This window comes from Agrobacterium sp. 22-226-1 (assembly GCF_053522345.1).
In genome coordinates this window covers 112,655-168,860 of the sequence record NZ_JBNWCP010000009.1, presented here as the reverse complement: position 1 = coordinate 168,860, position 56,206 = coordinate 112,655, and the positions used below count along the sequence as shown (strand labels likewise).

Below are 56,206 nucleotides of genomic sequence, written 5' to 3'. Positions count from 1 at the left end.
GCGCGATGGTGAGGAGGAAGACGTTGCGCTTCGCCTCGTCCAGTTGAACTTCAAGTCCGGGGACGGAAACCGCGCTCATCTCTTCCTCATCTTTTTATTTCAGCGTTTCGCCTCGCCGCGCACCTGCTTGGCAATGCGGTCAAGCACCGCATTCACCAGCTTCGGCTCATCGTGCTCAAAGAAAGCACGGGCGATTTCAACATATTCCGTGACGATGACGGCGACCGGCACGTCCTTGCGCTCGAGAATCTCGAAAGTGCCGGCACGCAGGATGGCGCGCACGGTGGCATCGAGACGCGACAGCGGCCAGTCTTCCAGAAGGGCGGAGCGCACCAGCGGGTCGATCTTCGTCTGATCTCGGACGACGCCGGAGACGATGGAACGGAACCAGGACGGGTCGGCCTTCAGATAGGTATCGCCGTCGACTTCCTGCCCGAGACGGTGCGCCTCGTATTCGGCCACGACTTCCATGACGCCGGTTCCGCCGACATCCATCTGGTAAAGCGCCTGCACGGCCGCAAGGCGGGCCGCGCCGCGCTGGTTGGCGGGCTTTACCGAAGGCTGGCGCGGTTCGCCGCCATTTTCAACATTCGACATGCGTTCAGCCACCCAGTTTTTTCTTCAGCTCGATCATCGTCAGCGCCGCACGCGCCGCAAAACCGCCCTTGTCCTTGTCGGAACGACGCACGCGTGCCCATGCCTGCTCGTCATTCTCGACGGTGAGGATGCCGTTGCCGATCGGCAGCGATTCGCTGACGGCAAGATCCATCAGGGCGCGGGAAGATTCGTTGGAGACGATGTCGAAGTGGTAGGTCTCGCCGCGAATGACCATGCCGAGCGCAACGAAACCGTCATATTCCGTGCCGTCATTGTCAGCACCGTCAAGCGCCATGGCGATGGCGGCGGGGATTTCCAGCGCGCCCGGAACGGTGATGACGTCATAGGTGGCGCCGGCTTCATCGAGCGCGAATTTCGCGCCTTCGAGAAGGGCATCCGCCATATCGTCGTAAAAACGTGCTTCCACGATAAGAAGATGGGGTTTGGACATGATATTTTCCTGAAAAGCTCGATGCCGGATCATACCGGCTTTTGCGGCGGTCAAACCACGGCTGGCCGTTTTTGGCAAGTAATTTCATGTGTCAGCGGCGCAAGGGGCCGCGTCTGTAGGCATTTGGCGAGGTTTTACACCACCCGGCGCGGCTTCGCGACTTTCAGGTTTTCTGGAAGGCGAGATGGACGCCGAGCCCCATCAGCACCGTTCCGGCAACGCGGCGGGCAAGCACCTGCACCGCGCCGGAACGCTTCAAACGCCCGACCATGGCGCCCGCAAGAAGCACGCCGACAAGATCGGCCGAGGAAAAAATGAAATTGACGGCGATGCCGAGGATCAGCAATTGCAGCCAGACCGGAAAGGCTGCCGCAGGGTCCACGAATTGCGGCAGGAAGGCCAGAAAGAACAGCGCCGTCTTCGGATTGAGCACATCGACGATGATGCTGTCGATAAAGGCGCGGCGCGCCGATTTCGGTTCAATGGTCAGATTGACGGCCTCACCTTCGAGCTTGCTGCGCAGCATCGAGAAGCCGAGCCAGATGAGATACAGCGCACCGCACAGCTTTACCGCCAGATAAAGCCACGGCACGGCCTGAAACAGCACCGAAAGACCTGCGGCAGAGGCAAAGATGTGGAAATAGCAGCCGACATGGATTCCAAGCACCGCCATCAGCCCGGCAAACCGTCCGCGCGCCATGGTCTGCGCCGCCGCATAAAGCATGGCCGGACCGGGGATATAGGCGAACAAGGCGGTGGTTATGAAAAAGGCTGTCAGCAGTTCGAAGGAAGGCATGATGTATTTCCCCTACCCCGTTTGGCTCGCGGTCGATATCAAACGGCCAAAACGTCTTATAGCGTTTCCAGCTTCATCGGAAGCGGGTGCTTGAGAACAATTGCAATAGGCCGCGATTTCAGGTGTTGGCCACTCCCCTTTCCGTCATTCCGGCCTTGAGCCGGAATCCGGTCGACGCGCGTCTGCGCGGCGGGAAAAGTTCTTTCAGCCCAAAGACTTGGGCTGGCTGGATTCCGGCTCACGGCCGGAATGACGGAGGAGGCGTCGGTGCGTCCTCCTCTCCAAAGCATCGTCACATTACGCCGATGGAAATTCCGCAAGCCTTGCGGCGTAACGCGCCATGGTATCGACTTCGAAATTGACGAAATCGCCCGGCTGGCGTTCGCCCCAGGTGGTGACGGTCAGCGTGTGGCGGATCAGCAGAACGTCGAAATCCGTGCCTTCGACGGCGTTGACGGTCAGCGAGGTGCCGTCGAGCGCCACGGAACCCTTGGGCGCCACGAATTTCGCCAGATGCTCCGGCGCGCGCAGGCGAATGCGCACCGCCTCGCCTTCCGATTCCACCGAAAGGATTTCCGCCCTGCCATCGACATGGCCGGAAACGATGTGGCCGCCAAGCTCATCGCCGATCTTGAGCGCCCGCTCCAGATTGACGTGGGTGCCCTTTTCCCAACCGGCAATCGTCGTCAGGCGCAGCGCCTCTTCCCAGGCCTCGACCTCGTACCAGCGCTCATTGCTGCCATCTTCCGGCAGTCTCGTCACCGTCAGGCAGACGCCGCCATGGGAGATGGACGCGCCCATATCGATGGTCTTGGGATCGTAATTGGTCGCCACCCGCAGACGCACGCCTTCGGCCAGAGCTTCCAGCTCGGAAACGGTTCCGACGTCGGTGACAATTCCGGTAAACATCAAATCGGCCTTTCATAATCGAAGCAGCGATCCCGCCCATAGGCGGTCTCGCTAACCAGAGCATAGTCGCCCGGAATATCGGCACGGTTGAGCGGCGTTTCAATGCCGCCCTCACCGATCACGACCGGGCTTTCGAACAGCATGATACGGTCCACCAGCCCCGCTTCAAGGAATGATTTTGCGGCAAAGGCGCCGCCTTCGACCAGAAGTTCCGACATGCCGCTTTCGGCGAGAATGCGCAGGAGGTTTTCGAGCGTTGGGGCTTCGAGTATCTGGACGCCGGCGTCTGTGAGGAGTTGGTGGCGGCGGTCACGGTTACCCCCCTCTGCCCTGCCGGGCATCTCCCCCTCAAGGGGGGAGATCGGCAAGGGGCTGTCCGCTCGTTCAAATTGCGCCGGTGGTACACCCTCTGTTCCCGTCGATGCAGGGCGGAGTGGCGCTCCATCGATCTCCCCCCTTGAGGGGGAGATACCCGGCAGGGCAGAGGGGGGTAACGCCGCAACGATCACCGGTACCTCCCGCGCAGTCCTCACCAGCTTCGACGTCAACGGCAACTCAAACTGCCGGTCCAGCACGATCCGCACCGGCGAGCGCTCCTCCATGCCGGCAATGCGCACCGTCAGTTCCGGGTCATCCGCAATAGCGGTACGAATACCAACGAGAATACAATCGCAACGCGCGCGCAGTCGATGCACGGCATGGCGCGCCTCGGGACCGGTGATCGCCACCTGCCCCTCGCCTTTCCTGCCGATCATGTCATCGGCGGAAACGGCAAGCTTCAGAATCACATGCGGGCGTTTTTTCACCTGACGTGTGAGGTAACCGGCAAGCGCCCTCTTACCCTCATCCCGCAACAGGCCGGTTTCCACCACAATGCCGGCATCCCGTAAAATCGCATAACCACGGCCGGAAACACGCTCGTCCGGATCATCCACCGCCACCACGACGCGGGCGACGCCGTATTCCACCAGGGCATTGGCGCAGGGCGGGGTCTTGCCCCAGTGCGAGCAGGGTTCGAGCGTCACATAGGCGGTCGCGCCGCGCGCCGCCTCGCCGGCGATTTCCAGCGCCTGCCGTTCGGCATGCGGGCGGCCGCCAATGGCGGTCACGGCTTCGGCGATGATTTGTCCGTCCTTGACGAGCACGCAGCCAACCGATGGGTTGGTAAGCGTCTGGCCCTGATGGCGGAGAGAAACCTCGATTGCCCGAGCCATGAATCTTTCGTCATCGGCGCGGGTGGTCACGGCTAGACTCCGGCGTCCGTATCGCGGGCGATCTTGGCGTTGATTTCGGCAATCACGTTCTCAAAATCCTCGGCATGGCTGAAATCGCGATAGACCGAGGCGTAACGCACGAAGGCCACGTCATCGAGGCTCTTCAGCGCTTCGAGAACCTGCAGGCCGATTTCTTCCGAGGGAATTTCCGTCTCGCCCGAACTTTCCAGGCGGCGAACGATGCCGGAGACGGCGCGCTCGATCCGGTCGCGATCGACCGGGCGCTTGCGCAGGGCGATCTCGAAGGACCGCACCAGCTTTTCCCGGTCGAAGGGCAGCTTGCGGCCGCTTTTCTTGATGACCATCAGCTCGCGCAGTTGCACGCGCTCATAGGTCGTGAAGCGGCCGCCGCAATCGGGGCAGATGCGCCGCCGGCGGATGGAGGTATTGTCCTCCGCCGGACGCGAGTCCTTGACCTGCGTGTCTTCAGAACCGCAAAAAGGGCAGCGCATCTTCGTCCTTTCCTACTTACATGTAAGGGTACATGGGGAAACGGTCCGTCAGGCCGACGACCTTTTCACGCACCGCAGCCTCGACGGCGGCGTTGCCCTCATCCGAATTGGCAACCTTCAGACCATCGAGAACCTCGACGATCAGCTTGCCGATTTCGCGGAATTCCGCTTCCTTGAAACCGCGCGTCGTGCCGGCCGGCGTGCCGAGACGGACACCGGAGGTGACGAAGGGCTTTTCCGGATCGAAAGGAATGCCGTTCTTGTTGCAGGTGATGTAGGCACGGCCGAGCGCTGCTTCCGCGCGTTTACCGGTGGCGTTCTTCTTGCGAAGATCGACCAGCATCAGGTGGTTATCGGTGCCGCCGGAGACGACATCCAGACCGCCTTCGACCAGCGTTTCGGCCAGCGCTTTGGCGTTCTTTACCACCTGCGCGGCATAGTCCTTGAACTCGGGCTTCAGCGCTTCACCGAAGGCGACCGCCTTGGCGGCGATGACGTGCATCAGCGGGCCGCCCTGCAGGCCGGGGAATACGGCCGAATTGAACTTCTTGGCCAGATCCTCTTCATTGGTGAGGATCATGCCGCCACGCGGGCCGCGCAGCGACTTGTGCGTCGTCGTTGTTGCAACATGGCAATGCGGGAACGGCGAGGGGTGCTGGCCACCGGCAACGAGACCGGCGATGTGGGCCATGTCTACCATCAGGTAAGCGCCGACTTCATCGGCGATCTCGCGGAAACGCTTCCAGTCCCAGACGCGGGAATAGGCGGTGCCACCGGCGAGGATCAGCTTCGGCCGGGTTTCCTTGGCCTTGCGCTCCACTTCGTCCATGTCGAGCAGGTTGTCGCCTTCGCGCACGCCGTAGGACACGACGTTGAACCATTTGCCGGACATGTTGACCGGCGAACCGTGGGTCAGGTGACCTCCCGAGTTCAGGTCGAGACCCATGAAGGTATCACCCGGCTGCAGCAGCGCGAGGAACACGGCCTGGTTCATCTGCGAACCGGAATTCGGCTGGACGTTGGCGAAGTTGACGCCGAACAGCTTCTTGGCGCGTTCGATGGCGAGTTCTTCAGCGATGTCGACGAACTGGCAGCCGCCGTAATAACGCTTGCCCGGATAACCTTCCGCATATTTGTTGGTCATGATCGAACCCTGCGCTTCGAGCACGGCGCGGGAAACGATGTTTTCCGAGGCGATCAGTTCGATCTCGTGGCGCTGGCGACCCAGTTCCTTCTCGATCGCGCCGAAAATTTCCGGATCGACATCGGCAAGCGGACGGGAGAAGAAAGCATCTGTGTTCGACATGGTGAAGGCTCCTGAAACAGTAATGCGATGGCGTCTTAGCGCCCTGCCCCGACAAGAGCAATACGGGCAGCGAGATTTGCCCGTCAAACTGCGACGTTGCGACAAAAAACGACAGATGTTTTCAGAAAATCGCCAAGAAAAAAGCCGCACCAGAAGGTGCGGCTCATGATGATGGAATGAAATGGCGGCGATGCCGGATCAGTTGCGCGGCAACAGATCGTCATCCACCGGGCCGGCGGGCTGTTCCATGCCGCTCGTGGTGTTGAGCGCCAGTTCGGCGTTACCGTCCTTTTCATAGATGTCGTCGCGGAACTGCACCACGCCGTCCTTCGCCGACCAGGCGGTGATGTAGACGAAATAGACCGGGATTTCCTGCGCCAGCTTGATCGGCGTGTTGACGCGGGTGGCGATGACGCGCTCCATTTCCTGACGCGACCAGCCGGGCGTGTCGCGCAGCAGCCAGCTCGTCAGGTCGCGCACGTTCTGCACGCGCACGCAGCCGGAGGATTCGAAACGCATCAGCTTGTTGAACAGGCCCTGCTGCGGCGTGTCGTGCATATATTCGTTGTTCGGATTGTGGAAGTTGATCTTCGTGGACGACATGGCGTTGATCTTGCCGGGGTCCTGACGGAACATCAGGTTCGGAGCCTTCGGCGCGAACCAGTCGACCGCGGTCGGCGAAACTTCCTGCCCCTTGCCGTCGATGAGACGGATGTTGTTCCGCTCCAGATAGGTCGGGTCCTTCTGCATCAGCGGCACGATGTCCTTTTCGACGATCGAGCGCGGCGCGGTCCAGTAAGGGTTGAGGATGACTTCGTAAATCTTGGAATTGATCACATGGGTCGGGCGGCTGGCGCGGCCGACGACGGCCGTGTTGCGCAGCACGACGCGTTCATTTTCAACGGCTTCGATGGCGGCGGCCGGGATATTCACCATCAGGTGACGCTGGCCGAGATCGCCGGACATGGACTGGATGCGAACGAGGTTGGTCTGCAGCTGCGCCAGACGGATCTGCGCGGAAACATTGAGCGCCTTCGTGGTGTATTCGCCGCTGACACCATCGGCCGGAAGGCCATGACGGGCCTGAAAACGCTTCAGCGCGCCATCGACGTAACTATCGAAGGCGCTGGAGATGCCGGCTTCGCGCGGCAGGTCGCCGGACACCATCAGTCGCTGGCGCAGCGCCTGTACGGAAGGATCGGAGACGCCGATCTGGAGACGCTGCTGGGACGCGGGCACTTCCGGCCAGCCGCCATTCTGCACGATCTGCTGATATTGCATGATCGCCTGCTGCATGTAGACCGGCGCTTCGCGTCCGAGAACCGGATTGTTGGAAACGACGCCCACGGCCGAACGCGACGTATTGGCGTCGAACTGGTCATCCCAGTTGCCGCGGCGCGAAGAGCCCATGAGATCGTTGAGCGCGTTCTGCGCAAAGGCCGGCGCGGCAAGCGCGGCGGCGCCAACGGAAACGGCCGAACGCAGAAGCGCGCGGCGCGATACGGAATCGGAAACGGATTTCTTTGTCATTCTACCTACCAGCCACTCTCTTCGGCATTCTCAACAATGCCTAAATCAATATGATTAACAAACACGTACAACGTGTCTGCCGGCTGGTAATACTCGACACCCATCCATTGGGCGCCATTGTCTGGCAGAACAGTCGGGACTTGCCGCGACAGCAGGAGAAACAGCCGGCTCCTTCACCCTTGCCGGTCCCATATCAATATGGCCGATTCGTGTCACGGCTCTCATCTCACGAAGCTTTGTTCGCCTGAGAAACAGGGCGAAGGCTCGAAGAAGGGCTGGGCTTGACAGGCAAAAACACACAACGCGGAATCCGCAAGCCGGGAGCAAAAGGATGCCCCCGGCTTAAACAGTGAAACCGTCGCGATATTACAGGCGGTAAGCGATCGAGTCGTTCCAGAAGCGATCGAGGCGCTGCAGCAGCTTGTTCATTTCGGAGAACTCGCCGGTGCCGATGCCGCCGACCTTTTCGATCGAACCGACGTGGCGTTCATAAAGGCGGGCAACCGTTTCGGCGATTTCCTGGCCCTTTTCGGTCAGGCTGATGCGAACCGAGCGACGGTCGACACGCGAGCGCTGGTGGTTGATGAGACCGAGATCGACCAGCTTCTTGACGTTGTAGGAGACGTTCGAGCCGAGGTAATAACCGCGGGAACGAAGCTCGCCGGCCGTCAGTTCGGAATTGCCGATGTTGAACAGCAGCAGGGCCTGAACGGCGTTGACGTCATCCCGACCCTGACGGTCGAACTCATCCTTGATGACATCGAGGAGGCGGCGGTGGAGACGTTCCACCAGGTGCAGCGACTCCATGTAGAGCGAGCGGATGGTATCTTCATGTGCATCGGCAACAACGGCCTGGGGCTTAACTTTGCTATTGATCATGACTGCCTCACTGTTTTGTTTGGCGGTGTGTTTGTTTGTCTCCCGCCTTGAGTGAGAACCTAATCAATGCGCATAAAATTCTACTTAAAAGCTACGATTAACAAATGGTTACCTGCATTTTCCCCGGAGGGCCCAACTTGTGGCGAAGCGGGAATGGCCCAAGGTCATCCATTACAAATCAATGACTTAGCCATGAAATGCGGCCCAAAACCAGGCCGAATTGCTTTATTCTTATGGTAAATCAATTCTTGCGCGTTCTTCATTCTGGCGCTGATCCAGCCAGAAAGCGACCAGGAATAGTATATAAATGGTTGCCACGAGGCCGTGCATGACGGGCACCAGCGTGTTGGCGCCGAAGATATGCGGCCACACCTTATACATGGCGATCTGCGCGCCTGCGCCCATGACCCACATGACCGCGCCCCAGGAGGCCCCGAGCCATAGACCGAGTGCCGCGACAGGGAAAATAACGGCCAGCGCGCTGCCGGCCACGCGCCAGGGCAGGTTCAGCATATCGAACCGTCCATGGCCCCCAAGCGAATAGCCCGTCAGCATCGCCCAATATTGCAGGCCGAACCAGAAACAGGAAACCGCGACCAGCCTCATGAAGACCAGAAAGAGGATTTCCGTAAGCGGGCGTTTCGGCAGAGGTTGAGAATCAGGTTCCATGGCCGGAAGATACGGTCTCGACGAACGGGCGACCAGCCCATATTGAATCCCGCCGCCTGCCTTGTCAAAGCATCATCGTCATCGCAGGACGCCAATGAGGGAAGATTGTCGCATTCGCATGGGCCAAGCTTCATGCTATGCAGCTTTCCAAATTTGATCGAAGGACATTCTTACATGCAGGACAAAACGCATCTGGTCGACGAGATCACCGGCCATCGCCGCATGCGCCGCAATCGCAAGGCGGATTGGACGCGCCGTCTGGTGCAGGAAAGCCGCCTCACCGTCGACGATCTCATCTGGCCGGTCTTCATCGTGCCGGGCAGCAATATTCTCGATCCCATTCCGGCGATGCCGGGCGTCAACCGCATGAGCGTCGACAAACTGGTCGAAGCCGCGAAAGAAGCAGCCGATCTCGGCATTCCGGCAATCGCGACCTTCCCGAACATCGAAATGGAGCTGCGCGACGAGACCGGTTCTAACGCGCTCGAGGCGAATAACCTCATCAATCAGGCAACCATCGCCGTCAAGAAAGCCGTTCCCAATATCGGCATGATCACCGATGTCGCGCTCGATCCCTTCACCAGCCACGGTCATGACGGCATTCTGCGCGGCGACGAGATCGTCAATGACGAGACGGTGGAACAGGTCGTCAAGGCGGCGATCCTGCAGGCGGAAGCGGGATCGGACATTATTTCGCCATCGGAAATGATGGATGGCCGTATCGGCGCCATCCGTCGGGGTCTCGATGCCGCCGGGCACCAGAATGTCGGCATCATGTCCTATGCGACGAAATTCGCTTCCGGTTATTACGGTCCCTATCGCGAGGCCATCTCCACGGCCGGACTGCTGAAGGGCGACAAGAACAGCTATTACATCAGCCCTGCCAACGGCATGGAGGCAATCCGCGACGCAGCCCTCGACGTGGAGGAAGGTGCGGACATGCTGATGGTCAAGCCCGGCCTGCCCTATCTCGACATCTGCTGGCGGCTGAAGGAAAATTTCGGCCTGCCGACCTTCGCCTATCAGGTCTCCGGCGAATATACCCAGATCAAGGCTGCCACCATGAATGGCTGGATCGACGGTGAGCGCGTGATGATGGAGACGCTTCTCTGTTTCAAGCGTGCCGGTTGCGATGGCGTTCTCACCTATTTCGCCATCGAGGCCGCACGCAAACTCGCAAAGGGCTGAAGCCCGCACTTATTGTATTCGGTCGTTTTCTTCCCATATTGTCTGCTGACACGGCACTCATGCCGCGCTGTCATACCCTCTCAGGAGAAAACGACCGATGAGCCTCGACCAGAACCCCACTTATGCCGCACCGGATGACTGGCGCGCCTATAGCGGCGTCCTGAGCCGGCGGGTCTTCGCATTCCTGATCGACTATGCGATCGTTCTCCTGCTGTGCATTCCAGCGGCGGTGATCGTCTTCTTCCTCGGCGTGATTACCCTCGGCCTTGGCTTCTTCCTCTATCCGGCGCTGTTCGTCATCGTTGCGGTGCTTTATTTCGGCATGACGCTCGGCGGCCCCTCGCAGGCGACCCCCGGCATGCGGGCGATGGGGATCGCCATGGCGCGGATGGACGGGCGGCGAATCGATTTCCTGCTGTCGACCGTTCACATCGTGCTTTTCTGGGTCATCAACTCGGTTTTGACGCCGCTGATCCTGCTTGCAGGCCTGTTTACCGAGCGTTCGCGCCTCGTTCACGACTTCCTGCTCGGCACCGTCATCGTCAGAACGCGCTGATATTGCGGAAAGCCACGCAAACGTGGCTTTCAAACCCCGCAAATGCCGCATCTCGCAGTTGACGTTTTCCGGCATTTTGCCATTCTGTGACATTATGCATGTCGCTTGAAGCGCCGCCGCCAACCCCGTGAAATCGCGGCGCGCTTTCATAACAGACGCAGGAGGCGATCACGGTTCGATGAACACGCAGGCGACGCCCTCTCCCCAATTCTATCTTACGGCGCCGGCCACCTGCCCCTATCTGCCGAACCAGATGGAGCGGAAGGTCTTCACCCATCTGGTCGGCCCGCGCGCTTCGGAAATGAACGATCTTCTAACCCAGGGCGGTTTCAGACGCTCGCAGAACATCGCCTATCGCCCGGCCTGCGAAAACTGCCGCGCCTGCGTCTCCGTGCGTATCCTGACCGAACAGTTCCAGCCGACGAAATCGATGCGGCGCGTTCTGGCCGCCAACAGGGATGTCGTCGCCACCGTTCACGCCGCGGAGCCCTCCACCGAACAATTCGCCCTGTTTCGCCGCTATCTCGACCACCGCCACCAGTCGGGCGGCATGTCCGACATGTCGGCGCTGGACTATGCGATCATGGTGGAAGACACGCATGTGAACACCCGCATCATCGAATATCGCGTGCGCGAACCCGGCTCCGGCATCGATTCCAGCAAGCGCGGCGAACTTCTGGCCGTGGCGCTCAGCGACGTGATGAGCGACGGCCTGTCGATGGTCTATTCCTTCTTCAATCCCGATCTGGAAAAACGCTCGCTCGGCACATTCATGATCATCGATCACATCACCCGCACCCGCGCGCTCGGCCTGCCGCATGTCTATCTCGGCTACTGGGTCGATGGTTCGGAAAAGATGGGCTATAAGACCCGCTACCACCCCCAGGAGCATCTGACGCCGCGCGGGTGGGAGGTTTATACGCCGGAAGAAAAGTAATTGTTCGCAAAATTTAGTAGATATATTATGATGCACTCCATTTTATAAGGAGTATTTTCATGAAGATAAGTTTAATCACGATCGGTGAAGATACTGGTCTTGTCGTCCCCAAGCAAATTATCGAACGACTGGGGTGGCAGGCAGGCGACTTCCTCAACCTGCATTGTGATGGTGATCTGCTTGAGTTACGAGCTCACAGCGCAAGCGAACAAGCGACACACGACTTCAATCGTCAGTTAGAATGTGCTCGGCATGCGATGCGCAAATATCATGTTGCCCTAAAGGCGCTTGCCGAGTCATGACGTCTCCATTGGTCCTGTCGCGATAAGCAAGAGGCTTGAACCGCCCCAGGCTAAGCCGGAGCGGCATCTGAATCCTCACCCGCCAAACTTCCCACTGCGCGGAAAGCCCTTCGGCACGGTGCGGCCTGCCGTTGCGCGGTCGGCCAGCCATTCGCGCAGTTCTTCACCCACCTTGTTGAAGAGACGCCCGGCCGTGTCGGACCATGACAAGCCTTCGGCAAGCGCGAAACATTTCACGTCGACGACGACGCCATCCTTGTAACGCTGCAGGCGCACGCCCTTGCCGCGCGACATTTCCGGCACCTGCGCCAGCGGGAAGGCGAGCAGCTTGCGGTTTTCGCCGACGACGGCGACATGATCGCCCGTGACCGGCACCGCGAGCTTGGCTTCATCGGGCATGGAGACATTCATGATCTGCTTGCCCTTGCGGGTATTCGCGACCATTTCGCTCTCGGCCACGACGAAACCGTTGCCGGCCGTGGAGACGAGCAGCAGCTTGCGCGATGGATCGTGCACGAAGGCGGTCAGGATGTCCTGATCGTTCTCCATGTCGACCATGATGCGGATCGGCTCGCCATGGCCGCGACCGCCCGGCAGCTTGTCGGCGCCAAGCGTATAGGCCTTGCCGCCCGTCGTCAGCAGCAGCAGCTTGTCCGTCGTCTGCGCCGGGAAGGCCAGCTTCGGTCCGTCGCCTTCCTTGAAGGTGAGCGACGATGTGTCGGACATGTGCCCCTTCAGCGCCCGGATCCAGCCCTTCTGCGAGATGACGATGGTGACCGGTTCCTTTTCGATCATCGCCTGCTGGATGGCCTCGATATCAGCGTCCGGCGCATCCGCGAACTGCGTGCGGCGGCGGCCGATTTCGGTTGCCTTGGCATATTTCTTTTTGACCTCGCCGATTTCCCAGGCGACGGTCTGCCACTGCTTGTCATCGGAAGCGAGCAGCGCCTCGATCTCGGCCTTTTCGTTGCTGAGGTCGTCGAACTCCTTGCGGATTTCGAATTCCTCGAGCTTGCGCAGGTTGCGCAGCCGCATGTTGAGGATGGCTTCGGCCTGATTGTCGGTGAGCGACCACTTGGCCATCATCACCTGTTTCGGCTCATCCTCCTCGCGGATGATGCGGATGACCTCATCGAGATTGAGATAGGCGACGAGCAGGCCGCCGAGAATCTCGAGCCTGCGGTCGATGGCCGCCAGACGGTGGCGGGAACGGCGGACCAGCACATCCTTGCGGTGCGCCAGCCACTCGCTCAGCACCTCGTTCAGCGCCATCACCTTCGGCACCTTGCCGAGCGACAGCACGTTCATGTTGAGCGGCAGGCGGCTTTCGAGGTCGGACAGGCGGAAAAGCGATTCCATCAGCAGCGTCGCATCGACGGTACGGCTCTTCGGAACCAGCACGATGCGCACATCTTCGGCCGATTCGTCGCGAATATCCTCGAGAAGCGGCAGCTTGCGGGCAATCAGCAGCTCGGCGATTTTCTCGATCAGGCGCGATTTCTGCACCTGGAAAGGAATTTCGGTGATGACGATCTGGTAACCGCCGCGGCCGAGATCTTCCGTTTCCCATTTGGCGCGCACGCGGAAACCGCCGCGGCCGGTCTTATAGGCATCGAGAATATTCTCGCGGCTTTCGACGATCACGCCACCGGTCGGCAGGTCGGGGCCGGGAATGAATTCCACCAGCTTTTCAACCGTCGCATCGGGATGTTTGATGAGATGAAGCGCCGCGTCGCAAAGTTCATGGGCGTTGTGCGGCGGGATCGAGGTCGCCATGCCCACCGCGATGCCGGAGGCCCCGTTGGCGAGCAGATTGGGGAATGCGCCCGGCAGGACGACGGGTTCCTCGTCTTCCTCGTTATAGGTGGCGCGGAAATCCACCGCATCCTCGCCGATGCCCTCGAGCAGCAGCGCCGCAACCTCGGTCATGCGCGCTTCGGTGTAACGATAGGCGGCGGCGCCGTCGCCATCGATATTGCCGAAATTGCCCTGCCCGTCGACGATCGGATAACGCTGCGAGAAATCCTGTGCGAGACGCACCAGCGCGTCATAGACAGACTGGTCGCCATGCGGGTGGAATTTACCGATCACGTCACCGACGATACGGGCGCATTTCTTGAAGGCCGAGTTGGGGCGAATGCCCATTTCACTCATGGCGTGAATGATGCGGCGGTGAACCGGCTTCAGGCCGTCGCGCACATCCGGCAGCGCACGATGCATGATCGTGGACAAGGCGTAAGCGAGGTAGCGCTCTTCAAGCGCCGCCTTCAAATCGACCGGATGAATGTTATCGTCTCCGCCGGACGGAGGTACAAGATTTTTTCCCATGGTGCTTGACTAGCGGAAATGCCGATTCCCGGCAAGAAATTCGGGGGTCGCGCCTGTGGATGAAAGCAACCCTTTCACGCGATTTTTTGTTAACCGCGTTGCAAATGCCGCAATGCCGCCGTCATGGGAATCGATCTAAATCCTATAGACCTTTGAATAATCGCGAATATAAGTATCAGCATTCGAATTCGAACACGGTACACAGCCGTACGTTGAGGGAAGAAACATCATGAGACTGAAATCCACCCGGCAGGTTCTTTTCGCGAGCGCCGCGCTTCTTACGCTTTCGGCGCCGGCTTTCGCGCTGGATGGCGGGGATGTGCTGAAGAAGATCAATGCGGCCTATGCCGCGCAGGGCGGCGAGATCGCTGCCGGTTCCGTCGCCGTCAACGGCTCGACGGTGACCCTCAACAGCGTGACCTTCAACGCAGTCGCCGATCCGGCCAAGAAGATTCCGGTCGGCAATGTGACGCTCGAAGGCGTCGAGGAAAACAACGGCGGCTACAAGATCAAGAACGCCCGCTTCGACAATATCGACTACAAGCAGGAAAATGTGGAGATTAAGGCAAGCGACATCTACATGTCCGGTCTCGTCATTCCCGCAGACTCCACCACCGGCACCGTCGATGCGCTGATGTTCTATGACGAAGCACATAGCGGTCCGGTTTCCGTTTCCATCGACGGCAAGCCGGCTTTCTCGCTTGAGGAAACCAGCGCGACGATGTCGGTCAGCGATGACAAGAACTCTATCGGCTTCGAACTCGATGCTTCCGGTTTCAAGGCCGATCTCAGCGAAGTGACCGATCCTGCGACCAAGGACGCAATCGAAAAGCTGAAGCTGCAGGCGCTCTCCGGCGACATGACCATGAGCGGCAGCTGGGAAGTGGCTTCCGGCACCATCGACGTTGAAGAATATGCCATCGACCTCGATGATGTCGGCCGCCTGAACATGTCGTTCGGTTTCTCCGGCTACACGCTCGCCTTCATCAAGTCGATGCAGGAGACGGTGAAGGCGCAGGCCGCCAATCCGAACAAGGAACAGGCGGACCAGGCGGCAAGCCTTGCCATGCTCGGCCTGATGCAGCAGCTCTCCTTCATCAACGCTGAAATCAGCTTCGAAGACGCCAGCATCACCAAGCGCGCCATCGACTATGCCGCAAGCCAGCAGGGCATGACAGGCGATCAGCTTGCCCAGACCATCAAGGGCATGGCCCCGATCATGATGGCCTCGCTCAACGTTCCGGAATTGCAGAACATGGTGTCGGCGGCCGTCAACGCCTATGTCGACAATCCGAAGAACTTCTCGATCACGGCGGAGCCGGAAAAGCCGGTTCCGTTCCCGATGATCATGGGCGCTGCGATGGGCGCGCCGAACACCCTGCCGAAAATGCTCGGCGTCACGGTGACGGCAAACGAATAAAACTAAAAAAGCCCCGGTCATGCCGGGGCTTTTCTTTTCCGCTCAGTGCAGCGGCGCGGCAGCACCATCCTGTTTATCGTGCAGGGCGAAGCGGTCGATCATGTGGGCGCTCGCCTCATTGACGCCGATCACCTCGACCCGCCTGCCGGCCTTGCGGAATTTCAGGACCACCTTGTCCAGAGCGCCGACCGCGGAAATGTCCCACAGATGCGCCTGCGTGACATCGATTGTCACCGCCTCAACCTCTTCGGCGAAATCGAAGGCGGCAATGAAGCTTTCCGTCGAGGCGAAGAAAATCTGGCCATCGACGCGATAAATCCGCTCCCGGCCATCGGCTGAAAGCTCCGGCCGGACATGGAAGAGTTTCGACACCTTGCCCGCGAAAAACACGCCGGAGAGAAGGACGCCGGCCAACACGCCCTTTGCAAGATCGTGGGTCGCAAGCACCGTGCCGACCGTCACCAGCATGACGATGCTTGACGATGGCGGGTTGCGGCGCAGATCAAGGATGGAACGCCACGAGAAGGTGCCGATGGAGACCATGATCATCACCGCCACCAGCGCGGCCATGGGAATGATGCGTACGAGATCATCCAGCACCAGTATGAGGAACAGCAGGAACGCGCCCGCGACGAAGGTGGACAAGCGGCCACGACCGCCGGAACTGACATTGATGACGGACTGGCCGATCATGGCGCAGCCGCCCATGCCGCCGATGAGGGCGGAGGCGATATTGCTCGTCCCCTGCCCGATGCATTCCCGGCTCTTGTTGCTGCCGGTATCCGTCATGTCGTCAACGATCTGCGCGGTCAGCAGCGATTCCAGCAGGCCGACGGCGGCGAGCGCCACGGAATAGGGAAAGATGATCTGCAGCGTCTCGAAGGTCAGTGGTACCTGCGGCAGGGCGAATATCGGCAGCGTCGAGGGCAATTCACCGAGATCGCCGACCGTGCGGATATCCATGCCGGAGAAGACGGCGACACAGGTGAGAACGATGATGGCGACCAGCGGCGACGGAACGATTTTGGTGACCAGCGGGAAGAGATAGATGATCGCAAGACCGGCCGCGATCATGACGTAGGTTTCGACCGGCACGCCGATCAGCTCGGGCAATTGCGCCATGAAGATCAGGATCGCCAGCGCATTGACGAAGCCGGTCATGACCGAACGCGAGACGAAGCGCATCACCCGGCCGAGTTTCACAAGGCCCGCCAGAATTTGGAGCACGCCCATCAGGATGGTGGCGGCGAAGAGATATTGCAGCCCGTGTTCCTTGACGAGCGTGACCATCAGCACGGCGGTGGCAGCGGTTGCCGCCGAGATCATGCCCGGCCTGCCACCGGTGAAGGCGGAAACGCAGGCGATGGCGAAGGAGGCGAACAATCCCACCTTCGGATCGACCCCGGCGATGACGGAAAAGCCGATGGCTTCGGGAATGAGGGCGAGTGCCACGACGATGCCGGAAAGGAGATCGCCGCGAATATTGGAAAACCACTCACGTCTGTAAGTCTGAAATCTGTTCATCTGATTTTTTCGCAAAGAATGACGCACCGGCCGGAGCCATGTCCGGTAGATTGAAATGAAATGTCGGTGCTTTGCGTTGTCTGGCGGATCGGCGGCCAGAAGAGCCACCCGGGGTTTCACCGGGTCCGTGGTGAGTAACTCACCTATAAACAGCAAAAAAGCGGGCCGCAAGTTGCGCGCCCGCTTTCGATGTCTGCGATCGTACGCTTCAGGCCGCTTCGCGCCCGCCATACTCCCGCATTTCTGCATCGCCCAGACGGAACTGATGGACCAGTTGCTTGAGACGCGCCGTCTCGCCCGCCAGCATGGCGCTGGCGGCATTGTTCTCCTCGACCATGGCGGCGTTCTGCTGCGTGCCCTGATCGAGATGATTGACAGCGGTGTTGATCTCGGAGAGCCCCAGCGACTGCTCTTTCGTCGCGGCGGCGATGGCTTCGATATGGTCGTTGATCGTCTTCACAGAGCCACCAATGCGCGACAGGGCCGCGCCGGTTTCCCGCACGAAGCGCGCGCCGTCCTTCACCTCTGTACCGGAGGCATGGATAAGCACCTTGATTTCGGCGGCGGCCTTCGCGGAGCGCTGCGCCAGTTCCCTGACCTCCTGCGCGACGACGGCAAAACCGCGCCCCGCCTCGCCTGCGCGCGCCGCCTCCACGCCGGCATTGAGCGCAAGAAGGTTGGTCTGGAAGGCAATCTCGTCGATGACGCCGATGATATTGCCGATCCGGCCTGACGATTGCTCGATCTTCTCCATCGCCATGATCGTATCGACAACGAGGTCGGCCGTGCGGCTGGCGTCCTGGTCGGTCGAATGGGCGACCGCGCGGGCTTCCACCGCACGTTCCGCCGAAATGCGGATATTCGCCGTCAGTTCATCCAGCGCGGCGGCGGTTTCCTCCAGCGAGGCGGCCTGCTGCTCGGTGCGGCGCGCGAGATCGGCGGCACTCTGGCTGATTTCCTGACTGCCGCCATCGATGGCCACGCTCGACTGCACGACGCCGGACATGGCGGCATCGAGCTGGCGGATCGTCCGGTTGAGATCGTGACGCAGGGCTTCGAAATCCGGGGCGAAAGGCTCGTTCAGTTCGAAAGAGAGATCGCCGTCGGCAAGGCGGCGAAGTGCGGCCGCAAGGCCGGTCGTCGCCTGCATCAGCCTTGCCTGCGCTTCGGTTTCCGCCTCGCGCTGGAATCGCGCCTTTTCGGCTTCGGCCTGCTGCCGGGCCGCAAGCGCCTGCGTCTCCAGTTCGATTTTTGCGATGGCCGCCTGCCGGAAGATTTCCAGTGCATGGGCCATGGCGCCGAATTCGTCCCGGCGGTGCAGACCGGGAACGGCAAATTCCGTTTCGCCCTCGGCCAGACGGCGCATCGCTCCGGTAATCGCGGTCGCCGGGCGGGTTATCGAACGGCCGATAAGATAGACCCCGGCAAAAAGGCTCGCGACGGTGAGCGCGATAAGGGCGACGACAATCGAAACCGTTCTATCCGCCGCCGCGCTGTTCTCGAGAGCGCTTGCTTCCCGCTCCTGCCGGTAAATGGTGGAAATCTCTGCGACCACGGGCAGCAGCGCATTATAGGCGGAGGCGACGGTTTCGCGCGCCTTCTCCTCCTCCAGCACGGCCTGAGCATAAAAGCGGAAGGAGGCGGTGTAAATTTCCAGAGCATCCATGATGCGCTGGCGCTCCGCGCCCGGCCGGTATTCCAGCTTCACCAGCGCCTTGAAGGTTTCCACCTCGGCGGCATGTTTGCCCGTATAGGCTTCATCGCGCCGCAAAATGAAATCCTTTTCATGCCGGCGCATCATCAGCATGCTGGCACGGATTTCGGCATTGGCGACGGTATCGATGAGCTTTTCGATGGAATGCACGCCATTGCGCATGGCGCCCTCAAGGCCCTCTGTCGGCGTGAGGCCCAGCTCCGCATTCTTGGCGACCAGCGCCTTCATGCGGTCGGAATAGGTCGAAGCACCCTGCGCGAGCGCTTCGAGCCGCGTCCGGGTCTGCGGTGTAGCCTCGTCTGCAAGATGGTTCAAAGATTGCCGGACCTGATCCATCGTCTGGTCAAACCGCGCAACGGATTTCATATCGCGGGTCAGCAGAAAATCTCTCTGGTGAAGACGGCTTTCATGCAAACCGTCCTCCAGCGCCGCCAGCACCCCGTCCCGCTCGATCAGCGTCTCTTCGGCGACGCGATAACGCGCCTCCATCTGTCTTTGCCAGAGCAGCATGCCCGCGATGACGGCGATCCCGCACAGCGCAGCCAGTGCGAGCATGGATACGCGATGCGCAATTTTAAACGTCGAGATCAGCGAAAACATTCAACCCTCGTTTGCAGATTTCACGATGGGATGAATGATTGAGAAGGTTTAAGAACTCCTCTACCGGATTTGTCAGTTTAATTAAGGTTTTATGACAAGACCGCTAGAGCTTCAGCCGCTCGCGAAAGAAGACGAGCGCTACGGCTACACCGGTCGCCACACCCACGATCACATCGACAAAACGGACAAAACCGGCAGCCTGCGGCCCCATCAAGAGCACCAGCATGGCTGAAGCGCCAGCCTGTATCGGCACGACCGGCGGCAGGCCGAACATGGACGCAAGAATCATGGCGATGAAGGTCGCCGAGGCCAACCGGATTTCAGCGAAGTCATGCGGGACAAGGAGCGCAATCTCTCCGACGAGAATGCCGATGGTGACACCGACCATCAGGCCAAGGCCCTGACGAACATGGCTTGGAATTCCCGGAGCAAGGCAGATAAGCGCGCTGATTGCGGCAAAGACGGGTTGCGGGTGGCCCAGCCACCGGTGCGCGACCCAGAACGCAAAAGCGGCCGCAAGTGCGGCCGCCAATGCACGGGTGAAGGCTGCACGAACGCGGTCGAGCAGCGTCTTCACCATATCAGTCTTTCTTGGACGGAACGACGCGCAGCGCCAGCTCACGAAGCTGGGTCGGCGTTGCCGGCGACGGCGCGTTCATCAGGAGGTCCTGCGCCTGCTGGTTCATCGGGAACAGCGTGATTTCGCGCAGGTTCTTGGCGCCGACCAGCAGCATGACGACGCGGTCGATGCCGAAAGCGCAGCCGCCATGCGGAGGCGCACCGTACTGGAAGGCGCGGTAGAGACCGCCGAAGCGCTCTTCCACGTCAGTCTGGCTCAAGCCCACCTTTTCGAAGGCCTTGACCATCAGCTCGGGCGACTGGTTACGGATCGAGCCGGAGGCGATTTCGAAGCCGTTGCAGACCGCGTCATACTGGAACGCCTTGATGGAGAGCGGATCCTGCCCCGCCAGCGCTTCCAGACCGCCCTGCGGCATGGAGAAGGGGTTGTGGGCGAAGTCGATCTTCTTTTCTTCCTCGTTATATTCGAAGAAGGGGAAATCGACGATCCAGCACATTTCGAAACGATCGCGGTCGATCAGGTTCAGTTCGTCGGCAGCGCGGGTGCGCGCCTCGCCGGCGAACTTGTAGAACTTGGCGGGATCACCAGCGACGAAGAAGCAGGCGTCGCCCGCCTCAAGGCCGAGCTGCTGGCGCAGCGCCTCGGTGCGTTCTTCGCCGATGTTCTTTGCGAGCGGGCCGGAACCGCCGACCTTGCCGTCCTCTTCCTTCCAGAAGATGTAGCCGAGCCCGGGCTGGCCCTGAGACTGCGCCCATGCGTTCATGCGGTCGCAGAAAGCGCGCGAACCACCGGTCTTGGCCGGGATGGCCCAGACCTGAACCTTGGGGTTGGAAGCGATCATGTTGGCGAAGACCTTGAAGCCTGAACCGTCGAAATGTTCGGTGACGGCTTCCATGACGATCGGGTTGCGCAGGTCCGGCTTGTCGGAACCATATTTGCGGATCGCCTCGTCATAGGGAATGCGCGGCCACTCTTTGGTAACCGGCTTGCCTTCGGCGAACTTCTCGAACACGGCCGTCATCATCGGCTCCATCGTGGTCCAGACATCTTCCTGGGTCACGAAGCTCATTTCGACGTCGAGCTGGTAGAATTCGCCCGGCAGGCGGTCGGCGCGCGGGTCTTCATCGCGGAAGCACGGCGCGATCTGGAAATAACGGTCGAAACCGGCCACCATCAGAAGCTGCTTGTACTGCTGCGGCGCCTGCGGCAGGGCGAAGAACTTGCCTTCATGGATGCGCGAAGGCACGAGGAAGTCGCGCGCGCCTTCCGGCGAGGAAGCGGTGAGGATCGGCGTCGTATATTCGGCAAAGCCGGCATCGGCCATGCCGGTGCGCATGGCGGAGATGATCTGCGTGCGCTTGACGATGTTCTTATGCAGCGTCTCGCGGCGAAGATCGAGGAAGCGGTATTTCAGGCGAACGTCTTCAGGATAATCAGGCTCGCCGAAGACCGGCAGCGGCAATTCCTTGGCAACACCGAGAACCTCGATTTCCTGCGCATAAAGCTCGATCTCGCCGGTGGCCATGCCCTTGTTGACGGTGTCTTCCGAGCGGGCCTTGACGAGGCCGTCGATGCGGATGACCCATTCGCCACGCACGGTTTCGGCAACCTTGAAGGCCGGGCTGTCCGGATCGGCCACCACCTGGGTGATGCCGTAATGGTCGCGAAGGTCGATGAAGAGAACGCCGCCATGATCTCGCACGCGATGAACCCAACCGGAAAGGCGAACGGTTTCGCCGACGTCGGACTTGCGGAGAGCGGCACAGGTGTGGTTGCGGTAACGATGCATTTTTTTATCCTGGAACGTGTCGTGGGCCCGATGGAGGCCAGATGGGCGGCACTGTCGAAATTTGCCGGAAAAGCGCATGGCCAGCCTGATTTGTCAAGGCAAAGCACAACAATGTCGCCTTCAGCCTGTCCTTTCCCCTGCCTTCGCTTTAGATAGGGCTAATCCAGCCCGCCAAACCGAGTCGGCCCGCAATGAGCCAGATCAGACCTCTTATCCCGCTTCTCGTCACCGCCGGTATCCTGATCGGCGGCAACGGCCTGCAGGGAACCTATATAGCGCTGCGCGGTCTCTCCGAAGGGTTTTCCGCCAGCACCATCGGCCTCATCAGCGCCGCCTATAGCTTCGGCTTCGCGCTTGGCTGCATTTCGGTGACGCGACTTCTGCGCAAGATCGGCCATATCCGCACCTTCGCCACCATGGCGGCCGTCGCATCCGCCGCAGCGATCGCCATGCCGCTCCTCATCCATCCCCTGTTCTGGATGCTGATGCGCTTCGTCACCGGCATTGCCGTCGCCTGTCTTTTCGCGGCCATCGAAAGCTGGATCAACGCGCAGGTCACCAATTCCAATCGGGCGCGCACGCTCTCCATCTATCGTTTCGTCGATCTCGGCTCCGTGACGCTCGCCCAATATGTCATTCCCGTCGCGGGCATCGACGGACCGGTGGTGTTTTCGCTGATCGCCATGGCGCTGACGCTGTCACTGGTGCCGATCTCGCTTGCCGACAAATCCAACCCCGCGCCGCCGAAACAGATACCCTTCAATCTCTTCGCGGTGTGGCGCATCTCGCCGCTTGCCGTGGTCGGCTGCGTGGCCGTCGGCCTCAGCATGGCGGCGTTTCGCAATATCGGCCCTATCTATGCCGAACAGATCGGCCTTTCAGTCACCGCCATCGCAACCTTCATGAGCGCCGGCATCATCGGCGGCGTGGTGCTGCAATATCCGCTCGGCGTCTATTCCGACCGTTATGACCGGCGCATCATCATTCTCGCCACCACGGCCGGCTCGGTCGTCGTCGGCCTGTTTCTCGCCTTCTTCGCCGGCACGGATGAATGGAGCAACATCATCGGCGTCTTCATCTTCGGCGCCTTCGCCCTGCCGCTCTATTCGCTGAGTTCCGCCCATGGCAACGACCACGCCAGGGAAGGCGAACACGCGATGATGTCGGCCGGACTGCTGTTCTTCTGGTCGGTGGGCGCCACCGTCGGGCCGCTGCTTGCCTCCGTGCTGATCGACCAGTTCGGCCCGAAGGCACTGTTCAGCTATACGGCCGCGATCCAGATCGTTTTCATAGCCTATACCATCTACCGGCTGCAGGTGCGCGAAGGTGTGCCCGTGGAGGAGCGGAACTGGCGGTTCAGCTCGCTTTTGCGCACCTCAGCCTATTTCCAGAAGCTCGCCGCGGCTCCGCCACCCAAAAAGGATGAAGCGGAGCCCCATCCGCCCGAGAAAAACGATCCTTGAGCCTTCAAAAGCGGGCTTTGTATTGACATGCGCCCGGCAAAGGGAAAGTAAGACGGATAATTTTCACGATTGGCCAATAACAATGATTGAAACGACTGCCGCCCTCGCCGAAGCCTGCACGGAACTGGCGAAATCGGAATTCATCACGATCGACACCGAATTTTTGCGGGAAACGACCTTCTGGCCGGAACTCTGCCTCGTGCAGATGGCAAGCCCGACGCTCGAAGTGCTGGTCGATCCGCTGGCGAAGGGTCTCGACCTGACCCCTCTTTTCGAACTGATGGCCAATCCCGATGTCGTGAAGGTTTTTCACGCGGCGCGACAGGATATCGAGATCATCTACCATCTCGGCGGGCTTATTCCGCACCCGATCTTCGACACACAGGTTGCCGCCATGGTCTGCGGTTTTGGCGATTCGATCTCCTACGACCAGCTGGTGCAGAAGATCAAAAACGTGCAGATCGACAAATCCTCGCGTTTCACCGACTGGAGCCGCCGCCCACTGACCGAAAAGCAGCTGGATTACGCGCTGGCCGACGTGACCCATCTGCGCGATGTCTATCTCTCGCTGAAAGCCCAGCTCGAGCGCGAAGGCCGCTCGCTGTGGCTGACCGAAGAGATGGACATTCTCGAATCGCGCGATACCTATGACATGCATCCCGACGATGCCTGGTTGCGGTTGAAGTCGCGCCTGCGCAAACCGACGGAACTTGCGATCCTCAAATTCACCGCCGCATGGCGCGAGCGTGAGGCGCGCTCCCGCAACGTGCCGCGCTCGCGCGTCCTGAAGGACGATGCGATCTTCGAAATCGCCCAGCAGCAGCCAAAGGACGCCGAGGCGCTGTCGCGGCTTCGCACCATTCCCAAGGGCTGGGAGCGCTCCGCCTCCGGCACCGCCATCGTCGAAACGGTGAATGCGGCGCTGGCGCTGCCGAAAGAGGAAATGCCGAAGGCGCCGCGTCACAGCCACGCGCCGGAAGGCTCCGGCGCTGCCGTGGAACTTTTGAAAGTTCTGCTGAAGTTGACGGCGGACAAGCACGGCGTCGCCGCCAAGGTCATCGCCAATAGCGACGATCTCGACAAGATCGCCGCCGAGGGCGAAAAGGCAACCGTGGCGGCGCTGACCGGCTGGCGGCGGGAACTCTTCGGCGATGTGGCGCTGAAACTCATCAATGGCGAAGTCGCTCTGCGTTTCGCCGGCAAGAAGGTCGAGGCGGTGGAGGTTGCCGCAAGCGAGCCGTAACGGCCCGCCGCTTTCCACCCCAACGGTGACGTCGTCGACCGCTATAATCGCGACCCGAAAGGCATGGGCTGCGGCTTGAGCGGCTGGAAGGAGAACATTCCCTTCGACGTTGACGGCCGCACCTGCGCCGCCATCACCTTCGCCCGTAAGGGAGAAACCCTGTTCGGCCGGGCCTGGATCGACGGCAATTGGCTGCGTTTTTCCGCCTTCCCTGTCAAATGGTCGAACCGCTCGCCGGATGACCGGCCGCAATCCCCGCTTGAAACCGTCTATTACAGAACATCCTATCAGGCGTATAACGGCGGCAACGCCGATTTTGCGGCAACGGCGCAACAGCCTTACCAATCCTTCATGCAACCTTACCGATTGCTCACTTTTTGCGGCGCTTTTTCCACATTAATGTCGCATATGACCTGAACAGAAGCTTCGCCCGAAGGGAGCGGCCTGCCCTTCTTTCCCAAGACCAAAGCCTTCCCTTCCCGAGACCCAAGAACCGACATGAGAAAATTGCTGCCCATTCTGGATTACGTGGTGCTCTTCGTTGCCGTGGCCGGCAGCGGCGTGGCCTACGCCTTTCTGGAATATGGCGGCGGTGCATTGATCGGCGCGACCTATGCGCTGTTTGCCTGCGCACCCATCCTCGCCTTCGAGCGCGGTTACATCATGCCCGGCCTGTCGCGGCAGGTGAGCGCCCTGCCGACACCGGCCTATATCGCCGTCGGCCTCGTCATCTATGCCATCCTCGTCTTTTGCGGCTTCGGGCTTGGCGGCACGATCCTGTGGTTGAGCGGGATATTTCCAGGCACCTGGAAGCGCGCCGTCCATGCCGAGGTGCAGACGCTGATCTTCACCCTCATTGTCTGCGGCATCATCGTCTTCATCATGCGGGTGCGCGAGCTTCTCGGCCGCGATATCTTCATCGACCTCATCCTGGGGCGTTATCGCCGGCCGGTCAGCGAAGACCGCGTCTTCATCTTCATCGATCTCGTCGGCTCCACCTCCTTCGCCGAAACCCATGGCGACCTGAAGGCCCAGGAATTTCTCGGTGAAATTTTTGCAAGTTATGCCGCACCGGTCAGAAAACACGGCGGCGTCATCGACGACTATATCGGCGACGCCGCCATCATCACCTGGCCCTATCACATGGCGATAAGGCGGGCGGCCTGCGTGCGCTGCGTCTTCGAAATTCAGGCGACCATCGAAAACACCCGCGACATGTGGCTTTCCCGCTTCGGCGAGGTGCCGCGCCTGCGCTTCGCCATTCATGGCGGGCCGGTCATCACCGCGGAAATCGGCGTCGATCACCACAAGATCACCTATTTCGGCGATACGGTGAACACAACGTCGCGGCTCGAATCGCTGAGCAAGATGCTCGGCCACCCGGTGCTGATTTCCGCTGACCTTGCCCATCAGCTGGTGCTTCCGAAGGGCGTGCGCAGCGAATATCTGGGCGAACATGCGGTGAAGGGCCGTGGCCAGACGCTGGGCGTCTGCACGCTCAGCCAATACCAGGCGCCCGCCGCATAAGGGCAATCGGCGGAAAAAAGCCGTGCGGCCCATCTGCCGACGATGGCCGTCATCAAAATTCATCAAAGCTTCAAACGGCAATCACCTGCCTGTCATGCGACCACCCTATCGCGTCAATCCTGTCTTCAACAGGTATTGAGAGGGGTCTCCATCATGAAGCACATTCTTTTTGCACCTTTCGCGGTTCTCGCGCTCGCCGCCGCGGCGCATGCGGCGGAAAAGGAGTTTCCGGCAAAGCTCGTTTCGCACGCCATTCTGCCTGCCAACACCATGATCGCCGCACCTGCCGATGCGCCGGAGCACCTCAAGACCTCCGCCAAATTCACCACGGCCGACCGCAAGCGCGCCGAGGGCCTCGGCACCGTGCCCGGCAAGGACGGCGTGCGCCTGACCGGCCTTTCCATGCCGTTCAACGGCCAGCCGATGCAGGGCTTTTCCGGCATCAGGGCGATGCCGGACGGCAGCTTCTGGAGCCTTTCCGACAACGGTTTCGGTTCCAAGCTCAATTCCAGTGACGCCATGCTGATGCTTCACCATCTGAAGTTCGACTGGGACGCCGGCAAGGTCAACGCGCTTGAAACCGTGTTCCTCTCCGATCCCGACATGAAGGCGCCCTTCCCCATCGTTCTGGAAGGTTCGAGCAAGCGTTATCTGACGGGTGCGGATTTCGACGTCGAATCCATTCAGCCGGTCGCTGACGGTTTCTGGGTCGGCGAAGAATTCGGCCCCTACATTCTGAAATTCACCCGCGACGGCAAGCTGACCGATGTGATCTCGACCAAGGCCGGCGACATCGAGGTGAAATCTCCCGACCATCCGGCTCTTGCCCTGCCCGGCAATCCCACGCAGAAAATGCCCGCTTTCAACCTGAAGCGTTCCGGCGGTTATGAGGGCATGGCACTCTCCAAGGACGGTTCGAAGCTCTATGGCCTGCTGGAAGGCCCGCTCTACATGGCCGACGGCCAGGTGGAAAAAACCGAAGACGGCGCGACCGCGCTGCGCATCATCGAACTCGACACCGCCAAGAAGGCGTGGACCGGCCGCAGCTGGCTTTATCCGCTGGCGGAAGGCGGCGAGGCAATCGGCGACTTCAACATGCTGGATGACACCACCGCCCTCGTCATTGAGCGCGACAACGGCGCCGGCACGGCCGACAAGGCCTGCGCCGACCCCAAGGCTGCGGCTGCGGACTGCTTCGCCCGCCCTGCCAAGCTGAAGCGCATCTACAAGATCGAATTCAACGACGCCAATGTCGGCAAGGCCGCCCGCAAGATCGGCTATATCGACCTGATGAAGATTTCCGACCCGGATAACAAGAAGCGTCAGGGCGGCGGCAACGGCTATTACGACATGCCTTTCGTCACCATCGAGAATGTCGACCGCGTCGATGCCACCCATATCATCGTCGGCAACGACAACAACCTGCCCTTCTCGGCCGGCCATGCGCTGGACAAGGCTGACGACAACGAATTCGTCCTGCTGGACGTCAAGGACCTGCTCGAGGCGAAGTAAGACCACGGCTGCTGTCACTTGCTTTGACGGCCGCGAATGATCCGGACGGAGCGCCCGGCAGACACAAATGTCTGCATGGCGCTCCGTTCCGATTTTCCAGAGCTAGCGGAAAAGAAGACGTTTCATGCAGGACCATGCAGAAAGACTTTATTACGCCCTGAAGAAAAGCTGGTCGGGCGAGACGAGCGGCCTCTGGTCGCGCGAAAACCCTGCCAAGGGGCAAGGCAGCGTCACCGCGCTGGTGGTGCAGGATATTTTCGGCGGCGAGCTTGCCAAAACCGCTGTCAGCGGTGCCGACCATTTTTACAATATCGTCGAAGGCACCCGCTGGGATTTTACCTTCAGCCAGTTCGATATTCCGGTCGGTTATCAGGACAGGCTTGCCAGCCGCACGGAAGCCATGGCGACGATAACGCCGCTGCAATATGCCTATCTCAGCGCCTGCATCCGCAAGGCGCTCGGGCACAGCTGAGCCGTTAGCAAAATAGTGCCAGCCCATTGCCGTTTCGATCCGCGCATCGCGGCACGGTGGCCAGCCAGGGTGTTGCGTTTCAGGACCACGATGTCAATCTTTCCTGCAAAGCGGACACAATCCTTGCGATAATATCGCCCGCTGGAATGGTTGCACCGACAGGAGAGATATTCGATGAGTGAGAGTTGTCCGGTCCTGACACCGGCGGAACGACAGGTACAGGACATATTGGAGCGCACGGAAGCAGCGATGATGGCCACCATTCACGCAGCGCTCGAGCGTGCCAGCAAAGAGGTCACTGAGGCATTCCGGGCCGTCGATTCAGACATGCAGCCGCCGCCCCACGACTATTTTGCCGCTGTCGCCCATCAGCAGCTCTTCCTGATGTTATGCGGAGCCGACCCGAAAACCTTCGAGGGCGGAGACCCCGAAATTGCCGGCCACATCATTCGGAACGCGCAAAACATATCCGACCACTATTGGAAGAAAACGCCTGCCGCGGCGGATGTCCCCGGCAAGTGATACATTCCGAGTGACGACAGGATTTCGCGTCACGCGGTATCGCGCGTGATCTGCGTTTTAGAAAGGAGGCCCGGCCCGGCCCCTATGGCCATTCCACGTCACAGCACCTTCATCATCGCCGGTTAAGCAGGCGCAAATCCGGGAGGCTGGAATGGATTCGACCGTACAGATCAAGCGCCCGAAAATCGCAGAGACCGTCATCCATGCGACGGCGCGCATAAGAGATTCCGATATCGGCGAATGCTGCGAAATTCTGGCTGACACCTCCCTGCACAATGCCGACCTCGGCAATTACTCCTATCTTGGCCCCCGTTGCATGGTGGGCGATGCAACGATCGGAAAATTCTGCGCCATCGCCGCAGAGGTCAGGATAGGCGCTCCGAACCATCCGATGGACCGGCCATCCATGCACCGTTTCAGCTATTGCCCTGAATATTATTCTGCGGATGCCGTGCGCGATAACGCCTTTTTCGACCGGCGCAGGGAGGACCGCGCCGTCATCGGTCACGATGTCTGGATCGGTCACGGCGTTATCGTCTTGCCGGGTGTCACGGTTGGAGACGGGGCAGTGCTCGCCGCCGGCGCGGTCGTCACCAGAGACGTGCCGCCCTACACCATCGTCGGCGGCGTTCCCGCAAAGATCATTCGCGAACGATTTTCGCGACCCATCGCGGAAAAGCTTGCATCAATCGCATGGTGGGACTGGCCATTCGAAACTATCATGGCGCGGCTTTCAGACTTTCAGTCGAGCGACATAGAAGCCTTTTGCGAGCGCTGGTCCTAGCGGACGCAAGAACCGTCCTGTCGCGAAACAGAAACGCGCCGTTCGTTATTCGAACACGAACGCCAGCCGCTTGCCCGTCAGCTTCGCCAGTTGCTGCAAACGCCCGTCCAGTCGCTCGCCGGCGAAATCGCAATAATCGTGCGGCACGACGAATTCCAGATCGAGATCGGGATTGCCGGATTTGCGGAATTTGAGGTGGTCGACGACGCCCGGCATCGAGGCCGAGAAGAGATAGACGACGCGCAGCAAGCCGCCGAGCAATTTACCAAGCTCCTGCAACCGGTCGCCCGCCATGGCGGCGAGCGGCTGTGTGGTGCCGTTGTCGTTCAGACCTTCGAAGCGATAATAATTGGCGAGCGCAATATAGGCGCGGCCGGGATGGGTGATCGCCACGAAGGAAGAATGGGCGATGATGTTGAGCGCCTGCAATCCGCGATAATCGGGATGGGCGCGCCAGCTGATATCGGCGAGAAGGCAGGCCGCCTGCCGGTAACGGCTCTCCTCTTCGGTCTCGTCAACGCCGAAGACCGGGAAGGTGCGGCCGCTCCAGTCCGCCAGTTCGCGCGCATGTTCCGGCGAGCGGGCGCGCAGAATGGCAAGTTCATCGGCGGCGACCAGCAGCGGATCGGAATCCCGTTCTTCTTCAGTCAACAGCGAATAGAGATAACCTTCGCGCACGCCCTGTGCCGAGAAGGCGATCCTGGCCGGCTTCATCATTTTCAGAACTTCGCGCATGGCGATGGCGCCGAAGGGCAGAAGCGAGCGGCGGTTCTTGGAGACCGCCTGCCAGGCCGGGTCCTTGCTATCCCGGGAGACGATGACCTCTTCGAGAAAATTCAGCATTTCCTCCAGCGGCAATTCGTAGCCCTGCATCATATGCAGCGGATAGCCCGATATCTCCATATGCAGCTTGGCGATGTTTCGCCAGGTGCCGCCCACCGCGTAAAAGGTGCGCCCCTCACCAGCCGCCAGAAGCTTGGCGAAGGATTTGACGTGTTTTCTGGCAATCGTCGCCGCTTTTTCCAGCGAGCCGTCCGACTGCTCCGACAGTCGCAGGCCGCCGAGCGGCAGGGTGATGCCCTCGCCGCAGCTCTTGCCCTTGATGTCGATGAGTTCGAGCGAACCGCCGCCGAGGTCACCGGCGATGCCGTCTGGATCATGGAAACCGCTGATCACGCCATAGGCGGAATAAAGCGCTTCCTTTTCGCCTGACAGTACCTCGATCTCGCAGCCGAGAATGGCTTCGGCCTCGCGGATGAAATCCGGGCCGTTTTCCGCCTCACGCGCCGCAGCCGTCGCCAGCACGTAGAGCTTCTGCGCCTGCGCCTGCTCGGAAAGGACATGGAAACGCCGAAGCGCCATCAGCGCCCGGCTGACGCCTTCCTCATGCATGCGGCCCGTCAGCGCCAGTCCCTTGCCAAGGCCGCACAGGACCTTTTCATTGAACAGCACCGCAGGCGCGCGGGAAAGACCTTCATATACGACGAGACGAACGGAGTTCGAACCAATATCTATGACGGAAACGGGGGCAAGGCCGGTCAGCCGCCCCTGTGCTTCTGATCGAGTCATTCAGCCTGTTTCTTGCGGGACGAAATCAACCCGGCAATCAATTTGGGCGCACTGGATTTCAAGGCTTCACCACGTCCGGAAAGGCTGGGATTGGTCATGAAATAGTGCTGCGCGTTGAACGGTTCTTCGCCTTTACGCACCTCGATGCGCCTCGACGTTCCGTCCGCAAGTATCTCGTAGCTCTGCTGGTTGTCAATGAGATTGCCCAGCATAATCTGTGAAAGAACCTGCTCATGCACGGTGGGATTGGTGAGCGGAACCAGCGTTTCCACGCGCCGATCAAGGTTGCGCGGCATCATGTCGGCCGAGCCGATATAGACCAGCGCCTTGTCCGACGGCAGGCCGAAACCATTGCCGAAGCAGAAGATGCGGCTGTGTTCGAGGAAGCGGCCGACGATGGATTTGACGCGGATATTGTCCGACAGACCGGGCACCTGCGGGCGCAGGCAGCAGATGCCGCGCACGACGAGATCGACCTCCACGCCCGCCGCACTGGCGCGATAGAGCGTATCGATGATTTCAGGATCGACCAGCGAATTCATCTTCATCCAGATCGCCGCCGGCGCGCCGCGCTTGGCATGTTCGATCTCTTCGTTGATGTGCTTCACGATGCGGGCGCGCAGCGTATAGGGCGAAACGGCGAGCTTCATGCCCTCTTCCGGCTCGCCGTAACCCGTGATGAAGTTGAAGATATTCGCCATGTCATGGGCGATCTTCGGGTTGCAGGTGAAGAAGGACAGGTCCGTATAGATCTTGGCGGTGATCGGGTGATAGTTGCCGGTGCCGAGGTGGCAATAGGTTCTGAGCTTGCCGTCCTCGCGGCGCACAACCATTGACATCTTGGCGTGGGTCTTGAGTTCGATGAAGCCGAAGACGACCTGCACGCCGGCCCGCTCCAGATCGCGCGCCCAGCGGATATTCGCCTCTTCGTCGAAACGCGCCTTCAGCTCGACCAGCGCGGTGACGGATTTACCGGCTTCGGCCGCATCGATCAGCGCACGAACGATCGGGCTGTCATTGGAGGTGCGGTAGAGCGTCTGCTTGATGGCGAGCACTTCGGGATCGCGCGCGGCCTGCAGCAGGAACTGCACGACCACGTCGAAGCTTTCATAGGGATGATGAACCACCATGTCCTTTTCGCGGATGGCGGCGAGGCAATCGCCGGCATGTTCGCGCACGCGCTCGGGGAAACGGGCGTTGTAGGGCTCGAATTTCAGGTCATCGCGCGGCGCACGGACGATTTCCGAGATGGTGTTGAGCGCGAGAAGGCCGGGCAGAACGGCGACGCGATTATCCGGCACGCCAAGCTCGTGCACCACGAACTGGCGCAGCGACTGCGGCATTTCGCTGTCGGTCTCGATGCGGATAACCGAACCGCGGCGGCGGCGTTTCAGGGCGCTTTCGAAGAAACGGACCAGATCTTCCGCCTCTTCTTCAACTTCGATATCGCTGTCGCGGATGATGCGGAACGTGCCGAATCCCCTGACGCTATAGCCGGGATAAAGCCGGTGAATGAACAGGCCGACCACATCTTCCAGCGTGATGTAACGGATGGCGTTCTTGTCATCCGGCAGGCGCACGAAACGGTCGAGCGCCGGCGGCAGGCGCAAGAGCGCCGTCATCGGCTCACGGCCGTTGACGCTGTCGAGCTGCAGACCCATGGAAAAGCCGAGATTGGGAATGAAGGGGAACGGGTGCGCCGGGTCGATGGAAAGCGGCGTCAGAACGGGGAACATGCGTTCCTCGAACTCCGTTTCCAGCCAGGTGCGGTCCGCATCCGAAAGTGCGGCCGGCCGCACGATGAAGATTTCTTCCTTGGCGAGATATTGCTGCAGAACGGCAAGCGATGCCTGCTGCTCCATCTGCAGATTGTCGATTTCCTTCAGAATATCTTCGAGCTGCTCGGCCGGCGTCTTGCCGTCCGGCGTCTTGACGGTGATCTTCTGGCGCACCTGCCCTTCGAGGCCGGCAACGCGGACCATGAAGAATTCATCGAGGTTGGCGGCCGAGATGGAGAGGAAACGCAGCCGCTCCAGCAGCGGATGATCCGTGTTCAGCGTTTCTTCAAGAACGCGGCGGTTGAACTGGAGCCAGGAGAATTCGCGGTTAATGAAACGCGCCGGGCTGTCCCACAGGCTCTCGCCTTCGGTCACCGGCTGAACCTTGTTGAAGTCTTCCTGCGCGATAGCGTCCATTCCCTGTTCCATCCCCTGACCGATTTCCGTCCCGTGATCCTGCTGCATCGCGCGATCGTCCTTCTTGCCCGTATAACAGTTTGACGACGGAACTGTGACAGTCAATCGACGTCCAGTCCGCTGCCCGCCGCTGCGTTGTCCATCGCATTGAGGACCTCCGCCACCAGCGGCCGTGTAATTCTCGTTCCACGCGAAAGCGCCAGCCGGTCGATCCGGTCCACGATCGTCTGCGCCGTATCGAGCGAACGCTCCATTCTATTGACGATGTAACCTATGAGTTTGTCATCCATGTAAAGCTGCCGGTCAGCGAAGAGTTTCACCAGCACCTGCGCCAGCAGCCCCTCGTCCGGCTCGCCGGTTTCCACCACCGTTACGGCTTTGAGGCGCGAGCGCAGATCGGGCAGCGTCACCGGCCATGCGGCCGGCCATTGCCGGCTGGTCATCAAAAGCGTGGTGCCGTGCTGGCGTACGCTGTTGATGACATGGAAGAGTTCGGTCTCGTCAAAACCGCGCCGGTCGGCGTCCTCGAAAAGAACAGGTCCCGTTTCGGCCGCACGCGCGGCATCGGAGCCCGTCTCGGGGTGAATGTCGCGCGCGTCGCTGATATTTTTCCAGATATTGGCGAGATGCGATTTTCCCGAACCCGGCGGCCCGGCCAGCACGACGACGGGCGAGCGCCAGTTCGGCCATTCATCGATGAGGCTGACGGCAGCCGCAAGCGAGGCGGAGACGAGGAGATCATCCCTGCCGGAAGCGGACTGGTGCGAGAATGCGAGCGGCAGCTGCTCGGCCTTCGACCGGGCGTTGTCGGTTTTGATTTGGTCAGTCATCGTCAGCTCTGAGAGTCAACCTTGCCGGAGGATGTTTCCCCTTCTTCCAGGGCAGGATTTGTGTCCCAGGGAAGGTTGGCGGCATGCCCGTGGTAAAGATCGCTTTCAAGATACCGCGACAGGGCGAAGCGGACAAGCACACCGACCGCCGCCGCAGCCGGCACCGCGACGAGAAGCCCGACGAAACCGAAAAGCGCACCGAAAGCAAAAAGGGCGAACATCAGCCAGACCGGATGCAGGCCGACGCTTTTGCCGACAAGCTTCGGCTGCAGGATGTTGCCTTCGATGAACTGGCCGGAAAAGAACACAACGAGCGTCAGGAACACATAGATGTAGTCCGGCCAGAACTGCACGATGGCGACGCCGACGGCGAGGATGAGGCCGACCATGGAGCCGATATAGGGAATGAAGCTGATGAGGCCTGAGAAAAGGCCGATCAGCAGACCGAAATTCAAACCCACCAGCGACAGGCCGACGGCGTAATAAACGCCGAGAATGATGCAGAGCGACCCCTGCCCGCGCACGAAACCGGCAATGGTCTTATCCATGTCGCGGGCGATCTGGCGGACGGCATGGACATAATCGCGCGGTATCCAGCTGTCGACCTTGTCGATCATCCGGTCCCAGTCGAGCAGCAGATAGAAGGCGACCACCGGCGTGACGACCAGCAGCGACATGACATCGACCAGCGATTTGCCGGAATTCCATATCTGCGTCAAAAGCGTGCCGATGAAACCGGCGCCTTCGGTCAGAAGCTTCGAAAAATTCTCCTTCACGGCGTCGATCTGGCTGCTGACCCAGTCCGGCAGGAGATTGGTGTCGGCGCCGGCAATCAGCTGCTGCAATGACGAGATATATTGCGGGATGCGCGTGATGAATTCCGAAGCCTGGGCGGCGATCAGCGGAATGATGATGATGAGCGACAGCGCGAAGAGCAGCACGAAGGAGACGAGGATGACGACGGTGGCCATCAACCGGCTGAGGCCGCGCCGTTCCAGCCAGTCGGCAACCGGGTCGAGAAAATAGGCAAGCGCCATGCCCGCCACGAAAGGCAGGAGAATGGAGCTGAAGACCATCAGGAAAAGGACAAAGACGGCAAGCACGCCGATCCAGAAAAACACCTGCCGGCGCAGGCTCGTACCGCTTACATGGGGTTGCATCCGTTCATCCTTTATCGCCGCACCGTCACCGCCCATGATGGAGATAGGATGCGCATATGCACATGGTCAAGACCGGCGCTTTCGCGCGCCGGCAGAAGGAGACTGCCCGCACAGCGGTAAAATCCCTCATTTCCGGCCAACCCCTCGCAACGGCAGGTTGACCGACGGTAAATATTAGACAACTATCAAATATTGCCGGGCGAGCCAGCGGCGCTCCTTCATGTCCGGCGGCCGGGGGGCACGATGCAGAGCACCAGTGAAAATGGCATCGCGGAATATAATGCCGGTCTCTTCGATAATCCCGAAGTTGCCGAATGGTATGACAACCAGCAGCTTTACCCGGCCGAACGCATCATTCTCGATCAGTTCCGCCATGCCTATGCGGGCAAGCGGCTGCTTGACCTTGGCGTCGGCACCGGCCGAACGACGAAGCCGCTTCTGCCGCTGGTGGGAGACTATATCGGCATTGACCGCTCGCAGCCGATGCTTGCGCTGGCGCGGCGCAATTTTCCAGCCGCCACGTTTCTCGACATGGATGTGCGGGCGATCGGCCAGTTCGGCGCGGAACGTTTCGATTGCGTGCTCGGCGCGCTCGCGATTCTAAGCGCCTTCGACCATGAGGACCGGCTTGCCATCATCCATGCCGTGCGAAGCATTCTCGCGCCCGGCGGATATTTCATCTTTTCGTTTCACAATCGCCAATGGAAGCGGGCGGGCGGCATGCCGCTGCACCGACGCTCCTGGCACCCGCGCGAGGTGGTGAATTCGCTGCATCCGCAAAGCTGGATCAACTATCTGCGACTGCAACCTTCGACACGGCGGACGCCGGAATATGCCATTCTCGCGGATCAGGCGCATCGCTGGAGCGGCCTGTTTTATTTCATCGACCTTGCCGCCCAGACCCGCCAGCTGGAAGCGGCGGGCTTTGAGATCGCCGCACGTTATGGCGAGAACGGACGGCCGATAGAGGAAAATTCCGATACGTCCAATGACGGCCTGCTCAATCTCGTCTGTCGCGCCGCGCCGCAGCCATCGTGAGCACCCAATCCGGCAAGCCCCGCCAAAGCCGTTAAAAACCGGAGCTTTTACCACTCAAACCCTTGCATCAGGCCCCGTCCCGTGCGAATGGCGACGCCAAAGGAACCAGCGGAGACGAGAGCCATGAGCCAGTCGGGCAAGAACGGTCTTACCTATAGTGATGCAGGTGTGGATATCGACGCCGGCAACCTGATGGTCGAAAAGATCAAACCGGCGGTGCGCTCGACGCGGCGTCCCGGCGCGGATGGCGAAATCGGCGGCTTCGGCGGGCTGTTCGATCTGAAAGCCGCGGGCTTCACCGATCCGGTTCTGGTGGCCGCCAATGACGGCGTCGGCACCAAGCTGAAGATCGCCATCGATGCTGACTATCACGACACCGTCGGCATCGATCTGGTCGCCATGTGCGTCAACGATCTCGTCGTCCAGGGCGCAGAACCGCTGTTCTTCCTCGACTATTTCGCGACCGGCAAGCTGGACCCCGACCAGGGTGCGGCCATCGTTTCCGGCATCGCCGCCGGCTGCCGCGAATCCGGCTGTGCGCTGATAGGCGGCGAAACCGCTGAAATGCCCGGCATGTATTCCGATGGCGATTACGATCTCGCGGGCTTTGCCGTGGGTGCGGCCGAACGCGGCCAGCTTCTGCCGGCCGGCGATATTGCCGAAGGCGACGTCATTCTCGGCCTCTCCTCCTCCGGCGTCCACTCCAACGGCTTTTCGCTGGTGCGCAAAATCGTGTCGATCTCCGGTCTCGACTGGAGCGCCCCTGCCCCCTTCGCGGACGGCAAGAAGCTCGGCGAAGCGCTGCTGACGCCGACCCGCATCTATGTGAAGCCGCTTTTGAAGGCGATCCGCGAGACCGGCGCGCTGAAGGCGCTGGCGCATATTACCGGCGGCGGTTTCCCGGAGAATATTCCGCGCGTTCTGCCCAAGCATCTCGCTGCCGAAATCGATCTCGACGCGATCAAGGTTCCCGCCGTCTTCTCGTGGCTGGCGAAAACCGGCGGCGTTGAAGCGAAAGAAATGCTGCGCACCTTCAATTGCGGCGTCGGCATGATCGTCGTCGTTTCGGCTGAAAATGCCGAAAAGGTCACCGAGGTTCTGACTGCCGAAGGTGAAACCGTCTTCCCGCTCGGCCGCATGGTCGCCCGCGAAGAAGGCGCGCATGGCACCATCTATAAGGGCGCTCTCGGCCTATGATGAGCGCCGCCTTCCCGTCCGGCCGCAAACGCGTCGTCGTTTTCATTTCCGGCAGCGGCTCCAACATGGTGTCGCTGGCCAAGGCCTGTCAGGCGGCGGATTTTCCGGCGGAAATCGTCTGCGTCATCTCGGACAAGGCGTCTGCGGGCGGGCTGGAAAAGGCACGGGGCATGGGTATTCCCACGCTGGTGTTCGAGCGCAAGACCTATGCCAGCAAGGCCGAGCATGAGGGCGCCATTCTGGCCGCACTAGGTGAAATCGCGCCCGATATCATTTGTCTCGCCGGTTACATGCGGCTGATATCGGGGGATTTCATTGCTCCCTATGAAGGGCGCATCATCAATATCCACCCTTCCCTGCTGCCGCTTTTCCCCGGCCTCAACACCCATCAGCGCGCCATCGACAGCGGCATGAAGATTTCCGGCTGCACCGTGCATTTCGTCACCGAAGGCATGGATGAAGGCCCGACCATCGCGCAGGGTGCGGTGCCGGTCATTTCCGGCGATACGGCCGAAACTCTGGCGGCGCGGATCCTGACAGTCGAGCATCAACTCTACCCGCTTACCCTGAAGCGGCTTGCAGAAGGCAAGGTTCGAATGGAAGACGGCAAGGCGGTCTCCACGGATGGCGAAAGTAAAACTGAGTATTCCAACCTCATCTCCGCCTCCTGATAAAGCTATAACTAAAGTACAAAAACAATCATAATGGTATTTTTCGGAAAATAAACCGATCGTTTACCATAATCATCTTTAATGCCCGCAACGGCCCTTATTTCGGGCCCTCCGTTCATTCAGGAGCGATTATGCCATTGTCGAGATTTTCCCTGCCGCTTTCGGCTGTTCTGCTGGCGGGCGCCAGCCTGCCCGTCGCGGCTGAGCAAAGCGGCATTACAGCCTCAGTGGATGCCGGCGTTCTCAATCTCCGCGCGACGGAAACCGTCCATATCGGTGGGAGCAAGCTGAGCGAACTCGAATGGGAAACCAAAAACGCCGTGGCATTGCGCGGCTCGCTCGGGCTTGAACTTGCGCCCGGCTGGCGCGTGAAGGCGGAAGGCCGCGTCGGCTTCGAGGGCGACGGCTACATGACCGACTATGACTGGGTCTGGCCTTTTTCCAGAGACAGCTCGAAGGACAATTGGAGCCACCGTTCCCAGCATGACGACACACGGCTCGACCATTATTTTTCGGGAAGCCTCGAACTCAATCGCATGTTGCTGGACGATCCGCAGCAATATCTCAGCGCCGGTGTGGGTTTTCGTTATACGGATGTTCAATGGTCGGCTTATGGCGGCAACGCCGTTTACAGCGTTTTCTCCCCCCGCGATTTCTCCGGCAAATTCAAGGATGGCCTCAAGGGGATCACCTATCGCCAGCAAATCCCGGTCTTCTACGGCAACCTGACGGGCGGCCAGAGGTTCGGCAACTGGTCGCTCAATCTGGGGCTCGAAGGCGGCGCCATGGTCTACGGCAAGGCGACGGACGATCACTGGCTGCGCGACATGCGCTTCACCGACAAATTCGACATCGCCGGCATGTTCGGGGTGAAGGCTGGCGTCGCCTATGACCTGACCGAGAATGCCTCAATCTATCTCGACGGCGCATATGACTATACCAGCCTCGGGCGCGGAGACACCCACTACAGCGGCGCAGGCGCCGGAAACCTGTCATCGGAAAAGAATGCCGGCGGCGGTGACTTGCAGTCGATTTTCGTGGGGATGGGTGTGAGAGGACGCTTCTGATTTCGACGGTTTTACTCGAGGTACGAGTTTATCAGATGCGCTCGAATAACCCTGCCCTCAAAGTCGGGCGCGATTTAACATCGCCCATTGCAGCAGAATGATCGTCTTGGAATCGGTGATTTCACCCGATGCGATCATCGCGAAGGCTTCATCCAGCCGGTAGGTCAGAACCTCGAGATCCTCACCCTCGTCCTCCAGTCCGCCACCGCTGCCGGCCTGCACGTCAAGATCGATGCGGGCGACGAAGAGGCTGACCTTTTCCGTCAGCGTGCCGGGGCTGGCATACATATCGAACAGATAATCGACCTTTTCGACGGCATAGCCGGATTCTTCCATCGCCTCACGGCGGATGGCGACGGCCGCGTCGTCGTCGTCGAGAAGCCCCGCCGGCACCTCGATCATGAAGCTTTGATCGCCGTTCACGAAGGCAGCGGGGCGGAACTGGCGCACCATGACCACGCTGTCGCGCTTCGGGTCATAAAGGAGAATGGCGGCGGCGCTGCCATGGTCGTGGACTTCCCGGACGATGCGGATGGTTTTGCCATCCGGCATGCGCTGGTCGAAAACGAGCTTCTGCATATGCACGAAGCCCTTCCAGACGGTTTCTTTTTCCACCAGCCGGATTCTGCCCGCATCCGTGTCGGCCGGAATGTTTTTCGCCTGCGTCTGTGTCACCGGATATGTCCTTGCCTGTCGTGGGATTTCAGCCTGCCCGTGTTGCGGCGCAATATCAAGCCTCGCGGGCCTCGTCATCGCGGCGGAGCCACACCTTGTTGTCGTGAAAAGCCGCACCGCCATAGGGGGCGACGGCATCGGCGCCGGTCAGCACATTGATGCCTTCGCCATCGAGATGCGCCCTGTTTGGCCACAGCCCTTCGGCGATCAGCACACCCGGTCTTGCACCCTCCACGATTTTCGCATGGAGCCTGACTTCGCCGCGCGCATTGCCGATGCGGACGATGTCGCCATCGGCGATGCCGTTGCCGCTCGCATCCTCGGGACAGATCATCAGTTCCGGGCGGCCTTCCTTCTGCACGGAGGTCTTGGTTTCCGCGAAGGTGGAGTTCAGGAAGTTGCGTGCTGGCGATGTCGCCAGCCGGAAAGGATGGTCACCGTCCACGGTTTCGATGACGTCGACCTGATCCGGGAACTTCGGAAATTGCGCAACAGGCCCCATCACACCGATGTTTTTCGGCGGTTTGTTCGGAGACGGTCCAGTCGCCCATTCGGGACTGAAACGGAATTTGCCATCGCCATAACCGAATCCTTCGAGATAATGCGCCACCTCGAAGGACGGCTGCGCATCGATCCACTTCTCCTCAGCCAGCGTGTCGAAATCGCCCCAGCCGCTGACTTTGAGCATACGATCAACATGATCGCGGGCCGAAAGGCCGAAGCCCGGCATATGGTCGACACCGAGGCGTTTTGCCAGTTCCTCGATGACGAAGAGATTGGTACGCACCGTTTCCGGCGGCTCCACCAGTTTGGGCCCAAGCAGAATATGGTTCTGGCCGCCGGCGCGGTAGATGTCGTCATGTTCGAGGAACATGGTGGCGGGCAGCACGATATCGGCCACATCAGCCGTCTCGGTCATGAACTGCTCATGCACGGCGACAAAGAGATCGTCGCGCAGGAAGCCCTGTTTCACCAGCCGCTGTTCGGGCGCGACATTGACGGGATTGGTGTTCTGGATGAGTAAGGCCGTCACCGGGCCGCCGTGGCGCAGCGCCTCGGCGTCCCTCGTCAGCACGCGGCCGATCTGCGACTGGTCGAGCTGACGCACCTCGGGGTCGGCGTAAGAACTGCCCATCAGCTCCGCCTTGTTGAGCCGGAAGATGTCGCCATTATTGTGGAACGCGCCGCCGCCCTCATATTGCCAGGAGCCGAGAACCGTTGCGATGGAAAGCGCCGCATGCATGGCGACCGCGCCGTTGCGCTGGCGGGCAAAACCATATCCGAGCCGGAAGAAGGTCTTCTTCGTGGTGCCGACAAGCCTTGCGAAATCCTCGATTTCGTCGACGGAAAGGCCGGTGATTTCGGATGCCCATTGCGGCGTTTTCGTCTTCAGATGCGCCTCGAGCCCGGCAGGATCGTCGGCGAAGCGCGCCATATAATCACGGTCGGCGTAACCGTCGCGGAAGGCGATGTGCATGACGGCGCATGCAAGTGCGGCATCCGTACCGGGGCGGACGACGAGGCGCATATCCGCCTGCTTCATGGTCGGATTGTCGTAGATATCGACGACGACGATCTTCGCGCCGCGTTCCTTGCGGGCTTTCACCGCGTGGGTCATGACATTGACCTGCGTGGCGACCGCATTGGTGCCCCAGATGACGACGACATCGGCCTTGGCGATCTCGCGCGGATCCGGGCCGCGCAGTGCGCCGGTGCCCATCACATAACCGGTCCAGGCCATGTTGGTGCAGATCGAACCGAAGAAACCGGAATATTTCTTGGCGTGGCGCAGGCGCTCGATGGAGTCCCGCTGCACCTGCCCCATGGTGCCGGCGTAGAAATAGGGCCAGATGGCCTCAGTACCATGCTGCGCCTCGGCCTTGACGAAAGCGTCCGCCACCTCGTCCAGAGCCGCTTCCCAGGAAATCTCCTGCCAGTCGCCGGCACCCTTCGCACCCCTGCGGCGCTTCGGGGTCAGAAGACGGCCGGGATGATAAATGCGTTCGGAGTAACGCGCCACCTTGGCGCAGATCACGCCGGCGGTGTAAGTATTGGCGTTAGCCCCGCGCACGCGGCCGATGCGGCCATCGGCATTGATGTCGACCTCGAGCGCACAGGCGCTCGGACAGTCATGCGGACAGACCGTGTGTCCGATACGGACTTCGGACTTCGGGGCGGCTTTTTCAGCGGAAATCGGGGTCGCAACGTTCATGTCTTTTGTATATTGCATCAACGATGCGGCAAAAAGGCCGAAGTGACGTCCATCAAGAATATTCATCCTGACCATTCATCCGGATAAACGGCAAGCGAGACACATCCATGAACTACCGCCACATCTATCACGCCGGCAATTTCGCGGATGTCCTCAAACATGCCGTTCTCGCCCGCCTCGTGCGCTACCTGCAGAACAAGGACAAGGCCTTTCGCGTGCTGGACACCCATGCCGGCATCGGGCTTTACGACCTGACCTCGGAAGAGGCGCAGAAGACCGGCGAATGGCAGACCGGTATCGGCAAGCTGATGGAGGCCGATCTGCCTGCCCCCATCGCCGAACTGCTTGAGCCCTATCTTGACGCCGTGAAGGAACTCAATCCGGAAGGTGGCGTGAAATTCTACCCCGGCTCACCGAAACTCGCGCGCATGCTGTTTCGCCCGCAGGACCGGCTTTCGGCCATGGAACTGCATCCGGATGACAGTCGGGCGCTCGCACGCCTGTTCGAAGGGGACTACCAGGTGCGTGTCACCGAGCTGGATGGCTGGCTGTCGCTCGGCGCGCATCTGCCGCCGAAGGAAAAGCGCGGCCTCATCCTCGTCGATCCGCCTTTCGAGCTTGAGAATGAATATCAGCGTCTGGCCGACGGCTTGAACAAGGCCTATCGGCGTTTTTCCACCGGCACCTATTGCCTGTGGTATCCCCTGAAGAAAGGCGCTCCGATCAAGGACTTCCACGAGCGGCTGCAATCCTTCGACATTCCGAAGATGCTGTGCGCGGAACTTTCCGTCAGAAGCGACCGGCTGGATGGCCTGAGCGGCTCCGGCCTCATCATCGTCAATCCGCCCTATACGCTGAAGGACGAGTTGCACACGCTGCTGCCCTACCTGAAGACAACGCTGGCGCAGGACAGGTTCGCCTCGCAGCGCGCCTTCTGGCTGCGCGGCGAGGAAAAATCGTAAGAGATTTGAGGGGCTATCTCAGCCCTTCCCGCCTCTGCGCCTGCGCAAGCTGTGACCGTTCGAAGAACAGGATCACGAACAGGGCCATGATGAAGGGAATGATGAGGTAGAACAGCCTGAAGACCAGAAGCGCCGCGATGACATCCGCCGGGTTCATGTCCGGCAGGCCGGTGACGAAGACCAGCTCCAGCACCCCCAGGCCGCCCGGCGCATGCGAGATGAGCGCCGCCGAGAAGGAAACCAGAAATATGCCGAGAATGACCATATAACCGGGATTTCCGGCTTCTGGCAGCGCGAAATAGATGATGCCCGCCGCGCCGATCAGCTCAATCGGGCCGATGACGAGTTGCTGCGCAACAAGCTTCGGCGCGGGGTACGGCAGCACGAAGGAACCGATTTTCAGGGGTTTCAGCCTGAGCAGGCTGCCAAGAATATAGAGGCCGACGAAAAGGAGCAGCAGCACGCCTGTCGTGGTGGAGGCTTCGACGGGCAGAATGCCGGTAAACCGTTCGGTGATGTCAGGCTCGTAAAGCAGCACCAGCCCGATGAGCATGATCGTGCCGATGAGGAAGGTGAAGGAGCAGAGGCCAACGAGCACGCCCACTTCCGCCACACTCAGCCCCTTGGACGTATAGGCCCGATATCGCACCACGGCGCCGGAGAATACCGAGGCCCCGACATTGTGGGACAGCGCATAGGTGGTGAAAGAGGTGAGCGTGATGAAGAACCAGTTCACTTTGCGGCCAAGATGCTGCAACGCGATGCGGTCGTAACCGGCGAGCGCGGCATAGGCCAGCAGGGTTGCAAGGCCCGAACACAGCCAGTCCCGCACGCGAATGGCTTTCAGACTGTCCCAGAGATCATCGAGCGACAGGCCGCGCAGTTCGTGAAAGAGCAACCATGCGGAAAAACCGATCGTCGCGAAGCCAACGACGGGCCAGATATATTTCTTGAATTTCATGCGGTCATGCCCGCCTATTTCCTCCAGCCTCACCCCAGCCCTGTTCCGTCTTTTGCGGAAGATTCGTTCGACTTTATTCGTTATGCGGCAAAGCTTTCAACCTTTTCATCAAAGATTGGCGGTTTGCCCCGTTCACAAGTTGATGTAAGACCGGATCGTCGCCCGCCGGCGATGTGAGGTCGTCCACTTTCCGGAGAACGTACACGGAATGAAGCGTTATGCCGGTTTCATCGCCCTGGGCCTTCTGTCGCTCGGCGCATTGTGGTTCGCGCGGGAAAATCCGGCTCCGACCGAACCCGCCGGCAACCGGCAGACACAATCCCAATCGCAGGCCGCCGGTAATTCCCGGTTGGACGCTCCAGGGCGCGACGTTTCCCGACAGGAGACGGGCAAGAACCCTGCGCCGCGCGGAAACGGGTTCGATTTTTACGTGCTGTCTCTCTCCTGGTCACCGGCGTTCTGCGCCAGTTCCGAAGGGTCGGGCAACCGCCAGCAATGCGGCAGCGACAGGCGTTACGGTTTCGTGGTGCATGGGCTATGGCCGCAGAACGAAAACGGCTATCCGGAATTCTGCCAGAGCGGCGAGCCCGACCGTGTTCCGGACGCGATCGGCCGCACCATGTTCGACATCATGCCGTCCATGGGCCTGATCGGCCACCAGTGGCGCAAGCACGGCTCCTGCTCCGGCCTGTCGCAGAGGGACTATTTCTCGGCGACACGGGCCGCATTCGAAGCCATCCGACTGCCGGGAAAGATCGCCTCGGGCGCCGAAGCCGCCACTCTCTCCGCCGACGCCATCGAAACCGCCTTCACCGACGCCAATCCCGGCCTGTCGAAACGCGGCATCTCCATCAGCTGCGACGGCAGGCGCCTTGAGGAAGTGCGCATCTGCCTCAACAGGGACATGAGATTCCGCGACTGCCCCGAGCTTGACCGCAAGGGCTGCCGCGCCAACGCCACGGAAATCATTCCCATTCGCTAGAGCGCGTCGAATGCGCTCTATTTCTCGTCTCTACACATTTTCCAGACATAAAACCGCTATGCAGTTTTATTGACTATTCCAGTCCCCAGACGACAACCCACAGGACCCGACCATGGAACTGCTCTACTCGCCCGCCTCCCCCTACTCCGCCAAGGTACGTATGGCCGCGCGCCATCTCGGCATCGACATTACCTCCGTGCGTGTCGATACCAGTGCCGAGCCCGCAACGCTGATGGACAACAATCCGCTCGGCAAGATTCCGGTCCTGCTTCTGGATGAAGGCGGCTCGGTCTATGACAGCGTGGCGATCATGCATTATCTCGACCGTCTTTCGGGCGGCAAGCTCTACCCGAAAAAGAACGGCAAGCGCACGGATGTGGAAATTCTCGAAGCGCTGTGCGACGGCATCATGGATTGCCTGCTCGCCATCGTTTACGAGCGTCGTTTTCGCCCGGAAGACAAGATCCACCAGCCATGGATCGACAAGCAGTGGAGCAAGGTGGTCCGCGGGCTTGATTATCTCAACACCAACCTGCCGAAAACCGGCAAGAAGCTGCATGGCGGCCATTTTGCCCTTGCCGCGATGATCGGTTATCTCGACCTGCGCTTCGCCGGCGAATGGGCAGAAGGACGCGATGCGCTGGCCGGGTGGCCGGAAACCTTCGGCAAGCGTTTCGAAGCCTATGCGGAGATGAAGGCCGCCGCCTAAGACTTTGACACGAACAGTGCCCGGCCTGATCGCCGGGCATTATTCTGGCCCTATGCCGCAAAACAAAAAAGCCGGGGCGTGAACCCCGGCCTTTCTTTTACCGATCCCAAAAGGATCAGAACTTGACGCCGATACCGGCCTTGACGGAGTGATCGTCGAAACCACGCGAGAACGCGCCGGAGTCGAGACCGTAGTCCTTCTTCTGGTAATCGCTGTAGCGATATTCCAGACGAGCGGTGATGTTGTCGGTCACCATGGCTTCTACACCGGCACCGACGGTGTAACCGAGGGCGGTGGCGCTGTCCTTGGAGGTCGCGTCACGTACCTTGTTGTCGGAGACAGCAAGACCGGCCGTACCGTAGAGCAGGAACGGGTTCATGTCGTAACCGACGCGGCCACGCAACGAGCCGTTGACGCCCTGCTTGCCTTCGATGGCGTTACCTGCAACCGTACCGGCAGAACCGCGCTCGTCACCGAGGTTGACGTCGGCTTCCGCACCGTAAACCAGCTGGCCGTTCTGCCAGTTGTAACCGCCGTAGAGACCGCCGCCAGCGCCCTTGGCGTCACGACCGTCGTTGCTGGAGCTGAAACGGCCCCAATCGTAGTTGACCGTACCACCGAGGTACGCACCGGACCAATCCTTGACCGGCGCGGGCTGGTCGTAGGACACCGGTGCCTGCGGCACTTCATTTACGGCGTCAGCGGCGTGAGCAGCCGAAAAGCCGGCGGCCGCCATGGTCGAAGCCATAAGGGTTGCTACGAAAATACGCATGCTATTCTCCTTTCAGGACCGCTCTGTACTCAAAACTATTGTTCTCAGACGCGGTGTAAACTCGTCGGGTTAATCGCCCCTCTGGAAACTGAATTTGATAGGAGAATGCGGAGATCAAAGAGCCAAAATGTGAATTGTTTGGGGCAGCGACGTGACTAGAATTAGACGTTGCCTAATTGCCACAAGGGGTTTATTAACCCTAACAGAAGCCTAACCAGCAATAGATCGCCTTTAAACTTAGTTATATTCAAATTAAACCGAAATTGCATTGTGAATAAAAAATCGCCCAATTCTTTTGGGGCCGATGGACAGCTTGCGATTTGCATTTATATCCAGCAAATAGGACGGATATGAGCAAATGTAGGTCAGCCGTGAAAGAAAATATACAAAAGACAGTCTTGATAACGGGAGCCGCCCGGCGGCTCGGGCGGGCAATCGCCACCGATCTGGCCGCCCATGGCTTCGCCATCGCCGTCCATGCCAATGCATCCATGGTCCGCGCCGAGGAATTCGCTAACGAAATAAGGCAGAAAGGTGGCAAAGCCGTTGCCGTTCAGGCGGATCTGACACAATCCGGCCCTGCTTCGGGGCTCATCGAACAGGCTGCGTCAGCGCTGGGGCCTATCGGCGTCGTTATCAACAATGCGTCGGTTTTTCTGGACGACTCGGCGGACAAGCCCGATCCGGCGATCTTCGACGCACATTTCGCCGTGCATGTGCGGGCGCCCTCCCTCATCGCCGCCGCCTTTGTCGAACAACTGCCCGCGGATGAATCCGGGCTGATCGTCAATATCATCGACCAGCGCGTGCTTGCGCTCACGCCACGGTTTTATTCCTATACGCTTTCGAAATCGGCGCTCTGGACGGCCACGCGGACGATGGCGCAGAGCTTTGCGCCGCGTGTGCGGGTCAACGCCATCGGGCCGGGTCCCACCTTCAAAAGCGAAAGACAGGCGCCCGAGGACTTTCAGGCGCAGATCGACGGCCTTATATTAAAGCGTGGTCCCGCACCGGACGAGTTCGGGCGGACGATTCGCTTTCTTTTCGACACGCCGTCGGTCACCGGACAAATGATCGCGCTCGACGGCGGCCAGCATCTTGGCTGGGAAACCCCTGACGTGGCGGAGATAAATGAATGAACGGAAAGAAGCTGCCTGATGGCGGTATTCTCTTCGATGAAACCGACGATGAAGACGACGATGCAAACCTTGCCGCGACCGATGCGGCCGAGGCATCGAACGACGTTGCCGGCATGGACTGGAATGCGGGCTGGAAGAACGAATCCGGCCTGAAGGGCATGGATCTGATCGGCGAATTCGTCAAACACCTGCCGAATGCGCCGGGCGTCTATCGCATGTTCAACGAGGCGAACGACGTTCTTTATGTCGGCAAGGCGCGCTCGCTGAAGAAGCGTGTCGGCAACTACGCGCAGGGCCGCGTGCATTCCAACCGCATTGCCCAGATGGTGCGGCTGACCGCCCATATGGAATTCGTCACCACCCGCACGGAGACCGAAGCGCTTCTTCTGGAAGCGAATCTCATCAAGCGCTTGCGGCCGCGCTTTAATGTGCTTTTGCGCGACGACAAGTCTTTTCCCTATATTCTCATTACCGCAGACAACCGCGCGCCGGCGATTTTCAAACACCGTGGGGCGCGGGCACGCAAGGGCGATTATTTCGGCCCCTTTGCGTCGGCCGGCGCAGTCGGGCGCACCATCAATTCGCTGCAACGCGCCTTTTTGATCCGCACCTGCACCGACAGTGTGTTCGAAACCCGCACGCGTCCCTGTCTTCTTTACCAGATCAAGCGCTGTTCCGGCCCCTGCACGCATGAGATCAGCGATCAGGGGTATGAAGAGCTCGTCAAGGAAGCCAAGGATTTCCTGTCCGGCAAGAGCCAGAGCGTCAAGACCGCGATTGCGCGGCAGATGAACGAGGCGGCCGAGGACCTCGATTTCGAGCGCGCCGCCGTCTATCGTGACCGGCTGGCCGCGCTTTCGCATGTCCAGAGCCATCAGGGCATTAACCCAGCCGGCATTGAGGAAGCGGATGTCTTCGCCATCCACCATGAAGGCGGCATTTCCTGCATTCAGGTGTTCTTTTTCCGCACCGGCCAGAACTGGGGCAACCGCGCCTATTTCCCGAAGGCCGACCCTTCCCTGCCCGGCTCGGAAATCCTCAATGCATTCCTGGCGCAGTTTTACGACGACAAGCCGGTGCCGAAGCAAATCCTGCTTTCCGAAACGGTGGAGGAGCAGGAGCTGCTGGCCGCAGCACTTGGGGAAAAGGCTGGGCACAAGGTTACCATCAGCGTGCCGCAGCGCGGCGAGAAGAAGGACATCACCGACCATGTGCTCGCCAATGCCCGCGAGGCGCATGGCCGCAAGCTGGCGGAAACCTCGTCTCAGGCGCGGCTGCTGAAGGGCTTTGCGGAAACCTTCGGTCTTTCCTATGTGCCGCGCCGGATCGAGATTTACGATAACTCCCATATCATGGGCACCAATGCCGTCGGCGGCATGGTGGTGGCGGGGCCGGAAGGTTTCGTGAAGAACCAGTACCGCAAGTTCAACATCAAATCGACCGACATCACCCCCGGTGACGACTTCGGCATGATGCGCGAGGTGATGACCCGTCGCTTCTCGCGCCTGTTGAAGGAAGAGGGTAAGCCCGACCGTGGGCAGACGCAGACGCCAACGCCGGAGGAAGCCGCCGATATGCCCTTCCCCGCCTGGCCCGATGTGATCCTGATCGATGGCGGTCAGGGCCAGATGACGGCGGTACGGGCCATTCTCGACGAACTCGGCATTCGCGACTGTGTGACCGCCATCGGCGTCGCCAAGGGTGTGGACCGCGAGGCGGGCCGCGAACGCTTCTTTGCGGATGGGCGCAGCGATTTTTCGCTGCCGCCGCGCGATCCCGTGCTCTATTTCATTCAGCGCATGCGCGACGAAGCGCACCGCTTCGCCATCGGCTCGCACCGGGCGCGGCGCAAGAAGGAAATGGTGCGCAATCCGCTCGACGAAATCTCGGGAATCGGTCCGGGCCGCAAGCGCTCCCTGCTGCAGCATTTCGGCACGGCCAAGGCGGTTTCCCGCGCCGGTCTCAACGATCTGATGGCTGTCAGCGGCATTTCGGAGACGGTTGCGCGGCAAATCTACAATCACTTCCACGAGAGCGGCGGCGATTGATGCCGCGCCGTCGTGGCGAACTGCTAAAAAAACATAATCACATGTTGACGCTATGCCCTGGCGGCGGCATCAAGGCAGCTAATCTTAGACTGACAGGTTTCCCATGGCTTCGCGCGCATACAGCATTCCCAACCTACTCACCTATGGCCGCATCCTCGCGGTTCCTGTCATCGTTTTGTGCTTTTTCATCGAAGGGAAACTGGAAAGCTCGGATTTCGCGCGCTGGACGGCATTATGGCTGTTCATCATCGCCTCGCTGACCGATTTCCTCGATGGTTATCTGGCACGTATCTGGAACCAGACGTCGAATATCGGCCGCATGCTGGACCCGATCGCCGACAAGCTGCTGGTCGCCTCGGTGCTGCTTCTGATGGCGGCGGACGGCACCATTGCCGGCTGGTCGCTCTGGGCGGCCATCACCATTCTCTGCCGCGAAATTCTGGTCTCGGGCCTGCGCGAATATCTGGCGGCGCTGAAGGTCAGCGTTCCCGTCACCCGCATCGCCAAATGGAAAACCACCATCCAGATGGTCGCCATCGCCTTCCTGCTTGCGGGTCCTGCGGGCGACAAGGTTCTGCCCTACACGACCGAAATGGGCATTACCCTGCTGTGGATCGCGGCGGCGCTGACCATGTATACCGGCTATGATTACTTCAAGGCTGGCCTGAAGCACATCGTGGACGAAGACTGATGACACGGATCGTTTATTTCGCCTGGGTTCGCGAGAAGATCGGCACGGACGAGGAAGAGCTGGACATCCCCTCCTCCGTCACCACCGCCGGCGAGCTGATCGTCTGGCTTGCGACGCGCGGCGAGAATTACGAAGCTGCCTTCGAATTCCCCAATGTGATCCGCGTCGCCGTCAATCAGGAACATGTCGAGCATGATGAAAGCATCGTCGGCGCGCGCGAGATCGGCATCTTCCCGCCGATGACGGGGGGATGAGCGGATGCAGCCGACGGTCCGCGTGCAGGCAGAGGATTTCGACGCTGCGGAAGAAACCCGCCGGCTGACGGAAGGTGACAGGAGCATCGGCGCGGTCGTGGCCTTCACCGGGCTCTGTCGGGATGATGGCGGCACGCTTGCGGCGCTGGAGCTTGAACACTATCCCGGCATGGCGGAGGCGGAAATAACCCGCATCGCCAAACTTGCCATGGAGCGTTTCGGCCTTCTCGGCCTCACCGCCATCCACCGCCACGGCAAGATCGCCACCGGCGAAAATATCGTCCTCGTCATCGCAGCTTCATCGCATCGACAGGCCGCCTTCGATGGCGCCAATTTCGTGATGGACTACTTGAAGACATCCGCCCCGTTCTGGAAAAAGGAACATGGCAAGGATGGCTCGGCGGGCGACTGGGTTGCGGCAAAGACAACCGACGACGCGGCGAAGGACAAGTGGCGATAGAGCATTTCCAGGAAAAGTGGAGCCCGGTTTTCCGTCCGGAAATGCAACGAAACAAAGCGCTCTAGGGGCCAGACTCAGGGTGCTTCCACCCTGCTGCGCATGACAATCAGCCAGCCGACCAGCATCGCCAGAACCACCGCATCGCGCCAGGCGGCCGGTCCGTAACCGACCCAGAAAGTTTCCGCAAAGCCGACGGCGGCGGCCCCAAGGCCGCAGATCAGCGGACTGGCATAACCGCCCGCCGCCGAAATCAGCACCACCTTCAGGCCAAAGACCAGACCGGCGCCGAAATCCATGGTGCCGTAATAGAGTGTGGCCAGCACGCCGGCGATGGCGGCGACGAGGCCCGCCGCACAATAGGAGACGAGAAATATCCGGCCGGCATTCACCCCGCATAAAGCCGCGGCGAAAGCATCGTCCGAGACCGCCTTCCAGCGCCTGCCGAAAGCAGAACGGCCAAGATAAAACGACCCTGCGAGAATAAGCAGGCAGAACGCCGCCGTGTTCAGCATCTGCATCGGCGTCAGGGTCACGGCAAAACCACCATCGGCCCAGAAACGCACCGGCTGAGACAGAAGCGGCGGCAGCCATAATTGCCTTGTGTCGGCGGCCAGCCTCGCGCTTTCGGTCAGCGCGATCAGCACACCGACGGAGGCGACGGTCACGGCATTGGGAGAGGCTTTCGCCAGCGGCCGCATCACCGCCCTGCCGACAAAACCCGCCGCCCACAGCCCGCCCAACAGGCCCGCCCCTGCCCCGAGCGCCAATGTTGCCGGCAGAACCAGCCACAGCCGGTTCCAGCCGAAATCCGCAAATAACAGGCAGGTCTGGCCGGCAAAGGCGAATATGGTGCCATAGGTGACATCGGCGCGTTTGGTGACCGAAAAGGCGATGGCATAACCAAAGGCCAGAACCGCATAAAGCGAGGCGACCGGCACGGCATTCAGCAATTGTTGCAGGAAATAGGCCAAGCGCGTCCTCCCGCCATGATTATAACTGTTAAAACTCATTTTAATAGTTATAATGTGCAGCATGACCTTTCGCTGGACGCAACATCGTTTCGCAGGCGGCGCATTGGCGCTGGATGTCGCCAACAGCGTGATCCTGCGCTCGGATGCGGCAAAATCAGTCGACCGTTTTGCCGTGCCGGCGCAGATCGCGGCCTTTGCCGAAGCGGCCACAAGGCTCGGTGCGGAACGTGACAGGTTTCCCACGCTCATTGCGCCCGAGGCGGAAAAGCAGGCGGTTTTTCTCGATCTTCGCGAGGCTGTCGACGATTATTTCCGCGCCGCCATTACCGGCGGCGACGATGGCGACGGCGGGCTGGCCGGGCTTCTCTTCGCCTGCGGCACGGCGCTGCGGACGTTTCCGCTTGCCGAAAACCTCGGCAACGCCACCGCCCATTCCGCCCTTTCGCTGCTTGCCGGCGAGACAAAGGAGCGGCTGCGAATCTGCGGCAATTGCGGCTGGCTTTTCATCGACCGCAGCAAGAACAGAAGCCGTATCTGGTGCGATATGGCTGTGTGCGGCAACCGGCAGAAAGCCAGCCGGCACTATCACCGGAAGAAGGACGTGCGATCATGAGAAGAATTGCCCTTCCCTTGCTGGCGATTGCGGGAATGCTCGCTCTTTCCGGCTGCCAGCGGGACGAACCGCGCGAAGTGGCGAAGGTTTCCGGCCGGATGTTCGTTTTCAATTATCGCGTCGCCATCGCCACCTATCTGGTGACGCTTCAGCGCATCGCCCCCGTTCGCGATGGCAGCACCGTGGAAGCGACGTTCGAAAACCCGCGCGGCGGTCCAGACCTCACCAGCCGCGAGAAGATTTTCCCGAAAGACGAAAAGATCACGGTTCAGAGCCCACCGGTGGAATGCGTGAAGCAGGACAGGCCCTACAAGGTCACCATCCGCATCAAGGGGCCGGAAGGCGACATTCTCCAGACGATCGAAACCACGATCCGCTCCGACACCGACCAGTCGCTTCTTCCCGCCAAGCCGCTGGTGGTCGGCCCGCTTTATACGCCCAATCCGGAGGTGTTCAAACCGGATGGCACGACGGATATGCGGCCGGTTCAGGGGTGTCCGGCGTCCTAACAAAAAATTGCAGCCTTAGCTCAGTTCTCTGTAGGGGGTGGCAAACCTCTCTTCCGTCATGCCGGGCTTGACCCGGCATCCAGCAGTCGCGCGTCTGCGTGGCCTAAGAGTCTTTGCGATCAAGGACTTGATCGCGCTGGACCCCGGATCCAGTCCGGGGTGACGGAGTATGGGGTGAGGTCTCCGCAGAAACACACCGTCTTGCAGGCAGTGCTCCAAAACAAAAAAACGGAGCCTTTCGGCTCCGTTTTTTCGAGTCTTTTCAGCAGCTTCATGCAATCGCCTGCAACAGCGATTCAAGCCGTTGAGATTTTGAATCAGCCGACGATTTCGGTTTCGGCGAACCAGTAGGCGATTTCCTGTGCGGCGGTTTCCGGAGCGTCGGAGCCGTGAACGGAGTTTTCGCCGATGGAGAGCGCGAAGGTCTTGCGGATGGTGCCTTCAGCGGCCTGGGCCGGGTTGGTGGCGCCCATGATTTCGCGGTTCTTGAGGATGGCGTTTTCGCCTTCCAGAACCTGAACGATGGTCGGGCCGGAAGTCATGCCTTCAACGAGTTCGCCGAAGAAGGGACGCTCTTTGTGAACGGCGTAGAAGCCTTCGGCTTCGCGCTTGCTCATCCAGACGCGCTTGGAGGCGACGACGCGCAGGCCGTTGTCTTCAAATACCTTGGTGATCGCGCCCGTCAGGTTACGCTTGGTTGCGTCCGGCTTGATCATCGAAAATGTGCGTTCAATCGCCATATGTCCGTTTCCTTTTCCTTCAGAGAAAGTGGGCGGTCTTTACCCGCCCAAAGGCCCGAAAACAAGGGGGATCGACGAGATTGCGACGATGATGCCAGACATTTCACGCCGCTGTCACACTGCGGCCTCTCGCATCGTAGAGATCGAGGCAGCCTTCGAACCAGTCCCGCACGGGGTCGTTATCGGCGAACAAATCCGCCCCGGTGGTGATCCGCGCCCATTGCAGCGCGCCGAACACGATGTAATCCGCAAAAAGCGGCGATGTGCCGCCGATGAAAGGCTGAAAGCTCAGCATACGCCGGATCGGCGCAAGCAATGCCGGAAAGGTTGCGATTTCCGCCTCGCGGTTCGCCACCACATCCTCGAGCGGACGGCCGAGCGCTTTCGTGCGGCTATCGCGGAAATAACGGCGGTCCGGCTCGTCCAGCATATTGTGGATATCGAGCACGGCGATGCGCACGATGGCCGGGTGAAGCACCGTCTGCGACCAGCTTTCGACGAAACGGGCCATGGCCTTGCCGCCCTCGCCGTTAAACAGCGACGGGCGCTCCGGATAAGCCTCGTCCAGGTAAAGCGCGATTTCGAAACTGTCGCTCACCAGCTCGTCGCCGTCACGCAGGGTCGGCACGGTCTTCGAAAACCCGTCCTCCACCGTCGGGATCACCGTGAAGGGTAAAGGCCGCTCCTCGAAATCCAGCCCCTTATGCGCCAGCGAAAGCACGGTTTTCCAGCAATGGGGAGAAAATGGCCGGGAAGTATCGCTTCCGCATAGCGAATAGAGCGTTCTGGAAGTCGTCATGGGCTGCCCCTCTTCTGCAACATCGATGGAGCGATATAAAAACGGTCGCCGCCCGAAATCAAATCAGGATTTGTCATATTATCGATCAAGGAACGCTTGGGGCACACCCGTCTTCCACAACGCGGAATCTATGCTTCGGGACGGCAAAATTCTTTGTGGATTTATTCTATTTTAAACCGTCGCTTGTAAGAATAACGCCGTTCAACAATCGGTTATCGCCGGTCCATTCATAATAATCCATTGCTATTGGGGCTGTCAGTGACGACATCGGCGGGCGATAAGAAACGCGAACAGGCAAGAAGCACTCTTGTCGTTACCAAGATCACGCAGTTCATCGCCAAGATGAACATTGCACCTTTGCCACGCAATTATGAATTGATCTATGAAATATTGTCCGGACACAATCCGGCCATGGGCCGTGACATTCTCGCGCTCGGCAATGCGCCGCAGCAACATGAAATCGATCTCATCGGCCAGCGGCACAATCTGCCCGGCTTTTCCCGCATCGAAGCCGAACAGATGGCAAGCGAGGCCTTCGATACACTGACGCAGATTTCCGCGCGGCTGGATGCAAGCCTTCAGCGCACCGAGACTTTCCTGGCCAGCCTTGAGCAGGATGAGGATGGCGAGCCGCCCGCAACGGAACGCTTCGTGGAGTTGCTTGGCGATATCCACGAAGAACAGACGAGCCTTCGGCATTTCATCGCCATGGGGCTGGTGAAAATCCGCGAGGTTGAAAGAAACCGCGGGGAGCTTCAGGCCGCCTCGCTGCGCGATGCGCTGACGGCACTGCCAAACCGGGCGGCCTTTCTCGAAAAGCTTGGCGCTCTTTTTGCACGGGACCGGGCGGCCTCAGCCACCTCGCTGGTGCTGCTGGATATTGACCATTTCCGCGAAATCAACGGCAAATATGGCTCGTCTGCCGGCAACAAGGCGTTGCGACGTCTCGCCGCCCTGTTTCGCAAGACCATCAAGAAGGACGATTTCGTCGCTCGCATCGGGGGCGATGAGTTTGCCTTTCTGTTTGCAGGCGTGCCGCAAAACACGGCCGAGGCCATTGCTGAGCGGTTGCGGCAAAGCGTGGAGGCATTGCGCTTTGCGACCACTGGCGGCGATGGCGAACATCTGACGGTTTCTATCGGCGTCGCCGCGGTGGATGGAACCGCAACGCCCGCCGAATTTTTCAGCCATGCCGAACTCGCTCTGCTTTCGGCCCGCTGCGGCACCCGCAACTGCGTCGTCGGTTATTCGCGGGAGGTGGCGCAGCATAGCCGCAGCAGCTATCTGGCGCAGCTCGGCGATTGACAGTTTAATCTCGCCCGATGTGGCGCGGGCGCTCTTGCCTTGGCCAGACAGTTCGGCCAAAACGGCGCCATGATTACGATTACCGATCTTTCCGCCCGTATCGCCGGGCGTCTGCTTCTCGACCATGCCAGCGTGACGCTTCCCGCCGGTGTGAAGGCGGGCCTTGTTGGCCGCAACGGCGCCGGCAAATCCACCCTGTTCCGGGTCATCACCGGCGATTTCTCGGCGGAAAGCGGTTCGGTGACAATCCCGAAACAGGCCCGCATCGGCCAGGTGGCGCAGGAAGCCCCAGGCACCGAAGAATCGCTGATTTCCATCGTGCTTTCGGCCGACAGGGAGCGCAGCGCGCTTTT

Annotated in this window: 55 protein-coding genes, 1 pseudogene and 1 other annotated feature (2 of these 57 cut by a window edge); of the genes and pseudogenes, 29 read left to right on the top strand and 27 right to left on the bottom strand. The window is 60.2% G+C overall.

The features are described 5' to 3' along the window. The 11 genes from ACQZ5K_RS17000 to ACQZ5K_RS16950 all read right to left on the bottom strand — a co-directional run. A protein-coding gene (locus tag ACQZ5K_RS17000) for an MFS transporter (protein ID WP_080856220.1) crosses the window boundary here: on the bottom strand, positions 1-79 show its start. The gene continues 1,145 nt to the left of window position 1, outside the view; 79 of the gene's 1,224 nt are visible here — the first part of the coding sequence; its start codon is at positions 77-79; its stop codon lies off the left edge, out of view. A gap of 20 nt (positions 80-99) precedes the next feature. Next, on the bottom strand, positions 100-597 hold the full coding sequence (gene nusB, locus ACQZ5K_RS16995) for a transcription antitermination factor NusB (RefSeq protein ID WP_004441180.1): 498 nt from the start codon (positions 595-597) through the stop codon (positions 100-102). A 4-nt stretch (positions 598-601) separates the two neighbouring features. Next, the gene (locus tag ACQZ5K_RS16990; RefSeq protein WP_020809943.1) at positions 602-1,048 is read right to left on the bottom strand and encodes a 6,7-dimethyl-8-ribityllumazine synthase; all 447 of its coding nucleotides are present in this window, start codon (positions 1,046-1,048) and stop codon (positions 602-604) included. 163 nt (positions 1,049-1,211) lie between these two features. Further along, complete coding sequence (locus tag ACQZ5K_RS16985) at positions 1,212-1,844, bottom strand: LysE family translocator (RefSeq protein ID WP_137003303.1); 633 nt, start codon at positions 1,842-1,844, stop codon at positions 1,212-1,214. Positions 1,845-2,141: 297 nt separating this feature from the next. Further along, a complete protein-coding gene (locus ACQZ5K_RS16980; RefSeq protein WP_127757567.1) occupies positions 2,142-2,753 on the bottom strand; it encodes a riboflavin synthase in 612 nt (203 codons plus the stop codon). Then, entirely contained in the window at positions 2,753-3,997 is a 1,245-nt protein-coding gene (gene ribD, locus ACQZ5K_RS16975; protein WP_448740918.1) for a bifunctional diaminohydroxyphosphoribosylaminopyrimidine deaminase/5-amino-6-(5-phosphoribosylamino)uracil reductase RibD, read from the bottom strand. Before ribD ends, ACQZ5K_RS16980 begins: the two co-directional genes overlap by 1 nt. Before the next feature lie 2 nt (positions 3,998-3,999). Next, positions 4,000-4,479, bottom strand: coding sequence for a transcriptional regulator NrdR (nrdR, locus tag ACQZ5K_RS16970; protein ID WP_003496675.1), 480 nt, complete (start codon positions 4,477-4,479; stop codon positions 4,000-4,002). 16 nt (positions 4,480-4,495) lie between these two features. Next, positions 4,496-5,785, bottom strand: coding sequence for a serine hydroxymethyltransferase (gene glyA / locus ACQZ5K_RS16965; protein ID WP_448740917.1), 1,290 nt, complete (start codon positions 5,783-5,785; stop codon positions 4,496-4,498). Positions 5,786-5,983: 198 nt separating this feature from the next. Further along, a complete protein-coding gene (locus ACQZ5K_RS16960) occupies positions 5,984-7,315 on the bottom strand; it encodes a L,D-transpeptidase family protein (RefSeq protein WP_003520799.1) in 1,332 nt (443 codons plus the stop codon). A gap of 366 nt (positions 7,316-7,681) precedes the next feature. Beyond that, positions 7,682-8,191: a transcriptional regulator LdtR gene (gene ldtR / locus ACQZ5K_RS16955; protein WP_026363448.1), complete on the bottom strand. Its 510-nt coding sequence runs from the start codon at positions 8,189-8,191 to the stop codon at positions 7,682-7,684. Positions 8,192-8,425: 234 nt separating this feature from the next. Next, positions 8,426-8,863: a DUF6163 family protein gene (locus ACQZ5K_RS16950; RefSeq protein WP_003496683.1), complete on the bottom strand. Its 438-nt coding sequence runs from the start codon at positions 8,861-8,863 to the stop codon at positions 8,426-8,428. Positions 8,864-9,037: 174 nt separating this feature from the next. Between ACQZ5K_RS16950 and hemB the strand changes: the two genes are divergently transcribed. The 4 genes from hemB (at position 9,038) to ACQZ5K_RS16930 (ending at position 11,846) form a co-directional block, all read left to right on the top strand. After that, positions 9,038-10,051 carry a porphobilinogen synthase gene (gene hemB, locus ACQZ5K_RS16945; RefSeq protein ID WP_448740916.1) on the top strand — a complete coding sequence of 338 codons (1,014 nt, stop codon included), beginning with the start codon at positions 9,038-9,040 and terminating at the stop codon, positions 10,049-10,051. Positions 10,052-10,148: 97 nt separating this feature from the next. Further along, positions 10,149-10,607: an RDD family protein gene (locus ACQZ5K_RS16940; protein ID WP_035217820.1), complete on the top strand. Its 459-nt coding sequence runs from the start codon at positions 10,149-10,151 to the stop codon at positions 10,605-10,607. A gap of 178 nt (positions 10,608-10,785) precedes the next feature. Next, positions 10,786-11,544: an arginyltransferase gene (locus ACQZ5K_RS16935; RefSeq protein ID WP_003520795.1), complete on the top strand. Its 759-nt coding sequence runs from the start codon at positions 10,786-10,788 to the stop codon at positions 11,542-11,544. Between the two features lie 59 nt (positions 11,545-11,603). After that, a complete protein-coding gene (locus ACQZ5K_RS16930) occupies positions 11,604-11,846 on the top strand; it encodes an AbrB/MazE/SpoVT family DNA-binding domain-containing protein (protein WP_003520793.1) in 243 nt (80 codons plus the stop codon). A 75-nt stretch (positions 11,847-11,921) separates the two neighbouring features. On the opposite strand, the gene parC is transcribed toward ACQZ5K_RS16930, so the two are convergent. Beyond that, positions 11,922-14,174, bottom strand: coding sequence for a DNA topoisomerase IV subunit A (gene parC, locus ACQZ5K_RS16925; protein ID WP_448740915.1), 2,253 nt, complete (start codon positions 14,172-14,174; stop codon positions 11,922-11,924). 229 nt (positions 14,175-14,403) lie between these two features. Between parC and ACQZ5K_RS16920 the strand changes: the two genes are divergently transcribed. Next, positions 14,404-15,594 (top strand): hypothetical protein, encoded by a 1,191-nt coding sequence (locus ACQZ5K_RS16920; RefSeq protein WP_003520791.1) that lies wholly within the window; start codon positions 14,404-14,406, stop codon positions 15,592-15,594. A 42-nt stretch (positions 15,595-15,636) separates the two neighbouring features. On the opposite strand, the gene ACQZ5K_RS16915 is transcribed toward ACQZ5K_RS16920, so the two are convergent. The 4 genes from ACQZ5K_RS16915 to aspS all read right to left on the bottom strand — a co-directional run bounded on the left by ACQZ5K_RS16915 (position 15,637) and on the right by aspS (position 21,801). Further along, positions 15,637-17,118: a SulP family inorganic anion transporter gene (locus ACQZ5K_RS16915; RefSeq protein WP_448740914.1), complete on the bottom strand. Its 1,482-nt coding sequence runs from the start codon at positions 17,116-17,118 to the stop codon at positions 15,637-15,639. A gap of 74 nt (positions 17,119-17,192) precedes the next feature. After that, positions 17,193-17,248 (bottom strand) — a sequence feature (sul1 is cis-regulatory element that is thought to sense ions involved in sulfur or methionine metabolism; They are found in Alphaproteobacteria). 78 nt (positions 17,249-17,326) lie between these two features. After that, the gene (locus tag ACQZ5K_RS16910) at positions 17,327-19,432 is read right to left on the bottom strand and encodes a methyl-accepting chemotaxis protein (protein WP_448740913.1); all 2,106 of its coding nucleotides are present in this window, start codon (positions 19,430-19,432) and stop codon (positions 17,327-17,329) included. A gap of 103 nt (positions 19,433-19,535) precedes the next feature. Beyond that, the gene (locus ACQZ5K_RS16905) at positions 19,536-20,012 is read right to left on the bottom strand and encodes an FUSC family protein (protein ID WP_125145901.1); all 477 of its coding nucleotides are present in this window, start codon (positions 20,010-20,012) and stop codon (positions 19,536-19,538) included. Position 20,013: 1 nt separating this feature from the next. Continuing rightward, entirely contained in the window at positions 20,014-21,801 is a 1,788-nt protein-coding gene (aspS, locus tag ACQZ5K_RS16900; RefSeq protein WP_448740912.1) for an aspartate--tRNA ligase, read from the bottom strand. A gap of 191 nt (positions 21,802-21,992) precedes the next feature. On the opposite strand from aspS, the gene ACQZ5K_RS16895 reads away from it, so the two are divergent. The 8 genes and pseudogenes from ACQZ5K_RS16895 to ACQZ5K_RS16860 all read left to right on the top strand — a co-directional run bounded on the left by ACQZ5K_RS16895 (position 21,993) and on the right by ACQZ5K_RS16860 (position 29,324). Then, positions 21,993-23,264 (top strand): MFS transporter, encoded by a 1,272-nt coding sequence (locus ACQZ5K_RS16895; protein WP_448740911.1) that lies wholly within the window; start codon positions 21,993-21,995, stop codon positions 23,262-23,264. 82 nt (positions 23,265-23,346) lie between these two features. Beyond that, positions 23,347-24,507 (top strand): ribonuclease D, encoded by a 1,161-nt coding sequence (gene rnd / locus ACQZ5K_RS16890; RefSeq protein WP_448740910.1) that lies wholly within the window; start codon positions 23,347-23,349, stop codon positions 24,505-24,507. 30 nt (positions 24,508-24,537) lie between these two features. Then, positions 24,538-24,795 (top strand): annotated as a pseudogene (locus ACQZ5K_RS16885) (hypothetical protein); the annotation flags it as partial. Between the two features lie 210 nt (positions 24,796-25,005). Further along, positions 25,006-26,034, top strand: coding sequence for an adenylate/guanylate cyclase domain-containing protein (locus ACQZ5K_RS16880; RefSeq protein ID WP_003520783.1), 1,029 nt, complete (start codon positions 25,006-25,008; stop codon positions 26,032-26,034). A gap of 153 nt (positions 26,035-26,187) precedes the next feature. Then, positions 26,188-27,546 carry an esterase-like activity of phytase family protein gene (locus tag ACQZ5K_RS16875; protein ID WP_448740909.1) on the top strand — a complete coding sequence of 453 codons (1,359 nt, stop codon included), beginning with the start codon at positions 26,188-26,190 and terminating at the stop codon, positions 27,544-27,546. Positions 27,547-27,670: 124 nt separating this feature from the next. After that, a complete protein-coding gene (locus tag ACQZ5K_RS16870; RefSeq protein ID WP_448740908.1) occupies positions 27,671-28,018 on the top strand; it encodes a YunG family protein in 348 nt (115 codons plus the stop codon). Positions 28,019-28,192: 174 nt separating this feature from the next. Continuing rightward, positions 28,193-28,540, top strand: coding sequence for a hypothetical protein (locus ACQZ5K_RS16865; protein WP_448740907.1), 348 nt, complete (start codon positions 28,193-28,195; stop codon positions 28,538-28,540). A gap of 151 nt (positions 28,541-28,691) precedes the next feature. Further along, positions 28,692-29,324, top strand: a complete 633-nt coding sequence (locus tag ACQZ5K_RS16860) for a DapH/DapD/GlmU-related protein (protein WP_003520778.1) — start codon at positions 28,692-28,694, stop codon at positions 29,322-29,324. Positions 29,325-29,369: 45 nt separating this feature from the next. Here ACQZ5K_RS16860 and ppx read toward each other — a convergent pair whose 3' ends face one another. The 4 genes from ppx to ACQZ5K_RS16840 are packed head-to-tail and all read right to left on the bottom strand — an operon-like array spanning position 29,370 to position 35,078. Beyond that, positions 29,370-30,893, bottom strand: a complete 1,524-nt coding sequence (gene ppx / locus ACQZ5K_RS16855) for an exopolyphosphatase (RefSeq protein ID WP_003520777.1) — start codon at positions 30,891-30,893, stop codon at positions 29,370-29,372. Continuing rightward, complete coding sequence (locus ACQZ5K_RS16850) at positions 30,890-33,193, bottom strand: RNA degradosome polyphosphate kinase (RefSeq protein WP_448740906.1); 2,304 nt, start codon at positions 33,191-33,193, stop codon at positions 30,890-30,892. The genes ppx and ACQZ5K_RS16850 overlap by 4 nt, the downstream gene beginning before the upstream one ends. Next, a complete protein-coding gene (gene hdaA, locus ACQZ5K_RS16845) occupies positions 33,190-33,918 on the bottom strand; it encodes a DnaA regulatory inactivator HdaA (protein WP_080852290.1) in 729 nt (242 codons plus the stop codon). The genes ACQZ5K_RS16850 and hdaA overlap by 4 nt, the downstream gene beginning before the upstream one ends. A 2-nt stretch (positions 33,919-33,920) precedes the next feature. Then, positions 33,921-35,078, bottom strand: coding sequence for an AI-2E family transporter (locus ACQZ5K_RS16840; RefSeq protein ID WP_448740905.1), 1,158 nt, complete (start codon positions 35,076-35,078; stop codon positions 33,921-33,923). Between the two features lie 243 nt (positions 35,079-35,321). Between ACQZ5K_RS16840 and ACQZ5K_RS16835 the strand changes: the two genes are divergently transcribed. The 4 genes from ACQZ5K_RS16835 (at position 35,322) to ACQZ5K_RS16820 (ending at position 39,051) form a co-directional block, all read left to right on the top strand. Next, the gene (locus ACQZ5K_RS16835; protein WP_020811533.1) at positions 35,322-36,116 is read left to right on the top strand and encodes a class I SAM-dependent DNA methyltransferase; all 795 of its coding nucleotides are present in this window, start codon (positions 35,322-35,324) and stop codon (positions 36,114-36,116) included. A gap of 123 nt (positions 36,117-36,239) precedes the next feature. Then, entirely contained in the window at positions 36,240-37,313 is a 1,074-nt protein-coding gene (gene purM, locus ACQZ5K_RS16830) for a phosphoribosylformylglycinamidine cyclo-ligase (protein ID WP_448737578.1), read from the top strand. Further along, the gene (purN, locus tag ACQZ5K_RS16825; RefSeq protein WP_149741570.1) at positions 37,310-37,984 is read left to right on the top strand and encodes a phosphoribosylglycinamide formyltransferase; all 675 of its coding nucleotides are present in this window, start codon (positions 37,310-37,312) and stop codon (positions 37,982-37,984) included. Before purM ends, purN begins: the two co-directional genes overlap by 4 nt. A 131-nt stretch (positions 37,985-38,115) precedes the next feature. Next, complete coding sequence (locus ACQZ5K_RS16820; RefSeq protein ID WP_448740904.1) at positions 38,116-39,051, top strand: omptin family outer membrane protease; 936 nt, start codon at positions 38,116-38,118, stop codon at positions 39,049-39,051. 57 nt (positions 39,052-39,108) lie between these two features. Here ACQZ5K_RS16820 and ACQZ5K_RS16815 read toward each other — a convergent pair whose 3' ends face one another. Both ACQZ5K_RS16815 and ACQZ5K_RS16810 read right to left on the bottom strand, forming a co-directional pair. Next, positions 39,109-39,726 carry an NUDIX domain-containing protein gene (locus ACQZ5K_RS16815; protein WP_080852310.1) on the bottom strand — a complete coding sequence of 206 codons (618 nt, stop codon included), beginning with the start codon at positions 39,724-39,726 and terminating at the stop codon, positions 39,109-39,111. 55 nt (positions 39,727-39,781) lie between these two features. Continuing rightward, positions 39,782-42,004, bottom strand: coding sequence for a molybdopterin-containing oxidoreductase family protein (locus ACQZ5K_RS16810; protein ID WP_448740903.1), 2,223 nt, complete (start codon positions 42,002-42,004; stop codon positions 39,782-39,784). Between the two features lie 41 nt (positions 42,005-42,045). Between ACQZ5K_RS16810 and ACQZ5K_RS16805 the strand changes: the two genes are divergently transcribed. After that, the gene (locus ACQZ5K_RS16805; RefSeq protein ID WP_448740902.1) at positions 42,046-42,900 is read left to right on the top strand and encodes a 23S rRNA (adenine(2030)-N(6))-methyltransferase RlmJ; all 855 of its coding nucleotides are present in this window, start codon (positions 42,046-42,048) and stop codon (positions 42,898-42,900) included. Positions 42,901-42,913: 13 nt separating this feature from the next. Here ACQZ5K_RS16805 and ACQZ5K_RS16800 read toward each other — a convergent pair whose 3' ends face one another. After that, positions 42,914-43,861: a lysylphosphatidylglycerol synthase domain-containing protein gene (locus ACQZ5K_RS16800; protein WP_003520764.1), complete on the bottom strand. Its 948-nt coding sequence runs from the start codon at positions 43,859-43,861 to the stop codon at positions 42,914-42,916. 208 nt (positions 43,862-44,069) lie between these two features. Between ACQZ5K_RS16800 and ACQZ5K_RS16795 the strand changes: the two genes are divergently transcribed. After that, positions 44,070-44,843, top strand: a complete 774-nt coding sequence (locus tag ACQZ5K_RS16795) for a ribonuclease T2 family protein (protein ID WP_448740901.1) — start codon at positions 44,070-44,072, stop codon at positions 44,841-44,843. Between the two features lie 112 nt (positions 44,844-44,955). Continuing rightward, entirely contained in the window at positions 44,956-45,552 is a 597-nt protein-coding gene (locus ACQZ5K_RS16790) for a glutathione S-transferase (RefSeq protein WP_059752466.1), read from the top strand. A gap of 115 nt (positions 45,553-45,667) precedes the next feature. Here ACQZ5K_RS16790 and ACQZ5K_RS16785 read toward each other — a convergent pair whose 3' ends face one another. Next, positions 45,668-46,324: an outer membrane protein gene (locus tag ACQZ5K_RS16785; RefSeq protein ID WP_448731783.1), complete on the bottom strand. Its 657-nt coding sequence runs from the start codon at positions 46,322-46,324 to the stop codon at positions 45,668-45,670. Between the two features lie 350 nt (positions 46,325-46,674). On the opposite strand from ACQZ5K_RS16785, the gene ACQZ5K_RS16780 reads away from it, so the two are divergent. From ACQZ5K_RS16780 to ACQZ5K_RS16760, 5 genes are all read left to right on the top strand, one after another. Further along, the gene (locus tag ACQZ5K_RS16780) at positions 46,675-47,463 is read left to right on the top strand and encodes an SDR family oxidoreductase (RefSeq protein ID WP_448740900.1); all 789 of its coding nucleotides are present in this window, start codon (positions 46,675-46,677) and stop codon (positions 47,461-47,463) included. Further along, a complete protein-coding gene (gene uvrC, locus ACQZ5K_RS16775) occupies positions 47,460-49,511 on the top strand; it encodes an excinuclease ABC subunit UvrC (protein ID WP_448740899.1) in 2,052 nt (683 codons plus the stop codon). Before ACQZ5K_RS16780 ends, uvrC begins: the two co-directional genes overlap by 4 nt. A gap of 103 nt (positions 49,512-49,614) precedes the next feature. Beyond that, a complete protein-coding gene (gene pgsA, locus ACQZ5K_RS16770; RefSeq protein WP_059752461.1) occupies positions 49,615-50,202 on the top strand; it encodes a CDP-diacylglycerol--glycerol-3-phosphate 3-phosphatidyltransferase in 588 nt (195 codons plus the stop codon). Further along, on the top strand, positions 50,202-50,456 hold the full coding sequence (moaD, locus tag ACQZ5K_RS16765) for a molybdopterin converting factor subunit 1 (RefSeq protein ID WP_059752458.1): 255 nt from the start codon (positions 50,202-50,204) through the stop codon (positions 50,454-50,456). Before pgsA ends, moaD begins: the two co-directional genes overlap by 1 nt. Positions 50,457-50,460: 4 nt before the next feature. Beyond that, complete coding sequence (locus ACQZ5K_RS16760; protein ID WP_448740898.1) at positions 50,461-50,916, top strand: molybdenum cofactor biosynthesis protein MoaE; 456 nt, start codon at positions 50,461-50,463, stop codon at positions 50,914-50,916. A 74-nt stretch (positions 50,917-50,990) separates the two neighbouring features. Here the strand turns inward: ACQZ5K_RS16760 and ACQZ5K_RS16755 are convergent, their stop codons facing one another. After that, positions 50,991-51,887 (bottom strand): branched-chain amino acid ABC transporter permease, encoded by an 897-nt coding sequence (locus tag ACQZ5K_RS16755; RefSeq protein ID WP_448740897.1) that lies wholly within the window; start codon positions 51,885-51,887, stop codon positions 50,991-50,993. Positions 51,888-51,939: 52 nt separating this feature from the next. Between ACQZ5K_RS16755 and ACQZ5K_RS16750 the strand changes: the two genes are divergently transcribed. Together ACQZ5K_RS16750 and ACQZ5K_RS16745 are read left to right on the top strand one after the other, a co-directional pair. Next, a complete protein-coding gene (locus ACQZ5K_RS16750) occupies positions 51,940-52,500 on the top strand; it encodes a CGNR zinc finger domain-containing protein (protein WP_448740896.1) in 561 nt (186 codons plus the stop codon). Next, the gene (locus ACQZ5K_RS16745) at positions 52,497-53,009 is read left to right on the top strand and encodes a hypothetical protein (RefSeq protein WP_059752451.1); all 513 of its coding nucleotides are present in this window, start codon (positions 52,497-52,499) and stop codon (positions 53,007-53,009) included. Before ACQZ5K_RS16750 ends, ACQZ5K_RS16745 begins: the two co-directional genes overlap by 4 nt. A gap of 317 nt (positions 53,010-53,326) precedes the next feature. Here ACQZ5K_RS16745 and ndk read toward each other — a convergent pair whose 3' ends face one another. Both ndk and ACQZ5K_RS16735 read right to left on the bottom strand, forming a co-directional pair. Next, complete coding sequence (gene ndk / locus ACQZ5K_RS16740) at positions 53,327-53,749, bottom strand: nucleoside-diphosphate kinase (RefSeq protein WP_003496769.1); 423 nt, start codon at positions 53,747-53,749, stop codon at positions 53,327-53,329. A 103-nt stretch (positions 53,750-53,852) separates the two neighbouring features. Continuing rightward, positions 53,853-54,548 carry a glutathione S-transferase family protein gene (locus ACQZ5K_RS16735; protein WP_448740895.1) on the bottom strand — a complete coding sequence of 232 codons (696 nt, stop codon included), beginning with the start codon at positions 54,546-54,548 and terminating at the stop codon, positions 53,853-53,855. A 258-nt stretch (positions 54,549-54,806) separates the two neighbouring features. Here ACQZ5K_RS16735 and ACQZ5K_RS16730 point away from each other — a divergent pair, with 258 nt between their 5' ends. After that, the gene (locus ACQZ5K_RS16730) at positions 54,807-55,853 is read left to right on the top strand and encodes a GGDEF domain-containing protein (protein WP_448740894.1); all 1,047 of its coding nucleotides are present in this window, start codon (positions 54,807-54,809) and stop codon (positions 55,851-55,853) included. 69 nt (positions 55,854-55,922) lie between these two features. Next, on the top strand, positions 55,923-56,206 hold the 5' portion of the coding sequence (locus ACQZ5K_RS16725) for an ABC-F family ATP-binding cassette domain-containing protein (RefSeq protein ID WP_448740950.1). It continues 1,600 nt past the right edge of the window; 284 of the gene's 1,884 nt are visible here — the first part of the coding sequence; its start codon is at positions 55,923-55,925; its stop codon lies off the right edge, out of view.

Excerpts from the sequence above, each read along its gene's own strand:
- nusB (WP_004441180.1), bottom strand. The coding sequence starts at position 597 with ATGTCGAATGTTGAAAATGGCGGCGAACCGCGCCAGCCTTCGGTAAAG.
- ACQZ5K_RS16990 (WP_020809943.1), bottom strand. The coding sequence starts at position 1,048 with ATGTCCAAACCCCATCTTCTTATCGTGGAAGCACGTTTTTACGACGAT.
- ACQZ5K_RS16985 (WP_137003303.1), bottom strand. The coding sequence starts at position 1,844 with ATGCCTTCCTTCGAACTGCTGACAGCCTTTTTCATAACCACCGCCTTG.
- ACQZ5K_RS16980 (WP_127757567.1), bottom strand. The coding sequence starts at position 2,753 with ATGTTTACCGGAATTGTCACCGACGTCGGAACCGTTTCCGAGCTGGAA.
- nrdR (WP_003496675.1), bottom strand. The coding sequence starts at position 4,479 with ATGCGCTGCCCTTTTTGCGGTTCTGAAGACACGCAGGTCAAGGACTCG.
- glyA (WP_448740917.1), bottom strand. The coding sequence starts at position 5,785 with ATGTCGAACACAGATGCTTTCTTCTCCCGTCCGCTTGCCGATGTCGAT.
- ACQZ5K_RS16960 (WP_003520799.1), bottom strand. The coding sequence starts at position 7,315 with ATGACAAAGAAATCCGTTTCCGATTCCGTATCGCGCCGCGCGCTTCTG.
- ACQZ5K_RS16950 (WP_003496683.1), bottom strand. The coding sequence starts at position 8,863 with ATGGAACCTGATTCTCAACCTCTGCCGAAACGCCCGCTTACGGAAATC.
- hemB (WP_448740916.1), top strand. The coding sequence starts at position 9,038 with ATGCAGGACAAAACGCATCTGGTCGACGAGATCACCGGCCATCGCCGC.
- ACQZ5K_RS16940 (WP_035217820.1), top strand. The coding sequence starts at position 10,149 with ATGAGCCTCGACCAGAACCCCACTTATGCCGCACCGGATGACTGGCGC.
- ACQZ5K_RS16935 (WP_003520795.1), top strand. The coding sequence starts at position 10,786 with ATGAACACGCAGGCGACGCCCTCTCCCCAATTCTATCTTACGGCGCCG.
- ACQZ5K_RS16930 (WP_003520793.1), top strand. The coding sequence starts at position 11,604 with ATGAAGATAAGTTTAATCACGATCGGTGAAGATACTGGTCTTGTCGTC.
- parC (WP_448740915.1), bottom strand. The coding sequence starts at position 14,174 with ATGGGAAAAAATCTTGTACCTCCGTCCGGCGGAGACGATAACATTCAT.
- ACQZ5K_RS16920 (WP_003520791.1), top strand. The coding sequence starts at position 14,404 with ATGAGACTGAAATCCACCCGGCAGGTTCTTTTCGCGAGCGCCGCGCTT.
- ACQZ5K_RS16915 (WP_448740914.1), bottom strand. The coding sequence starts at position 17,118 with ATGAACAGATTTCAGACTTACAGACGTGAGTGGTTTTCCAATATTCGC.
- ACQZ5K_RS16910 (WP_448740913.1), bottom strand. The coding sequence starts at position 19,432 with ATGTTTTCGCTGATCTCGACGTTTAAAATTGCGCATCGCGTATCCATG.
- ACQZ5K_RS16905 (WP_125145901.1), bottom strand. The coding sequence starts at position 20,012 with ATGGTGAAGACGCTGCTCGACCGCGTTCGTGCAGCCTTCACCCGTGCA.
- aspS (WP_448740912.1), bottom strand. The coding sequence starts at position 21,801 with ATGCATCGTTACCGCAACCACACCTGTGCCGCTCTCCGCAAGTCCGAC.
- ACQZ5K_RS16895 (WP_448740911.1), top strand. The coding sequence starts at position 21,993 with ATGAGCCAGATCAGACCTCTTATCCCGCTTCTCGTCACCGCCGGTATC.
- rnd (WP_448740910.1), top strand. The coding sequence starts at position 23,347 with ATGATTGAAACGACTGCCGCCCTCGCCGAAGCCTGCACGGAACTGGCG.
- ACQZ5K_RS16880 (WP_003520783.1), top strand. The coding sequence starts at position 25,006 with ATGAGAAAATTGCTGCCCATTCTGGATTACGTGGTGCTCTTCGTTGCC.
- ACQZ5K_RS16875 (WP_448740909.1), top strand. The coding sequence starts at position 26,188 with ATGAAGCACATTCTTTTTGCACCTTTCGCGGTTCTCGCGCTCGCCGCC.
- ACQZ5K_RS16870 (WP_448740908.1), top strand. The coding sequence starts at position 27,671 with ATGCAGGACCATGCAGAAAGACTTTATTACGCCCTGAAGAAAAGCTGG.
- ACQZ5K_RS16865 (WP_448740907.1), top strand. The coding sequence starts at position 28,193 with ATGAGTGAGAGTTGTCCGGTCCTGACACCGGCGGAACGACAGGTACAG.
- ACQZ5K_RS16860 (WP_003520778.1), top strand. The coding sequence starts at position 28,692 with ATGGATTCGACCGTACAGATCAAGCGCCCGAAAATCGCAGAGACCGTC.
- ppx (WP_003520777.1), bottom strand. The coding sequence starts at position 30,893 with ATGACTCGATCAGAAGCACAGGGGCGGCTGACCGGCCTTGCCCCCGTT.
- hdaA (WP_080852290.1), bottom strand. The coding sequence starts at position 33,918 with ATGACTGACCAAATCAAAACCGACAACGCCCGGTCGAAGGCCGAGCAG.
- ACQZ5K_RS16840 (WP_448740905.1), bottom strand. The coding sequence starts at position 35,078 with ATGCAACCCCATGTAAGCGGTACGAGCCTGCGCCGGCAGGTGTTTTTC.
- ACQZ5K_RS16835 (WP_020811533.1), top strand. The coding sequence starts at position 35,322 with ATGCAGAGCACCAGTGAAAATGGCATCGCGGAATATAATGCCGGTCTC.
- purM (WP_448737578.1), top strand. The coding sequence starts at position 36,240 with ATGAGCCAGTCGGGCAAGAACGGTCTTACCTATAGTGATGCAGGTGTG.
- purN (WP_149741570.1), top strand. The coding sequence starts at position 37,310 with ATGATGAGCGCCGCCTTCCCGTCCGGCCGCAAACGCGTCGTCGTTTTC.
- ACQZ5K_RS16820 (WP_448740904.1), top strand. The coding sequence starts at position 38,116 with ATGCCATTGTCGAGATTTTCCCTGCCGCTTTCGGCTGTTCTGCTGGCG.
- ACQZ5K_RS16810 (WP_448740903.1), bottom strand. The coding sequence starts at position 42,004 with ATGAATATTCTTGATGGACGTCACTTCGGCCTTTTTGCCGCATCGTTG.
- ACQZ5K_RS16805 (WP_448740902.1), top strand. The coding sequence starts at position 42,046 with ATGAACTACCGCCACATCTATCACGCCGGCAATTTCGCGGATGTCCTC.
- ACQZ5K_RS16800 (WP_003520764.1), bottom strand. The coding sequence starts at position 43,861 with ATGAAATTCAAGAAATATATCTGGCCCGTCGTTGGCTTCGCGACGATC.
- ACQZ5K_RS16795 (WP_448740901.1), top strand. The coding sequence starts at position 44,070 with ATGAAGCGTTATGCCGGTTTCATCGCCCTGGGCCTTCTGTCGCTCGGC.
- ACQZ5K_RS16790 (WP_059752466.1), top strand. The coding sequence starts at position 44,956 with ATGGAACTGCTCTACTCGCCCGCCTCCCCCTACTCCGCCAAGGTACGT.
- ACQZ5K_RS16785 (WP_448731783.1), bottom strand. The coding sequence starts at position 46,324 with ATGCGTATTTTCGTAGCAACCCTTATGGCTTCGACCATGGCGGCCGCC.
- ACQZ5K_RS16780 (WP_448740900.1), top strand. The coding sequence starts at position 46,675 with ATGAGCAAATGTAGGTCAGCCGTGAAAGAAAATATACAAAAGACAGTC.
- uvrC (WP_448740899.1), top strand. The coding sequence starts at position 47,460 with ATGAACGGAAAGAAGCTGCCTGATGGCGGTATTCTCTTCGATGAAACC.
- pgsA (WP_059752461.1), top strand. The coding sequence starts at position 49,615 with ATGGCTTCGCGCGCATACAGCATTCCCAACCTACTCACCTATGGCCGC.
- moaD (WP_059752458.1), top strand. The coding sequence starts at position 50,202 with ATGACACGGATCGTTTATTTCGCCTGGGTTCGCGAGAAGATCGGCACG.
- ACQZ5K_RS16760 (WP_448740898.1), top strand. The coding sequence starts at position 50,461 with ATGCAGCCGACGGTCCGCGTGCAGGCAGAGGATTTCGACGCTGCGGAA.
- ACQZ5K_RS16750 (WP_448740896.1), top strand. The coding sequence starts at position 51,940 with ATGTGCAGCATGACCTTTCGCTGGACGCAACATCGTTTCGCAGGCGGC.
- ACQZ5K_RS16745 (WP_059752451.1), top strand. The coding sequence starts at position 52,497 with ATGAGAAGAATTGCCCTTCCCTTGCTGGCGATTGCGGGAATGCTCGCT.
- ndk (WP_003496769.1), bottom strand. The coding sequence starts at position 53,749 with ATGGCGATTGAACGCACATTTTCGATGATCAAGCCGGACGCAACCAAG.
- ACQZ5K_RS16735 (WP_448740895.1), bottom strand. The coding sequence starts at position 54,548 with ATGACGACTTCCAGAACGCTCTATTCGCTATGCGGAAGCGATACTTCC.